The sequence below is a fragment of the Streptomyces sp. NBC_01446 genome (assembly GCF_026340095.1).
Taxonomy (GTDB): Bacteria; Actinomycetota; Actinomycetes; order Streptomycetales; family Streptomycetaceae; genus Streptomyces; species Streptomyces aureus.
In genome coordinates this window covers 1301304-1358069 of the sequence record NZ_JAPEPO010000002.1, presented here as the reverse complement: position 1 = coordinate 1358069, position 56766 = coordinate 1301304, and the positions used below count along the sequence as shown (strand labels likewise).

Below are 56766 nucleotides of genomic sequence, written 5' to 3'. Positions count from 1 at the left end.
CGCCTCCACGATCCGGCCGGAATCACACCGCAGGTCGCCTTCGGTGTACTCCCCGGACAGCGGGTCGAGCAGGCGGGCGTTGCGCAGCATCAGGGATCCGGTCACCGGTTCTCCTTCTCCAGGTCGTGCAGGGCGGACACGGCCAGCGGCGCGAGCGATTCGGCCACCGCCACCGCATCGTTGTAGGCACTCTCCGCGTCGAGGATGTCGAGCACCCCGAGTTCGGTCAGTTCCTTCAACGTGCAGCTCCCATCAGGTCGTTGCGGGCAATGACGTCGGCCTTCGCGACCAGGACCGGTCGACCGTAAGCGCCGATGTCCTCGAGCGGGTCCCCGTCGAGCAACACGAGATCAGCGGCCTTTCCCACCTCGATGGTGCCGATCTCGTCGAGGAGATCAAGATTTGCGGCAGCATTCGCTGTCGCCGCCAGGAGAGCCTGCATCGGCGTCATGCCAATCGCGACCATCACCGCGAGCTCCTTGGGGAGGTCGGTATGACGATTGAAGGGAGTCCCGGCATCAGTGCCGGCCGCGACGCGCATCCCGGCCTGGACAGCCGCGCGGAACATCTCGCGGCTACGATCGCGCTCCGATATCGCTTTGTCGATCATCCACCCCGGACTGCCCCCGGCTGGCCCGAATTCGGCAATTCCATCGACCGCGAGAAGAGTTGGCACAAGGAAGGTGCCCTGATCGATCGCCTGGGTGAAGAGCTCCTCGTCGAGGTGATAGCCGTGCTCGATTGAATCCACGCCGGCGTCGAGTGCGTTCTTGATTCCCTGCCGGCCGATCGCGTGTGTAGCAGCTCGCTTCCCGGCGTTATGAGCTTCCTGCACTACTGTGCGCAGTTCCTCGGCAAGCAACGCGGTCTGGGTCGGGCGAACTCCGGGCGTCAGGACACCGCCCGTGGCCATGGCCTTGATGAACTGAGAGCCTCCCTTGATCTCCGCCCGGACCGCGTGGCGGATGGCATCTATACCATCCGCTTCCCGTCCCATGAAGTGACCGTGGCCGCCCGTCATGGTGATGACCCGGCCGGCTGCCACGATCCGGGGACCTTCGACAAGGCCGGCCTCGACCGCTTTGCCCAACTCGATGACTATTCCGTTCGCCGCACCGCAGTCGCGCACGGTGGTGACGCCGCATGCAAGCGTGTAACGGGCGTTCTGAGCGGCGCGGAGTGAGGCAATCGGCAGGCTGTCGTTGACAACCTGCTCGAAGAGATCGGCGGAGCCATCATTCGCCAAGTGGACATGAGAGTTGATGAGGCCGGGGATCAGAGAGTGCCCATTGCCGTCGATTGCAGGCTTGTCGCCGATGGAAGGGGCGTTCTCGTCCGGACCGATCCAGGCGATGCGGCCTGCGTCGATCAGGACACTGGTGCCGGTTTGGGGAGCGCCTCCGAGTCCATCGATGAGATGGGTGTTTGTGATCAGGGAAACCGCGTTCATTTGATTCTCTTGCCTTACGCCCGAGTGAATCTTCCGATGCGTCAGTGAGGCTTATCGGGACAGGAGTATCCGGCGCAGCCAATCGGTACGAGTGGTCAGGGATGCCACGCTCACCCGTGCTTGTGGCGCGAAGGTGGAGAAGCCGTGGAAACCGCCGGCCCACACGTGCAGATCGGCCAGGTTTCCTGCGGCCCACAGTCGCGATGCGAATTCATTGACCTCATCGCGAAATACCTCGGACGAACCGACTTCAAGATAGGTAGGCGGCAGCCCGGAGAGATCGGTGGCGCGTGCTGGTGCCGCGTAGGCGGAAACCGTTGACCGCTCCGCACCCAGGAGGGCGTCCCATCCCATCAGGTTGGAGCCGCGGTCCCACAACGAGGTGCCATCGTAGTCGTGGCTGGAAACGGATTCATTCCGGTCGTCGAGCATCGGTGAGAGCAGGCAGACCGCCAGAGGCGTCTGCATTTTCTCGTCCCGTAGACGCAGAGCCAGTCCGGCCGCCAGCCCTCCGCCGGCGCTTCCGCCCATGAGTATCAGGCTGCTTGGGTCAACGCCGAGCTCAGCCGCATGTTCAACCACCCAGAGCCAGGTACGTCGTACGTCGTTCGCGGCCGCCGGATACGGATCCTCCGGTGCAAGCCGGTAATCGACGGTGATAACCGGCACCTGCAACTGCTCTACCAAGGCTACGAGTTCGTCCGCGCCGCCCAGCCGATGCCCCATCACCATCCCTCCACCATGGATGTAGAACACTCCGCCACCAGCGGCGGGCGACTCCGGCGAAAAGATGGTCACGGCGGATGCGGGACCACTTTCATCACCTGGGACATTGACGGTGCGTGCCGCGACCTGGCGACCGGCGACGAGCTCGTCCAGTCCCGGCACCTGCTGTTCGAAAAGGGACCGCGCGAAGGGGACAACGTGAGCGGGCATGGTCGGACCGTAGGTCTCCATGAACTGCTCGGCCGCGGACTGCAGCTCGGCATCATACGGAACTCGAGTCATAACGTTGCTCCTTCGCATTCGGTGTGAGCCCTCGAGGCTTCGAGTGCTCCTGTGAAGTGACCGTGGCCGCCGGACATGGTGATGGCTCGTCCGACGGCCACGATGCGGGGGTATTCGACGAGGCCGGCTTCGGCCACTGCACCTGACCCCATGTCAGGGAACCGCGTTCACGCGATTCCCTTGTCTCACGACCGAATGAATCGGGCGATGGTCTCGAGGAATTCGTGGGTCTCTTCCACCAAGGGGTTGTGTCCCGAGTTCTCGAAGATGTGCAAGTCCGCGTGGGGAATCCCCTTCACGATCTCTTCCGACTGCGACGGCGGGGTGACCCAGTCGTGCCTGCCCGTGGCGACAAGCGTTGGGATGTGAATGGCGCCCAGCTGTGCACGGACGTCATAGAGGGGAAGTTCGTTCTTCAGGACGTGTTCGGCCACTTCGGGTCCGGCTATGACGCGTGCGTCCACAGCTTCCCTTTCGGCCAGCGGCGGGACCGTGCGGTAGTAGAGGGGGCCGACGACCTCTGCCCACCTGGCGTACCTCTCAGGGGTGATGGTCCCCGCGAACAGGTCCTTGAGCATCTCCATCTGCTCTGCGCTGGCCACCTTCGCAACTTGTTTCATCGAGAGCGCGTGATAGTCGTTGCTCGGTGCCGTGTCGACCAGGATCAGCTTCGACAGCGAATCGGGATGGCGGATGGCGTACTGCAGAGCGACCATGCCGCCGAATGAAGCGCCAAGCAGCACAGGCGCCTCGATACCGAGATAGAGCCTCAGCGCCTCTATGTCGTCGGCCATCTGCTCCAGCGTGTAGGTGCTGACGTCCGCGCGGCCGGATCGTCCTGTGCCCCGGTGGTCGAAGTAGACGATCTGTGCCGTGTCCTGCAGGCCGTCGAGCCATGGCCGGAAATGGCTGTGATCGCCGCCCGGGCCCCCGTGGTGAACGAACAGCACCGGCTTCGGTTCGAGGCTCTTCTCCCTTACGGAGAGGCCCGATCCGACGACATCGAAGAAGAGATCAGTACCGTTGATTTTCGCGAACATGAGATTCCTCAGGAGGTAGTGGTGCGCGATGGGGAAGGGATCTGACGGTCGTTTACGGGTGCGCGATGTAGTCGCCGAGCGGCCGGCCGACGATGCGCTCGAGCCCGCCCGGCGCCGTCACGCCCCAGCGCGCACGGCGACGAATCGTTTCTCGGCCTCGTCGATCGCGGCGATCTGGGCCAGGATCTCGCCGGGAGAGGACTCGCCGGCCACCTTCTGCAGGAAGGGAGTCCGGTCCAGGACTGTGTCCCGCACCCTCTGCAGGGGACCCGGGGTGTGGTGGAAGACCTTCCCCAGGATGTAAGCCTGCTGCACCTGGCGGGCGGTGTGCGGCTTGCGCGGGGCCTCGAAGGCGTCGAGCGCGGCCCGGACGGCGGTGTGGTCGCTCAGGTCGAGCCCGGCCAGTCGGCGGCCCAGGTAGTACCCGTCCTCGGTCGCCATCCCCGCGCCGTAAGCGGCATAGGGGGAGGTCGGGTGCGCGGCGTCACCGACGAGGGTCGCCCGGCCCTTGGACCACTGCTTGAGCGGCTTGCGGTCGCGCAGCACCCAGCGTTGCACGTTGCCCGGCTCGGTCGCGGCGATCAGCTGCGGCAGCGGGGCGGCGAACTCCGCGCCCATCGCCGTCGCGGTGGCGTGCAGGTCGCCGTCGAAGGTGGTGGCGGCGTCGTGTGCGCCCAGCACCCACCACTGGAACCCGTGGCGGCCCTTGTGTCGGATCGAGGTCCAGCTGCCCTGCACCGTCCGGCTGTGGGAGACGATGCACAACCCCCGGTCCGCGACGACGACCTCGTCGAAGGTGAATCCGCCGAAGATGTGCAGGTTGTGCTCCCGCTTGGGCGAGTCGCCCCACAGCGTCCGACGGACCAGCGAGTCGATGCCGTCGGCGCCGACGAGCACGTCGACCTCGATGGTCTTGCCGTCGGCCATCTTCAACCGGACGCCGGTCTGGTCCTGGTCGAAGCTCTCCACCGTGCGGTTGAGCTGCAGGACACCGGGCGGCATCGCAGCGAGCAGCCGCTGGTAGAGCTCCGGGCGCAGCAGTCCGATGAAGCCGCCCCCGTAGTCGGCGACGGTGTGCTCGGGCAGGTTGACCCGGACCCGGGTGCGGCCCTTCGCGGAGCGGAACTCCGAATAGCAGGGGGCGCCCAGGTCGGCGATGTCGACGCCGAGCAGGCCGAGCGCCTTGATCGGCGGCGGCCACAGGTTGAGGATGTTGCCGGCCGGCCGGGCTTGCGGGTAGCGCTCCAGGAGGACGACGTCGTGGCCGGCCTGGTGGACCGACAGGGCGGTGGCCATGCCGGCCGGACCGGCGCCGATGACGGCGACCCGGCCTCGCTTCGTTGCGGGGACGCTCACGGTTCTCCTCGTCGAGATGCAGCGGTGGGGAAGGGATCAGCCGGCGACGGTGTGGAAGCGCATCGTTGGCGTGCCGTCGATCAACGGGCCCGCAGCGGCCAGGAACTCTTGGGTGTGCGGGTGGTCCATGTGCGCATCGAGGGCGGCCTGGTCGCGCCACACCTCCAGGCTCAGGATCACGTCCTCGTCGGCCAGATCGGCGTAGAAGCCGTAGGACTCGCACCCCTGGTCGTCACGGGTCTGCGAGGTGACGGCGCGAGTGGCCGACACCAGGTCGGCACGGCGTCCGGGAAGGGCACGGGCACTGCCGATCACGATCAGCACGACTGTCCTCCGATGGTGGAAGATGGCCAAAGCGTAGTAAGCACTACGGTTAAGCTGAGACGATAGCGCTTGCTACGGTTCTGTCAAGACTGTTCGGCGGCTGTTGCCGCGCATCGGAGGGGACCCATCGGTGACGTCGTCCACATCGGCTGACAACGGCGCTGGCGATCCCCTCGCGATCAGGCCGCCGCTGCAGAGGCGCAGCCGTGAAGCCTGGGCCCGGGTGCTCGACGCCGGGGTGGCACTGCTGGCGGAGGGTGGGTACGAGGCATTCACCATCGCGGCGGTCTGCGACCGTGCCCAGGTGGCGCCGCGCGCGATCTATGCACGGACCGACAGCAAGGACGCCCTGTTCCTCGCTGTCTACGAGCACGGGCTGGCCCGTGTCCGGGCCGACCAGGGGGTCTTCGCCGACGCGGACCACTGGCGGGGCCTGGCCCCCGACCGGCTGGTGGACCGCGCGGTGCGGGCGGTCGCCGGCATCTTCGCCCGGCACGCTCCATTGCTGCGGTCGGTGATCCTCATCTCGGGGGCACACCCGGAGGTCCACCGGCGGGGCGCGACCTACAGCGCCGAGCTCGGCCGACTCTTCGCCGGCGTCCTGCTCGAGGTCCGGGACCACCTGGACCACGACGATCCGGAGTCGGCCGTCCGGGCCGCTTACACCGTCCTGTTCTCTTCGCTCGTCGTTCGCGTGGCCTACGGTCCGGCCATCGCCGGCTCCGAGGCCGACGAGGACACCTTCCTCGCCTCCCTGAGCGACATGGCATGCCGGTACCTGCTGCGGTCGTAGCGCCGCCGGCTGCGCTGACACCGACCAACGCCCAACGCCGTCCTTGATGTCACCCGCCTCGTGCAGAGCCGTGACGGCGACAGCATCGTGGAACGGGGCGGGGTGCGCGTGTGCGGGTGCCAAGCGGTACCGCACGGCGGCTGCGGCTCCGGCGGGCCGGTCACGGCGTGGGAACATCGCCCGGTTCAGTGGTGGTCGCGTCGACGTCTGCGGCAACCTTCTTCGGTAGGACGGTGGCGCGCCGCCCTGCTGCGAGTACCTGGTCGCGTATCGGCTCAGGCAGTCGTGGCGGAACCTCGAAGGCGACCTCCGAAGCGGACGGGGAGCTGTCGGCCGGCGACTTGCCCACCGGAGCCACACCGCCGCCCGCAGTCGTGGCGGAACGGCTGGGGTTCAGCCCTGGCCCCTCTTCTCGGCGCGAGGCCAGACCACCGTGTGCGTACCACTACGGAGCTCCTGCGGGGGATTACCGGTGCCGGTGTGCACGCGCGCGGTGCTGCCTGGGGGAACCGTGACCTCCAATGTCACCTTGCTCTCGCTTGCGACCCAGCTGCTGGAGGCGGCGCCGTAGGGTGTCTGCACCTCGGCGCGGGCGGAGGTCAGCCCGCCGCCCACCAGTGGACAGACGTCGAACACGCGGTAGCCCGGTTCAGCCGGCGACAGCCCGGCGACGTATTCGGTGAGGAAGCCGACCACCGCACCGAAGGCGTAGTGGTTGTGGCTCTCTTTTGCTTCCCCCTTCGTGTTGTATCCGTTCCAGGTCTCCCAGACGGTGGTCGCCCCCTGTTCGACCTGGTACAGCCAGGACGGCGTAGTGGTTTGCAACAGCAGACGCCAGGCAACGTCGGGCCGGCCTGCGTCGACGAGGACCGGCAACAGCATCGGCGTGGAGAGAAAGCCGGTGGCCAGGTGGTCATCGGCTTCCTCGATGAGCGCGACCAGTCGGTCGACGGCCGCGGGCCGTTCGTCATGTTCCAGCAGGCCGAAGGCGAGGGCGCGGACGTAGTCGTCCTGGCGGTCGGTTCCGACACGGCCGTCGTCGTGCAGGAAGGCCGCCCGCCACGCGCTGCGCGTGTGGTCCGCGAGTTCCCGGTAGCGGGTGGCATCGGCGTCGCGGCCGAGGACAGTCGCGATGTCGGACAGAGTGCGCGCGGAGTGCTCGAAGTAGGCGGTGGCCGTCACCGGGCTGTGCCGCATGCTGTCGAGAATCGACGCGGCGAAGCCCTGCCCTGGACGCAGCCACTCGCCGAAGTGAAAGCCGGTGTCCAGCAGGAAGGGGTCGACGTCAGGGTTCGCGCTGCCGCGCAGGCGCCGGTTGATGCGCCGCTTCTCACGAGCCCGGCGGGTCAGTTGATCGACCCATGCGGTCATGCTCGGGTACTGCCGCTCCAGGACGGACCGGTCGCCGTAATACCGGTAGAGCGTCCAGGGCAGCAGTACGGCGGCGTCTCCCCAGCCGGCCGACTGCGCCACCATGCGCATCAGTTTGGCCATTCCTCCGGAGAAGGATGAGACCTCAGCGGGAACGAAGACCGGCACTCTACCGTCGGGCAGTTGCTCTGCGGCCAGATTGCGCAGGTAGCGGCGCAAATATGCTTGGACGTCGACGAACGTGGTGGACGTCGGGGCGAAGACCTGGATGTCCCCGGTCCAGCCGGAGCGTTCCCGGGTTGGACAGTCCGTCGGGGTGTCGGTGAAGTTCGACCGAAGTGACCAGGAGACGTTGCGGCGAAGGCGGACGAGCCGCTGGTCGGAGCAGTCGAAGCCTCCGGCGTCCGGCAACGTCGAGGAAAGAACGATGCCCTCGATGTCTTGGGCACTCAGGTCGCCGGGCAGACCGTCGACCTCGACGTAGCGGAATCCGTGGATGGTGAACCAGGGGGACCACCAGGTTGCTTCGTCGCCGAGAAGGAGCTCGTCGCGCTGGTACCAGCGGTTCACGGGAAGTCCGTGGATGTAGTCGATGTCCAGCTCGCCGTCCTTGCGCAGGACCTCGCTGTGCGTCAGGCGGACGGTGGTCCCGGGTCCTGCGGGAAGTCGGATGCGCACCACGCCAGCGAAGTTCTGCCCGAAGTCGACGATCTGCCTACCCGAAGACGCCCGGCTGATGGTGCGAGGTGAGAGCCGCTCGATTTCGCACACCGCGGGAACGTCCTCGGCGATCAGCGTGCGCCGGTCGTCGAGTACCTCGGCGGGCCCGAACCGGGCTGGTAGTGCGTATGACGTCAGCCAGTCCTCATCGGGTACGCGCAGGTCGACCCGCTCGCCGAACATCGGGTCGGCAGCCCTGATGCGCCCGGTCCCGACCTGCCAGGATCCGTCGCTGACGACCGTGACTGTGCTGCCGTCCTCCAGATCGAGATGCACCTGGACGAGGCCCGCGGTCCGGTCGCCGTAGACGGCCTGCTTCCCGGTGAGCCCGTTGGCCCCGCGGAACCTACCGTCCCCGACCGCCATCGACACCACGTTGCCGCCGGCGCGGAAGGCTTCCGTTACGTCATACGCCTGGTACTCCACGTACTGGTCGAACGGAGTCCAGCGCGGCACCAGCGCCGGGCCCGTGAGGTCATGTCCGTTGACGAAGAAGCGGTACCAGCCCAGCGCGGAGACGTAGGCCCGGCCCCGAACCACGGGTGCGGGAAGATCGACCGTGGCACGCAGGTACAGCACGCGATAGTCGGTCTTCGCCGCAGGAGCGGGCCCGCTCACCCAGCGTGCGGCCCAGCGCTCCGGGTCAAGTACGCCCGTCTCGAACGATGCGTACTCGCTCCAAGGACCGGGATCCTGCTCCGTCCCGGACCACACGCGCACCCGCCACCCGTAGTGCCGGCACGACATCAGCGACGTGCCCTCGTACGTGACACCGAAGGGCTCCGTGCCGGTCACCCGGCCGCTGTCCCAAGCCGGCTCACCCGCGGCGGAACCGTCCCCAGCGGTCACCTGTACTTGGTAGGCGGCTTGGGCCTCGCTCCCGGCAGGCAGCCGCCATGCGAACTCCGGACTTCGACTGCCGATGCACAACGGACTGTCCAGCGTGTCGGTCCGCAGATCTACAGGGGCGCACAGCATGCAGGTCTCCTTCATCGCGCCGAGGAACGTCCTCGTCCCGGCCGTGGACGACACCCCGGTTAAACGTTTCACCGAGGCGCGGCGAGCATAGGCACAATGGGGGCTGGCGGACAAGCAATCCGCCTCGGGCGGTTGTTAAGGGAGACGCATGGCAGCGCGGGCCGAAAAGCGGGTCACCATCAGCGACGTAGCCCGGCGTAGCGGGGTCTCGATCGCCACGGTCAGCTACGTACTCAACGACCGGCCGGACAAGACGACTCCCGCCACCCGGGCCCGCGTCCTCGCCGCCGCCGAAGAACTCGGGTACGTCCCCAATGCGGCTGCGGCCTCGCTGCGCCGCGGGCACAGCAAGATCGTGCTCATCGTCGTCGACCCCACGTACACGGGAGAGGTCAGCGGGCGCACGATCGAGTACATCACCGGGGGCGTCGGCAGCCTCGGCTACACCGTCCTGGTCCACACCAAGACCTCCGAGGCACAGCTGTGTGACACCTTCCGGGCGGTGCAGCCCTTCGGTGTCGTCCTACTGACCTTCGTGTCTGCGGATACTCACACCCGGCTCACGGCGCTGGGCGCCCAACACGTCCTCGGCCTGACTCCACTCGCCGATGCGGACCAGGAGGGCGATCGCTTCTGGGAGCGGAACATCGGGGCTGCCCAGGTTTCCCACCTGGCCGAACGCGGCCACCAGCACATCGGCTACGTTCTGCCCGCCGAGCCTTCACCTCGCCTGTCCGTGGCGCGCAGCCGGCTGAGTGGCGCCATCGACGAGTGCACCCGCCGCGGACTGCCGACGCCGACCACCGTGTCCTTCCGCCTGGACCGCAACGCCATTGCCGGAGGAATCCCGGCGCTGCTCAGTTCCGGGATCACCGCTGTCTGCGTCCACGAAGACCGCATGGGTCTCGCCGTCCTGGCAGCATTGACCGACTTGGGTCTCTCTGCCCCGGCCGACCTGGCGGTGATGGGAGCCGACAACACCCCCGAGTCCCGTCTCGCCACGCCCCAACTGTCTTCCGCGTGGATCCCGGACACCGATTACGGTCGGCATGCCAGGCAATGGCTCAGCGCCGTGACCGCCGGAGAACACGTCGACGCGGCCTCGATGCTGCACAGTGTGCTGCCCCCCGCGCAGGTGGCCCACCGGCAGTCGACCTGAGGGAGCGGGCGAGTGCTGCGCACCCGCACCCTGACGGCAACTGGCGCCGGTACATGTGGTGGCCGACCCTGGGCAACGACGTCTATCACCTCGACGTTGCCGGTGAGCAGCCCCGCCCTGCGCGACGGCATCGACGTCCGCGGCTTCTTCGCATGCTTCGCCCCGCGAGGGCGACGCAACCTAGCGACCCAGCTGGTCCGTGGCTGGTCCGGGACGCGCGCAGATTCGCGGCGAACGGGTCCGGAAGGTTGCTGAATGGTCACGGATAGGGGCTGCGGGGCTGTGGGTGCCTGGAAGGGTAAAGCTCCCTCCAGGCACCCAACTTGAGACTCTAGAAGAACCCAAGTTTCTTCGGGCTGTATGAAACCAAAACGTTCTTCGTCTGCTGGTGGTACACCGCTTCCTTGGAGTCGTCCATCTGGGCCCACTGAGCCAGAGCGTTCGCACCCTGGGATGCGCTCTGACTCAAGTTCGGTAGGATCCGCACTTCTTCGCACCGGGGAGGGATCATGGCCGAGAGCGGCAGTGCCGATGGCACCGACAGCAGCGCGGGAACCTGTGACGATGTCGGGGACGAGCAGACCCCGGTCCAGCTGGTGTACCGGCCCCAGCCTGCCGACACACTGGTCGGCCTGCGGGTCCGCGAGCGGGTCAAGCGGACCGGGCTGGTGCTGCGAGGCGTATTCCTCGCACTGTGGATAGGGCAGTGGCTGCTCGCCACCGTGGGTCGAGGGAGGATCGACGTGGTCTCGACGGTTCTGTTCTTGTTCGTCGTCCTGGTGGTGTGGGGCTACCCGCGGCTACAGGCCGCCAGCGTGCAACGGATCGTCGGATGGCAGGGCGAGTACCGCGCCACCGTGTCTCCGGCCGAGATCACCTGCCGCACCGACCACAGCACATTGGTCCAGAAGTGGTCCGTCTTCCAGGGCTACCGGGAGACGGCAGGTCACTTCGTCCTGCTGAGCCGGGACCCCAACATCATGTACCTCGGTGTCCTGCCCAAGCGGGGCGTGCAAGGGGCCGAGGACCTCGAACGGCTGCGGGCCATCCTGGACCAGCACACCCCTCGCGTGTGACGGACTGCTGTTGGCCCCGTGTTCACCCTGCCCTCCCTCGCCCAACTCCCAGCATTTCCCTGCGACATCACGCCAAGTGACCTCCGTCACCCCGGCCAGTGGCGAGGTGACGTTTACCGGCCGGGCCGCGCTGTCTGAGTGGGCCATCCCCTGTGACGGATGTGCCTCAAGTGACATTCGTATGTGGCCTTTCGGGCCTTCTATTGGGGTGGATCGTTTTGAGTCGTACCTCGCGTGCGTACAGACCGCTGAGCCTGAAGCGACGGGTGTGGATCACGCTCGGCGCGGTGGTGTTGGGGGGCGGGGGTGTGGTGACCTACGCCGTGGCCAGCCCTTCCGAGGATCCCGGAGCGGCGGGCCGGGACAAGCGGCCGGTGAAGGTCTACGACCTCGCGCTGAAGGGCACCACGAGCGGCAAGCGTGAGCTGCCGCGCACGCAGACCAAGCAGTTCTCGATGCTCGGTGTCTCCTGGACCGGGGCGACCAAGCGGCTGCACGGTGGTGCCCAGGTGCGCACCCGCAGCATCGAGACCGGAGAGTGGACCGCCTGGAAGGACCTCGAGGCGAACGTCGACCCGTTGGAGGGACCCGAGTCCGGGGCCGGGGTGCGCGGCGCGTCCGAGCCGCTGTGGGTCGGCCCCTCCGACGGCGTCCAGGTCCAGGTCGTCCACAAGAACGGCTCCACCAGCTCGGGCCTGCCCAAGGGCCTCCAGGTCAACCTGGTCGACCCGGGCGTGGCAACCGACGCCGAGATGAAGGCCAAGCCTGCCGCGTACGTCGCGCCGGCCGTCAGCGACAGCGCTTCGCCCACCGACTCGGTCACGCCCACCGACTCGGTCACGCCCACCGACTCGGTCACGCCCACCGACTCCGCGTCTCCGAGCGACTCAGCCGTCACGTCCGCGCCCGCGTCGCCGTCGGCTTCCGCCACCCCGAGCACGTCCCCGAGCACGTCCGCGAGCCCGTCGGCCACCACTCCCACGGCTCCCCCGTCCACCGTGCCCGAGCCGCCGATCACCTCGCGTGCCGGCTGGGGCGCCGACGAGTCGCTCAGCCCCGACCCGTCCGAGTACAACACCGATGTGAAAGCCGTCTTCGTCCACCACAGTGACGGGACGAACGACTACTCCTGCGCCGACTCCGCGTCGATCGTGCGGGGCATCTACGCGTACCACACCCAGACCAACGGCTGGAACGACATCGGCTACAACTTCCTGGTCGACAAGTGCGGCACGATCTTCGAAGGCCGCAAGGGCGGTGTCGACCTGCCCGTGCTCGGCGCGCACACCTACGGCTGGAACCGGGAATCCGCGGGCATCGCGGTGCTCGGTGACTACACCACCACCGGCGCCACCAACGCCGCGCTGACCTCTGTCGCCCGTATCGCGGCCTGGAAGCTCGGCCAGTACAACGCCAACGCCGACCCGTCCTCGACCGTGAAGCTCACCGCCGGCGCCACGCAGACGAACTACTTCGGCACCAGCTTCACCGCCGGCAGCCAGTACACCTTCAACCGGGTCTCCGCCCACCGCGACGGCTACAACACCCAGTGCCCCGGTAGCTCCCTCTACGGCCAGTTGCCGACGATCCGCGCCTGGGCATCCGGCCCGGTGCAGGGCCTGAAGGTCACCTCGCTGTCCGGCGCCGGTCAGTCCGGGGCGACGTACTACACCAAGGGCGCCATCACGGCGAAGTGGTCGACGACGACGCCGGGTTCGCTGATCTCCAAGTTCGAGCTGCTGGTGGACGGCAAGGCTGTCGCCACCGCATCCGGTACCGCCACGTCAGTGGGCACCACCCTCCCCCTGGGCACCCACACCGTCGCCGTGCGGGCCCTGCACCAGTCCGGCAAGAGCACGACGTCCGCCGCGCTGAATGTCGTGGCGGAGACGACGGTGCCGACCTTCACCACCGCACCGAAGCTCTCCCTGCGCACCGGCACCGTCAACACCAGCGCCGTCCCGGTCACCCTCGGCTGGAAGGCAACTGACAACACCGCGCTGAAGTCCGTGAGCCTCCTGACCCCGGCGACGGCCACCTTCGGCCCGACGACAACCAGCTCCAGCCGCACCGCCGCGTCCGGCACGGCAAGCACCTGGTCGATGAAGGCCTACGACTACGCGGGCAACACCCGTACGTCCTCCGCCTCCTTCACCCCGGTGATTCTTCAGGAGACCTCGGCCACCAAGTCCGGTACCTGGACCACCCGTTCCTCCACGAGCTACCTCGGCGGCAAGTCGTACTCCAGCGGTTCCAAGGCTGCGAGCCTCACCTGGACGTTCACAGGCCGCTCAGCCTCGTGGGTGGCATCGCGGGCGTCGAGCTCAGGGCAGGCGTACGTGTACGTCGACGGCGTCAAGGTCAGCACCGTCGACCTGAAGTCGTCCAGCACCCTGTACCGCCATGCCATCTGGACCAAGACGTGGTCCAGCAGCGCCAAGCACACAGTGAAGGTCGTGGTGGTCGGCACGAGCGGCCGCCCGACGATCACGACGGACGGACTCGTCTACATCAAGTAGCTCCCAGCCCTGCACCACGGCAGCGGCCTTCACGATCAGGTCAACTGATCGGATCGTGAAGGCCGCTGCCGTTTGCGCCCGGAGCTCGGCACGACGCAGATCGTGCCGACGAGGGTCGGGGTGAAGAGGCTGCATGTTCACAGCGGCGTCGGGCACCTGGCTACTTCATGTGGAGGGCGGGGCCCGACGGCGACGGCGCTTATCTGCTGGTCCGCGACTGGTCCGGATCTTGGGAGCTTGAGAGGGGCGCTGCCGTCGGCGCCTGCATCGAGGGCCGCGGTTCCCGCGACATCGCCCGCGCCCACGGCGTCCCGGTCCGGTGTGGCGCATGAGACCGGCCTAGGCCGCGCCGCCCTCGCGGTCCTGCCGGGCTTCACTCTCTCCGGCGACACCTTGGCCTCCCGTCGGCGCTCGCCGTGGAGTTCCACCGCAGAGGCGGCCCAGCACCTCGCGGGGAGGCGAAGGCCGGCCGCCTCCCCGGCCGAACCGCGCCCGGCGGTGTGCGGGGGACCGGCAGGGCGGGACGCCTGCCCGGCCGATCCCAGCAACTGGTCGGCCGAACGGGTCGGCTACCGCGCTTCGCACAGTCGCAGTTGCTCAGCGCGACCGCCCCCGGGTGCCCAGGACGGGCGGGGGAGAGGGTGCGACGCTGGAGTGAGGGGCCCGCGAGTGGAGGTCCGAGTGCGTCTCATTCGGTCCGGGGCCATCTCCTTCGCCCTGTTGACCATGTCCCGGTGCGGCTCAATGGCGGCAACGCAGAACCGCGCGGTCAGTCTGTGAGCCCACCGGCCGGCGGCACCACTCACCGAGCGTCGCCAGGCGGCGTCACCGCGTGGATCCGGCCCGCCAGGACCAGGTTCGCGCGACCAACCCGGAAGGCAGGTGCGTCCCATGCGCACGTCGACCCGTATCGCCGGTGTCCTCACCGGCCTGACCCTCAGCCTCGGCGGTGTGGTCCTCGCCGCGCCCACGGTGCAGGCGGACATCCCCGCCTGCACACAGATGGCCATGCAGGCCGGTGCCACCGATTCCGGCGCCGTCACAGCAGCCTGCAGTCGTGGCGTGGTAGGAGACCTGCAGAGTTGTGTGACCGGGCTGTCCGGGGCCGGAGTGGCGGGCGGCGCCGCGACCGGTGCCTGCCGGGCGGCGGCCCACGAACCGCGTTAGCGGACCGCGCGGCAGCCGGCCGCCGGTACCGATCGGAGGCAGGGTACGGCCCGTCTCCTCCCCGATCCCCGGCCTGCCCGGACACAACGCGGCCCGGGTGGGCAGCCTCGACGCCAAGGACCTCGACGTCGCCCCTCTCCTGCCGACGCGCACGTGGCGTACGTACCGATGCGGCCGGTCGAGGGCGGTGACGTCATGCCTCTCCGGGGCCGGGCCGTCACTGCCCGGGCGCGGCGCCCAACCTCGCCTCGCGGGCCATATGCGGAGCGCCCATGCTGAGTATGAGGGGGCCGTCGTCTTGAGACTCGTCCTTCCCGAAGGCCGGACGGAGGCGCGTGACAGGAGGAGGAAGTCATGCGCATGCGAAGAGTCCTGGGCCTCGCCCTTGCCGCGGCAACCCTTGCGGGCATGGGCGCCGTCGGCACTGTCAGCGCCGCGGCCGCCTCGTCTCCGAACATCACCAGAGACGAGTGCACGGCCGCCGGCGGACAGGTCACGGCACGCCCCTACGCAGGCTACGCCTGCATGATGCCTGACGGGACCACGCAGCCGATCACTTGATCAGCCGGCGCACGGCTGGGCAACCAGCCCGGCCGGAGCACCCGGCGCGCGGTGCGTACGGGGTGACGGCACCCGGTCCACCGTCGGGTGGTTCGCCCGCGCCCGTCTCGACACCGCGGCACTCGCGATGGTGGACGCCGACCGCCTCGAAGCCAAGGCCGTCATCGCGTCGACGCGGTCCGCGACGTCATGAACACCGCGCTCGCCGCCGTCCTGACCAGCATCGGCCACGTCGTCATACGGTGACCGACGACGTCGTTCGGATTTCTTGGCTGTGCAGCGGCCGGGGTGCGGGCTGTGGGGCGTCGCCATACGACGACTTGAACTTTCTCCCGGGAGATGCGCCCGGGGAAGGCGCAGAAGAACGAGCAGCCCCACCGGCCTCGAGCCTGGATGTGCCGACGGTGAGGGAGTCTTCCTTCTGGCGCGGGCGATGATCGCGCCGCTGCCCCATGGAGATGGCCCTTGCCGATGCCCTGACTCATCCCACCGTGCAAGAGGTCCAACAGGTCATCCCGCTCCACCATCCCGTCCGAGCCAAGGCCTACCCCCGCCGACATCGCCAACCGCCACGCGGCCCACGGCCCTCTCCGGGGCCCTGCGAGTCGCCGCGGTAACAGCACGATCAACGAGCCGACCGGCACGGTGCACCGCCGGTCGGCTCCGCCGTGCTCCTCGACGACCCCGGGGAGGACTCCGCCTTTCGGCCCATCAAGGGCACCGGCCACAACGCCGAAAAGGATCAAGCGGAGTCGCCCCACCCCGCGTTCCGGCACGCCTCCGCGCCCCAGGCCGCCCCGATGACGGCGGTCCCGCACCCCGGCCGCCAGGCCCGGAGGAGATCCCGCATGCGCGTCTTTCTGCCCCTGACCGCCGTCACCACCGCCGCGCTCCTGCTCGTCACGGCCACCGGCGCAACTCCCGCCGCAGCAGACCGGAACCCCGACGGCACACCACTGGTCAAGGTGTCCCACGGAGACCCGTACGCGCACTGCACCATCGGCGCGAGGTCCCCCGACAGCATCGTCTACCCGGCCACCGAGGTCGAGCCGTACCTGTCCGTCGATCCGCGCCACCCGAAGCGCGTGGTCACCGTGTTCCAGCAGGACCGCTGGAACGACGGCGGCGCCCGTGGCCTGGTGGCCGGCTGGACCACGGACGGCCACACCTTCCACCGGAGCACACTGCCCTTCAGCCTGTGCGCCCCCGGCGGCGCGGACTTCGAACGGGCCTCCGACCCCTGGGTGAGCACCGGACCGGACGGTACCGTCTACGCAGGCGGGGAGGGCGTCGACTTCACGAAGAGCACGCGCAGCGCCCTCCTGGCCGCCACGTCCCGCGACGGCGGCCGCACTTGGCGGAACCTCACCACCACGCACGTCGACGAGGAGCCGTTCTTCAACGACAAGCCCTCACTCACCGCTGACCCCATCCGCAAGGGCACCGCCTACCAGGTCTGGAACCGCCTCGACAATGATCCGCCCGGCCCCAGCTCCCTCGACGGTCCCGGCTACATCTCCCTCACCCGCGACGGCGGCCGTACCTGGAGCAGGGCCCGGCAGTTCGTCGATACCAGCACCGTGCCCAACACACAGACCATCGGCCACCAAATCGTCGTCGACCGGCACACCGGCACCCTGTACGACTTCTTCGACCGGATCACCTTGACCGACGACCTGAGCACCGTCGTCGAAGCCCACTACGCGATGGTCACCTCGACCGACGCAGGAAAGACCTGGAGCGCCCCGGTCACCGTGGCCCGGGACACCTCCGTACCGGAGGTCGACCCGAACGACCCCACCAAGCTGTTGCGCGCCGGGTCCACCCTGCCCAGCCCGGCCATCGACCCCAAGACGGGCACGCTGTACATGGCCTACGAGGGCGCGGACTTCTCCGGTGGCAAGTTCGACTCCGTCCAGCTCGTGCGGTCCACCGACCGCGGACGCACCTGGGGGAGCCCGAAGCTGATCAGCCCGAAGAGCGTGCCGGCCTTCTCCCCGTCCATCGCGGTCGACGAGCGGGGCACGGTCGCGCTCACCTACTACGACCTGCGCTTCCTCAAGCCGGGCAACACCACCACCCTGCCCACCGCCTACCAACTGGCCACGCTGCCGCACGGAAATTCGAAGCGCCGGACCGAACGGCGGATCTCGCGGGTCTTCGACTGGCTGCAGGCGCCGTTCGCCGGGGGCTACTTCCTCGGCGACTACCAAGGCCTGGTGGCCGACGGCAAGGGGGTACGGGCGGTGCTCACCGAGACCCACTCCGGCGCGCCACACAACCGTACGGACGTGTACACCAGCAGTCTCCGCACCCGCTGACCGACGCGGACGCCGTCGGCCGGCCCGACAGCCGACGGCTGCAGACAGGCTGCTGCTGCCGGTGATCCGCTCGGTTCTCGCTCCGAGCGAGTCGAGCGAATCGAGCGAATCGAGCCAAAGGCGCCTGCCGGGCAAAGGCCCAGGGCAGGCGCCTTTTCTCGTGCCCCTAGAAGAAGCCGAGCTTCTGGGCCGAGTACGACACCAGCAGGTTCTTCGTCTGCTGGTAGTGCTCCAGCATCATCTTGTGGTTCTCGCGGCCGATTCCCGACTGCTTGTAGCCGCCGAAGGCGGCGTGGGCCGGGTACGCGTGATAGCAGTTCGTCCAGACGCGGCCCGCCTGGATCGAACGGCCCGCCCGGTAGGCCGTGTTGATGTCTCGGGTCCACACGCCCGCGCCGAGGCCGTACAGCGTGTCGTTGGCGATCTTGATGGCGTCGTCGTAGTCGGCGAACGAGGCGACCGAGACGACCGGGCCGAAGATCTCCTCCTGGAAGATCCGCATGCGGTTGTTGCCCTCGAAGATCGTGGGCTGGACGTAGTACCCGCCCGCCAACTCACCGTCGTATTCGATACGCTGACCGCCCGTCAGGACCTTCGCGCCCTCCTGCTGGCCGATGTCCAGGTAGGAGAGGATCTTCTGGAGCTGGTCGTTGGACGCCTGGGCGCCGATCATCGTGTCGGTGTCGAGCGGGTTGCCCGGCTTGATGGCCTCCGTGCGCGCGATCGCCGCGTCGAGGAACTCGTTGTAGTGACCCTGCTGGATCAGCGCACGCGAGGGGCACGTGCAGACCTCGCCCTGGTTGAGGGCGAACATCGTGAAACCCTCGAGGGCCTTGTCGCGGAAGTCGTCGTCCTTCGCCCACACGTCGTCGAAGAAGATGTTCGGCGACTTGCCGCCGAGTTCGAGGGTGACCGGCTTGATGTTCTCGGACGCGTACTGCATGATCAGCCGGCCCGTCGTCGTCTCGCCGGTGAACGCGACCTTCGCCACGCGCGCGCTGGACGCGAGCGGCTTGCCCGCCTCCACGCCGAAGCCGTTGACGACGTTCACGACACCCGGCGGCAGCAGGTCGGCGACCAGGCTCAGCCAGTAGTGGATGGACGCCGGGGTCTGCTCGGCGGGCTTGAGGACGACCGCGTTACCCGCGGCGAGCGCCGGGGCCAGCTTCCAAGTGGCCATCAGAATCGGGAAGTTCCACGGAATGATCTGCGCCACGACACCGAGCGGCTCGTGGAAGTGGTACGCGATCGTGTCGTCGTCGATCTCGCTGAGCGAGCCCTCCTGGGCGCGCAGGGCACCCGCGAAGTAGCGGAAGTGGTCGATGGCGAGCGGGATGTCGGCGGCGAGCGTCTCGCGGACCGGCTTGCCGTTCTCCCAGGTCTCGGCGACCGCCAGCTTCTCCAGATTCGCCTCCATCCGGTCGGCGATCTTGAGGAGGATGTCGGCGCGCGCGGTGGGCGACGCACGGCCCCAGGCGGGGGCGGCGGCGTGCGCCGCGTCGAGGGCGCGCTCGACGTCCGCCTCGGTGCCCCGGGCGATCTCCGTGAACGGCTTACCGTTGACCGGACTCGGGTTCTCGAAGTACTGGCCGAGGGCCGGCGGCACGTACTCGCCGCCGATGAAGTGGTCGTAGCGGGACTGGTAGGAGACGACTGAGCCGTTGGTACCGGGCGCTGCGTAAAGGGTCATCTTGGCTGGCCTCCCGTGCGAGCCGCCCGCCGTTGGGCAGCTTTCGCACGGAGGCTAGGCGCGCGGACGTTGCAGATACGTTGCGTACGACGTCGGGGAGCCGGGCACGGCCTGCTCCGCGTCGAGCTCCCTGAGACGGGCCAGCACGGGCGGCGCGGGACGCACCGAGGCCAGCGCCCGCCACACGTCGAGGTCCTCCTCACCCCACGGTGCGTGCGCCCAGTCCGCCAGCAGGTCGGGGTCGCCCCGCGCGATGAGCGCGGCCCGTATCGCGTCGGTGAGCCTGCGCCGTATGCGAACGACGGCCGGAGCCTGCGAGCCGGGCAGCAGCGGTCCGCCGAACACGGCGGCGGCCGCCGTCACCGCACCCGTCCCCAGGCGCCGCTCGACCGTCCCGAAGTCGGACTCGACGGGGGAGGCCAGGCGGTAGGGGCGCGAGCCGAGGATGTCGGGGCCGAGTACCCGGCGCAGACGCGCCAGTTCGGCCCGCAGCGTCACGGGTGTGACCGACTCGTCCTCGTACAGCGCGCACAGCAACTCGTCGCCGGTCAGGCCCTCCGGGTGGCGGGCCAGCAGGACGAGGATCTCGCTGTGCCGGCGGCTGAGTCGGATCTTGCGTCCGGCGCTGGTGATGAGCAGGGCCTCGTCCCGGCCGAGCGCGGTGAGCCGGAGGCTGTCCGCGTCCGAGGGCGGGGGTGCGAGCAGCGCGAGCTGGGACTCCGCCGCACGGGCCACCGCCTGCACGAACGCAAGGCTGTGCGGATGGGCCAGCCCGTCCCCGCCCGTGATGTCGACGGCGCCGAGCAGCCGCCCCGAACGCGGATCGTGCACAGGGGCCGCCGCGCAGGTCCACGGCTGGACGCGCCGGATGAAGTGCTCGGCGGCGAACACCTGGACGGGCCGGTCGACCGCCACGGCCGTACCCGGCGCGTTCGTCCCCATCGCCGTCTCCGACCAGCACGCGCCCGGCACGAAGTTCATCGTCCCCGCCCGCTGCCGGGTCGTCCGGTCGCCCTCGACCCACAGCAGCCTGCCGTGCGCGTCGCACACGGCGAGCAGATGCTCGCCGTCCCGGGCGAACGTCCCCATGAGTTCACGGAACAGCGGCATGACCCGGGCCAGGGGATGCTCGGCGCGATACGCCCCGAGATCGCCGTCGCTCAGCTCCACCGACGCCGACGCGTCCGGGCTGACGCGCGCCCCGGCGGAGCGCCGCCAGGAATCGGCCACCACGGAGCGCACCGGCCGGGACACGGTCCCCGCGGCGGTGAACGTCTCGTGCGCGCGGCGCAGGACCCGTACCCGCTCGGACGGATCGGTGCCCGGCTCCAGGGCCACCCATGGATCGGTCAAGTCGGCCTCCCCGGCGGGCGATGCGGCGGTGCATCGCTGTGGGGACATCGTCGCGCCGGGGACGCATACGGACAAGCGTCCCGACACTGATCCGCACGGATGCGTCACAGTGCGTGCGCGCCGGGCAGGCCGAACCCGCTGCGGTCCGCCGCTCCTCAGGCGAAGTTGACCATTCGGATGTAGCGGGTCCAGTCCCAATACGGTCCCGGGTCCGTGTGGTCCGTGCCGGGGACCTCGGAGTGCCCGAGGATGTGCGCGCGGTCCATCGGAATGCCGTACTTGGCGCAGATCGCTGCCGTGAGGTTGGCGGACGACTGGTAGAGGGCGTCGGTGAAGTACTCCGGCTGGTCGACCCAGCCCTCGTGCTCGATGCCGATGCTGCGGGTGTTGTAGTCCCAGTTCCCCGCGTGCCAGGCGATGTTGCGCTCGCGGACGCACTGGGCGATGTGGCCGTCGGACGAGCGGACCACGTAGTGCGCGGAGACCTGCTTGGCCGGGTTCTGGAAGATGGCCAGGGCGTCGGCGTACGTCTCCTGGGTGACGTGGATGATCACGTAGTTCAGGGGATAGCTGGTGGGGCGGCTGGACGCCGTGTAGTTGGAGGTGCTGGCCGGGACGGACTCGGCGCCCGGATAGTCGACGGCCTGCGCTCCGGCGGAGGCGCGGGCGCCGGGAAGCAGCGCTGCGGGCACGGCGGCGAGGGCGCCGGCCTGGAGTAACCGGCGCCGGCTCGGAAGTGGCCTTCGGTCCATGACGGGTCTGCCTCTCTGGTGGGGGCGATGGGGCAGGGCTTTGTCAACGAACATGTGTCGTCAGAAGGTGCGGTGGTCCGGGCGGGGGAGCGTCGCGGCGACGTCCCTCAAGTGCGCGTGCAGCCCACGGTGGGTGTCCCGTGCCGGCAGCCATTCCTTACGGAGCTTGGCCACGCAGGTGTAGTTCGTGTCGCAGACGTTGGCGAGCGGGGACTCGACGGTCTGCGAGGCGAACTGGTACGCGTCGAGCTCAGTCAACTTGACCCGGCCCTAAAGGACCGGGCTTGGAGGTAGTGCCCGGCTGGCTGCCGGGTTGGCTCCTCCGTCCAGACACCCGCTATGGGGTGGCAGGGACGCGTGACTCACGCCCCGCAGTCCACACAGCAGCGCCGCGTGCGGCGATGTTGTGGGAAGCGTTCCGGTCTGCGTGGGCAACGATCCCGCAGTTCCGGCAGATGAAGAGACCTTGACCGACACGGTTGCGCTTGTCGGTGTGGCCGCACTCGCAGCACATCTGCGAGGTGTACGCGGGATCGACGTACACCAGCGGCACACCGGCGCGCCGGGCCTTGTAGACGATGAAGTCTCCGAGCTGGGAGAAGGCCCAGGAATGGAGCGTGACCCGTTGCGGCTTGCGGAGCCGTACCCTCTGCCGGATGCCTGTGAGTTCTTCCAGGGCGATACCGGCCGAGGTGCGTTCAGCCTCGGTCACAATCGTCTTCGCGATGACGTGGTTGGTGTTCTTGGCGTGCCGCTGCTCGCGGCGCGAGCGTTCCTTGAGCCTGCGCTTGGCGGACTTGGTTCGCTTCTTCTGGAGTTTGGCCCGCAGCGTTAGCTGCCGCTTGCGGTACCGGTTGAGGCCGCGCCCGGCGGCCTGGTAGCCGGTGGACGTGGTGGCGATGTTGGCGATGCCGAGATCTACGCCGACGAAACCGTCCGGCTCGTACACGTCGGGCTCGGGTACCTCGCACGTGGCGATCAGGTAGAACACGCCGTCACGTTCGATCAGGTCGGCTTCGCCCTTGCGGAACTCGCGGAGTGTCTTGAGCGACTTGGCCGAGCACAGGAACCGCACACCTTTGAGCCGACCGGCCGTCGTCCAGATGCTCACGGTCTGGGCGTCGTACTGCCACGAAAGGCACCGGTCGTCGTACGGCTGAGCCGCGTTCGGCCGGAACGTGATCGGCTTCGACTCGGCCTTGATCCGGCGCTTACTGCCGGTCTTGCCGAGGTTCCCGGCGCGGATGTTCGCCTTCAACGTGGTGTAGGCGTCACGCGTTTTCTTGATCACGTGTTGTGCCGCCTGAGCGCCGAGCCCGAGTTCCTTGAGCTGCGCATAGGTGTGCTTGCGCAGCTCGTACTCACGCGGAATGCCGCGCTTGAACGCCACCCGCGACACCCAGCACGCGGCCTCGTTAACGGTGCGCAGGGTCGCCGACAGCGCGGCGGCCTGGTCGGCCTCCGGTATCAGCTTCACCTGCGTCACGATCTTCACAAGACGGATCGTAGCATTGATCTATGTCACCTCGATGGGAACCAAACCCCAACATCCGCAGGGGCCGAAGCGTCGTTCATACCCTTCACGCCCACTTGGTCTTCACCCCCAAGTACAGGCGCGGACCCTTCACAGACGAGATCCTCACGCGCTGCGAAGAGGTCATGCGCGCCGTCTGCGCCGACTTCGAAACCGAACTGGTCGAGTTCAACGGCGAACGCGATCACGTACACCTACTCGTGCGCTACCCACCGAAGGTGGCCGTGTCCCGGCTGGTCGGATCCCTCAAGGGAGTCTCTGCGCGCCGACTCCGCCAGGAGTTCCCGGCCCACATCCGCAGGTACCTATGGGGCGCGCACTTCTGGTCGCCCTCCTACTTCGCCGCGTCGTGCGGGGGCGCTCCGTTGTCGATCATCAAGGAGTACATCGAGAACCAGAAGCGTCCCGACTGAGGCAGACAGCGCAGACCCGTGCACCAGCGCGGGTCAGAGCAGCCCAGAGAAGCGATTCCTCCTGGGCGTGAACGCCCAGGGTTCCTCGCTAGAACAAGCTGAAGCCGTAGTCGCGCTCCAGCCAGCGCACCAGGTCGAGTTGGGATGTCCGGAACGCGTCCTCGAGGGGCCGCGCCGACCCCGTCGAGATGATGTGCGTGTCGGACTCGATGCGCGGCCACGGTGTGGCGACGCCCTTGAGGAGCTCGACGATCACGACGGTCCGCATGGCGCACTCGACGGCGACGCCGCACGTCTCGCCCTCGCCCTGCCGCGCGTGCCCGTCGCCGAGGCTCAGCAGCGCACCCTCGACATTCACCCCGAGATAGCAGGTGACGCCCGCGCGCATCTCCGGCGAGTCCATGTTGCCGCCGTGCGCGTCCGGGACCAGGGCCGAGCGGACCTCGAGGTTCGCGGGCGCCACGCCGACCGTTCCGTGCATCGGGTCCATCGGCAGCTCGACCTGGAGGTCGCTGTCGTGCGCGGTGAACCGGGCGGTGCGTCGCTCCCGGTCGAGGTGCCACATCCATACGACCTCGGGCGGCGGCGGCTGGAGTGTGGCCGTGGTGTGGGTGGACGTGAGCGCGCCGAAGAGCGGGACCGTCGTGGAGGCTGCCCAGTCGCGGGCCGGTTCGACGGACACGAAGTGCACCGCGACCGTGTCACCGGGTTCGGCACCCTCGATGTGGAAGGGCCCGGTCTGCGGATTGAGGGACCTTAACCGACCACGGGGCATAAGGTCGCTCCCATGAAACTAGGGGTGGTAACCGGCATGGCAACTCACGCCGGAGTGTACGCGCGCCAGTCAGAGCGCCGGAAGAACGGGAGTGAGGTCTCCACCGGGGACCAGCTTCACCACGGCATAGAGCGGGCCCGCCAGTTGGGCGCCGTCCGCATCGCCACGTATGAGGACGTCGGCGTGTCCGCGTACTCCGGGGTGGAGCGCAAGGACTGGGAGCGGCTCATGGCCGACTGCCGGGAGGGCCGCATCAACGTCCTCATCGTGTACTACATCTCCCGCCTCTCCAGGCTGGAGGTCATGGACGCAATCCCCATCGTCACGGAGCTACTGAACAAGGGCGTAAAGATCATCTCCATCACGGAGGGTGAGTTCGTCCGGGACAACATCATGGACTTGATCCATCTCATCTTCCGCCTGCACGCCGCACACCAGGATTCCAAGAACAAGTCCGTGGCCGTCCGCTCCGCCCTGGCCACCGCCAAGTCCCTGGGTGGCTGGACCGGTTACGCCCCCTACGGCTTTGAGACCCACGACGCCGTGGAGGAGATCAAGGGCGACGACGGCCGGACACGCGCCATCGTCGTCCGCAAGCTCCGGCCGTCCCAGGAGGAGATCAAGACGGGCCTCACGCACATCTGGGCCCCCGTCCTGGAACACATGGGCAAGCGGGTCTCACACGGAGCCAAGCGCAACCCCGGCTCCATCGCTGGCATCACGACGAGCATGAATGAGACCCTCGTCCCCACCCGGGGCGCGAAATCCGGGAAGGGCGAGCGGGCCAAGTCCCAGTGGGACCGCAACACGGTCACGCGCATCCTCCGGGACCCCCGCTGGTGTGGCTACGAAGCCGAACCGGTGTACTCCGATGCCCCCAAGCCCCGGGTCACGGCGTACCGCATCAAGCGCGATGAGGATGGCCAACCCATCCGCCTCTGGGCCGACTGGGAGGCCCCGGTGTCCACGTCCGACTGGTGGCGTGTCCAGGAGTGGTTGGACGGCAGACAGGCGGACAAGGGCAACTCCAAGGAGGGTGTCCTCCTCACCGGCATGGGAGTCCTCTACTGCGCGTGCGACCGGACCATGACCAACTCCGAACCGGGCAGTGGCAAGGCCCGCTACCGGTGCAACAAGGCCCAGCGGGTCAACCCCGTCCACGCGGGAGTCAACGACCTCATCCGGGAGAACCTGGATGACTACGTGGCCAACCGGATCTTCGCTCTCATCCGGGCCGCTGAGGACGATGAGGATGCGCTCCTGGTCCTGGATGAGGTCACCAGAAGGTACGCACGGACCCAGGAGAACCCAGAGACGGCCGGGGAGCGGGACCAGGTCCTCACGGAGCGCGCTGAGGTACGCCAGGGCCTGGAGGACCTGTACGACGAGAGGGATGCCGGAGGGTTCCGTACGGACATCGGCCGTCGCCGGTTCCTCAAGTCAGAGGCGGGCCTGGCTGACCGTCTGGAGGCCCTGGACCGACGCATGGCGGAGCTGGAGGAGGCCAGCACTCCCAGGCTTCCTATCGGCCAGTGGCAGGCGTGGGACGAGAACCCCACGGGAGACGGGAGCTGGTGGGCGCGTCAGACCCTGGAGGAGCGCCGTGAGTTCGTTCGCCTCTGGGTCAAGCGTGTGGTGGTCCGGCCAAACCGTGTGAGGGGGACTCCCGACCCAATCCACACACGAGTAGAGATCCAGTGGAACCAGCCGACTGAGGAGCTGGGCATGGTTGCGTGATGCACACATGGCCTGTTCCGTGGTGATCATGTTCAACGCTGTCAGGATCGCTGAGGGACTGACAAGGGCGCTCGGGTGGAGGCCGCGCGCGGCGTACGTCGATACGGAGCCGGCCGCGGGCAGTTCGCGTGCCAGCTCGGCCACGCACGACGCCGTGAACAGGCAGGCCACCAGCGTGATCAGCACGGACAGCGGCAGACTGCCGCCCGCGAACGCCGTACCCGCCGGGATCGACGCGGCGACCGCGGCCGCCGGGGCCATCGCCGTAATGCTCTGGAACAGGACCCCGCGCAGCCCGATCGCCCCGCGCAGCAGCCCCGTTCCGTTCTGAACGCTTGCGCCCGACACCTGAATCCCCCGATCCACGTGGACGCGCCACCGCGCCGAGGCGGTGGCGTCCCGCGTGAATTACGTTAAGGGCCTTGGCGGTTGGGGCGGAAAAGGGCGCGGCGCGCCTGTGGATAACTCGCCGGTTGTCACCTTCTCGGCCGTAAGCGATCGAGGTTGTTCGTTCTGAATCGTTTACGCGTTGTCGCGCTCCCGACTGTCCCCTGCGACGGGATGGTCACGGGTCGCATCTCCCCTTCGGCTCCGGCTATGCCGGGGTGGCGGGGGCGGGCATGGTGACGAATGCCCACGCCGAGCGTGCGCGATCGCGCACGTTGACCCCGGCGACGGTGTCGGCGGGTCCAGCGAGAGCGCACCGACGACAACGGAAGTGGTCCCGGGTGGGCCGGTTGGCCTTCTCGGTATGGCCGCAGCGCGGGCAGCGCTGCGAGGTATAGGCCGGATCCACCTCGAGGAAAGCCACCCCGGCCTGTCGGGCTTTGTAGGCGAGGTGTCGGCCAAGCTGGTGGAAGGGCCAGGAGGAGAGCGTGCCGCGCTGGTCGCGTCGAAGCCGTACCCGGTCCCGGTCCCGGATCCCGTCGAGTTCCTCGACGGCGATACCGCGACCGGTGCGTTGCGCGACCGACACGATCTCCTTGCTGATGCGGTGGTTCAGGTGGGTGGCATGCCGCTGCTCTCTTGTCGATCGCCGCGCCAGGCGGCGGGTGGCCGAGCGCGTCTGCTTCTTCTGCAGCTCGGCCCGTTTGCGGGCGCACCAGTTCCGGTACCGGCGCAAGCCGCGGCCCTGGTAGTTGACGCCGTCGGAGGTCGTGGCGAGGTTGACGATCCCGCGGTCGACGCCGATCCAGTCAGCCGGCTCCATAACGTCGGGTTCGGGCAGGTCGCAGGTGGCGATCAGGAACCACTTCCCGCCGCGCTGCACAAGATCGGACTCGCCCTTGCGGTGCGCGTGTAGGACCTTCAGCTGACCGGCGGAGCCGGTGTAGCGCAGGGCCTTCATCCGGCCCCCGACCGTCCAGATCGACACGGTGCGTGCATCCTGCTGCCAGGACAGGCAGCGGTCGTCGAACGGCTGCGCCGCCCCGGGCCGGAAGCTGACCGGGCTGCTCATCGCGCTGCGGTAGCGCTTCGAGGTGGCCTTTCCGAGGAGTCCGGCCCTGGCCTGGGCGGTCAGCGTGGTGTAGGCGTCGACGACCTTATTCACCACCCGCACCGCGGGCTGCGCCGACAGTGCGAAGGTCGCCTTGATGTCTGCGTAGAGGAGTTTCTGCAGCCCGTTGCGGTCCTTCACACCCGTGTCGAACGCCACGGATGCGACGTGGGTGGCGGCCCGGTTACAGGCATGCAGGGTCGCTTCCAGAGCCGCCGCCTGCTCGGGCGTCGGCAGCAGCTTGACCTGCACCACCAGCTTCATGACATCCGACGCTAGAGCCAACACCCGCACACACAACCGGCTTTCGTATTCTTGTGCGCGATCTGGTGACGTCCTGGACGGGTGTTCGCCTTTCCGGCGCCGCAGAACCGATCGCGGGCGCTCCGCGCCCTTTGCGAAACGACGGGATACGGCGACGCTCCGCGTCGCGAGCACAGGAGTTGATTCCTCCCTGGCGTGAACGCCGGGGCCTCCTCGACAGAACCAGGTGAACAACCACACGTCAGAGGTCCGAACCTCTGGCACTTCCCGCGCCACGGCAGGGGTTCCCCGCGACCGCCGGCGTTCTACGCGGCCACCGCCACCGGATCGTCGAGCACTGCCCGCACCACCGAGTGCGCCGCCCCTAGCAGAGGGCCGTCGGACCCCAGGCGCGACACCGTCACCCCGGCGGCAGGCGTCGCTGTCCGGCGCGTCAACTCCCGCTCCAGCGCGGGCAGTAGCCACGGAGCGAGCCGTGAAAGTGCCCCGCCGAGCACGACCGCCCGAGGATCGAGGAGGTTCACCGCTCCGGTCAGCGCGATACCCAGGGCGGTCCCGGCCCCGCGCAGCGCCCGCCGTGCATCCGTGTCCCCTGCCGCGGCGCGCTCGGCGAGCAGGCCCACCCGGTCCTCGCCGGGTCCCAGGCCCGCCGCCCGCAGCACGGCCTCCTCGCCCGCGTACTGCTCCAGACAGCCGCGCCCTCCGCAGGGGCACGCCGGGCCCTCCGGGCGAACCGGAACGTGCCCCAACTCGCCCGCGAATCCACGAGTTCCGCGCAGCAGCTTGCCGTCGACGACGAGCGCGGCGCCGATGCCGATCTCGGCCGAGACGTGCAGGAAGTCGGCGGGGGTGTTCTCGCCGAGCCAGAGCTCGGCGAGGGCCCCGAAATTCGCCTCGTTGTCGACGCTCAGCGGCAGAACGGACGGTGCCTCGGCCGGCGTCGGCAGCAGCGCGGAGACGTCCGTGTCGTGCCAGTCCAGGTTGGGCGCCCGGACCACCGTGCGGGTGCCGCGCGCGACCAGGCCCGGCACTGCGACCGCGAGGCCCGCCGGGCGCAGCCCCTCCCGTTCGGCACGGGCCGTCACCTCCCGGACCAGCACGGACAGTTCTTTCAGGACGGGTCCGGGCGCGCGCCCGCGGTTGGCGACGCGGCGCACGGCACGCGCGCGTACCTCGCCGCTCAGATCGACCGCGCACGCCGCGAGATGGTCGACGCCCACCTCGGCCCCGATCCCGGCGGGGCCGCTGCGGCTGACCGCGAGCGCCGAGCCGGGACGTCCGACCCGCCCGGGCCGCTGCGGGCCGAGCTCCTCGATCAGACCCGACCGGATCAGTTCGTCGACGAGCGTGGACACCGCGGCCCTGGTCAGCCCGATGCGCTGGGCGACCGTGGCCCGTGACAACGGGCCGTCGGTGGCGACGGCGTGCATGACCCGCGAGAGGTTGCGCCGGCGCATGCCCTGCTGGGTGTCCGGCGTGCCGGGCCGGGGCTCGTGCAGTGGTGCGGTCATGCCTCCGGACGCTCCCATGGGGTCGGGCCGGCGCACGGGGCGGTCGGCCTTCCTGGATCCTCGGTCGGCCGGGTGGTCAGCGCGGGCCCCTGTCCAGGAGCGGGGCCGCGTCGGAGAGTACCCCGGAGATCCGCGCCAGCGCCGCCGCGTCCTGCTCCACGGGGTCCAGAACGGGTCCCTGTGCCGTGCCCCAGCGCCGTGCCACCGCCGCCGGATCCTCCCCGGTCAGGAGCCCGGCGGCCTGTGCCGCGGCGCCGAGCGCGACCAGCTCGCGGGCCTCGGGCACCTGCACGGCGCGACCCGAGAGCCGTCGTACGGTCTGCTGCCAGGCCGTTCCCCGGGCGCCGCCCCCGATGAGCAGCAGCGGCTCCGACAGGTCGGCGTCCGCGTCGAGGACGAGGTCGAGCGCGCCCAGGAGCGCGTGGACGGCGCCGTCGTAGGCGGCCTGCAGAAGCTGCCCCCCTGTGGTGTCGTGCCGCAGTCCGTGCAACAGTCCCGAGGCGTTCGGCAGATCGGGGGTGCGCTCGCCGTCCAGGTACGGCAGCAGCGTGATGTCGCCGCCGGGTTCCACGGCCTCGCGGTCCAGGCCGAGCAGCGCGGCGACCCGGTCGACGGCCAGCGTGCAGTTCAGCGTGCACGCGAGCGGCAGCCAGTCGCCGCGCGCGTCGGCGAAACCGGCGACGGTGCCGGTCGGGTCCGCGGGACGGTGCCGCGACACCGCGTACACCGTGCCGGACGTGCCGAGGCTGAGGACGGGGGTGCCGGGCCGGAGGCCGAGGCCGAGAGCGGCCGCCGCGTTGTCGCCCGTGCCGGCGGCCACCAACGTCCCCTTGGAGAAGGGCAGTTCACCCGAGCCGTGGACCGTACCGGCTACCTCCCCGGGGCGTACGACCCGGGGGAGCAGCGCCGGATCGAGGCCCACGCGCGCGAGGATGTCGGCGTCGTACGACTCCGTGGCCGATGCCCACCAGCCCGTGCCCGAGGCGTCGCCCCGGTCCGTCGTGCCGTCGCCGGTCAGCCGCTGCGTGAGGTAGTCGTGCGGCAGCCGTACCGCGGCCGTGGCGCGTACCGCGTCCGGTTCGTGCTCGGCCAGCCATGCCCACTTGGTGACGGTGAACGAGGCCCCGGGCACACTGCCCACCCGCTCGGCCCACGCCTTGGGGCCGCCCATCTCGTCGATGAGACGGCGGGCCTGGGGCGCCGAGCGCACATCGTTCCAGAGCAGCGCGGGACGTACCGGCCGGCCCGCGGCGTCCAGGGTGACCAGTCCGTGCTGCTGACCGCCGACCGACACCGCGGAGGCCCGGTGTGCCGCGTCACCGCACTGGCGCAGCGCCTCGCACAGGGCGGTCCACCACTGTTCGGGGTCGCTCTCGCGGCCCTGCCCCGCGCTCACGGTGTGCGGTGCCTGGCCACTGGCCACGACCGCGCCCGTGGCGGCGTCGACGACCAGGGCCTTCGTGGACTGTGTGGAGCTGTCCACCCCGACGACGAGTGGTCCATCGGCTGATGACATCCGGCTCTCCTGTTCCCGACAACACGATTCCGTGGCTGTCCGAAGTGCATGTGCGACAGAGCGTTCACCTAATGCTCTCCCCAGATGCCTCTTCCCAGCGACGTGTGTGCATACTAATTTGTAAAGTGCCATGACGAAATAGGCATGACTGGCGAGGAGCCGCGACATGACGTACCGACCTACCCCCGACGACAAGTTCAGCTTCGGCCTGTGGACGGTCGGCTGGCAGGGACGCGACCCGTTCGGCGACGCCACCCGCGCCGCCCTCGACCCGGCCGAGTCCGTGCGGCGCCTGGCAGACCTCGGCGCCTACGGGGTGACGTTCCACGACGACGACCTGATCCCCTTCGGGGCCTCGGACACCGAGCGCGAGTCCCACGTCAAGCGCTTCCGCCAGGCCCTCGACGCCACCGGCCTGATCGTCCCGATGGCCACCACGAACCTCTTCACGCACCCCGTCTTCAAGGACGGCGCGTTCACCGCGAACGACCGAGACGTACGCCGGTACGCCTTGCGCAAGACCATCCGCAACATCGATCTCGCCGTCGAACTCGGCGCGAAGACGTATGTCGCCTGGGGCGGCCGCGAGGGCGCCGAGTCGGGCGCGGCCAAGGACGTGCGCGCCGCCCTCGACCGGATGAAGGAGGCCTTCGACCTGCTCGGCGAGTACGTCGTTCAGCAGGGCTACGACCTGAAGTTCGCGATCGAGCCGAAGCCGAACGAGCCGCGCGGCGACATCCTCCTGCCCACCGTCGGCCACGCCCTCGCCTTCATCGAGCGCCTGGAGCGGCCCGAGATGTACGGCGTGAACCCGGAAGTGGGCCACGAGCAGATGGCGGGGCTCAACTTCGCGCACGGCATCGCCCAGGCACTGTGGGCGGGCAAGCTCTTCCACATCGACCTCAACGGCCAGACGGGCATCAAGTACGACCAGGACCTCCGCTTCGGCGCGGGCGACCTGCGCTCGGCGTTCTGGCTGGTCGACCTGCTGGAGACCGCCGGGTACGAGGGGCCGCGGCACTTCGACTTCAAGCCGCCGCGCACCGAGGACTACGACGGCGTGTGGGCGTCGGCCGAGGGCTGCATGCGCAACTACCTGATCCTGCGCGAGCGTGCGGCCGCGTTCCGGGCCGACCCGGAGGTTCAGGAGGCGCTGCGCGCCTCGCGACTCGACGAGCTGGCGCAGCCCACCGCCGCCGACGGCCTGTCGGGGCTGCTCGCCGACGAGTCCGCCTTCGAGGGCTTCGACGTGGAGGCGGCCGCCGCCCGCGGCATGGCCTTCGAGCGCCTCGACCAGCTGGCGATGGACCACCTCCTGGCGGCCCGGGGCTGACGGTCACGCGCGCGTGGCGCCCGACCGGCCCCACGCGCGCGTAGCGCCCGGTTCGGCCCCCGGCCACTCCCGTGCGGGGGCCGAACCATGACAGAACGCCCCACGGCTCATGGCAGAGGCCCGCACCCGACCTCAAGGGCGCGGCGCGGACGGTTCACGCCCCCACCCACACCGTGGTGATGTTGCAGAACTCGCGGATTCCGTGGGCGGAGAGTTCTCGGCCGTAGCCGGAGCGCTTGATGCCGCCGAAGGGGAAAGCCGGGTGGGAGGCGGTCATTCCGTTCACGTAGACGCCGCCCGCCTCGATGTCGCGGGCGAAGCGGTCGATCTCCGCGGCGTCGTGCGTCCATACGTTGGAACTCAGCCCGAACGGTGAGTCGTTGGCGAGGGTCACGGCCTCGTCCACGTCGCCGACGCGGTACAGCGTGGCGACCGGGCCGAAGGTCTCCTCGCGGTGGATGCGCATGTCCTTCGTGATGTCGGTGATCACCGTCGGCTCGTAGTACCAGCCGCTCTTGGCGTACGCCTCGGGGCGCTGTCCGCCACACAGCACCGTCGCGCCGCACTCCACGGCGTCGTCCACGAGTTCCTCCAGGTCGGTGCGGCCCTGCTCGCTGGCGAGCGGCCCGACGTCGGTGCTCTCGTCCATCGGGTCGCCGACCCGCAGGGCCCGCATCCCGGAGACGAACAGCTCGGCGAACTCGTCGTAGACGTCCGTGTGCACGATGAACCGCTTCGCCGCGATGCAGGACTGCCCGTTGTTCTGCGTCCGCGCCGTCACCGCGACCTTCGCCGCCTTCGCCACGTCGGCCGACGACAGCACGACGAACGGGTCACTGCCGCCCAGCTCCAGGACGGTCTTCTTGACCTCGTCGCCCGCGATCGAGGCGACGGAACGCCCCGCCGGCTCGCTACCGGTCAGCGTCGCCGCCACGACCCGCTCGTCCCGCAGTACGCCCTCGACCGCGCGGGAACCGATGAGCAGCGTCTGGAAGCAGCCGTCGGGGAACCCGGCCCTGCGGAACAGGTCCTGGAGGTAGAGCGCGGTCTGCGGCACGTTCGACGCGTGCTTGAGCAGTCCTACGTTGCCTGCCATCAGGGCGGGCGCGGCGAACCGTACGACCTGCCACAGGGGGAAGTTCCACGGCATCACGGCGAGGACGATGCCCAGCGGCCGGTAGCGCACATGTGCGCTGACCGCGCCGGAGTCCTCCACGTCCCGGGCCGAGGGGTGCTCGTCGGCGAGGAGCTCCTGGGCGTGCTCCGCGTACCAGCGCATCGCCTTCGCGCACTTCGCGGCCTCCGCGCGGGCCGCCACGACGGGCTTGCCCATCTCGGTGGTCATGACGCGCGCGATGTCGTCACGGTCCGCGTCGAGCAGGTCGGCCGCGGTCTGCAGCAGCCGGGCCCGTTCGAAGAACGTGGTGGTGCGGTACGTGCGGAACGTGCCGGCGGCGAGGAGGAGCCGGTGCTCGATCTCCTCGTCGGTCAGGGCGTCGTACGTCTTGAGCGTCTCGCCGTTCGCGGGGTTGACCGTCGCGATGGGCATGGGGGTGACCTCCTCTGCGCGGTGCTTCGACCTTCCCGCGTCACGTCGCGCCGCGCAACGCGGACGGGCCGAGTACCCCTTGGCGCGGGCGTCAGACGTGCTCGGCGAGCCGGTCGAGGAAGACGGCCTGCGCCCGCACGACGAGGGCGCGCCCCGCGTCGAGCCCGAGCCAGGCCGCGCGGTCCAGCTCGGGGAACTCGGCCATGCGTCCCGAGCCCTTCGGCCACTCCATCGTGAACGTGCCGGGCACGAAGCCGTCCAGGTCGAGGTCGCCCTCCACGGCCCACACGGTGACGTGCTTGCCGCCGGACTGCACGGTGTCGCCGAGCGGCACCGGCGTGCCGTCCGGCGGTGCGAGGCCCAGTTCCTCCCGGAACTCCCTGCGCGCCGCCGCCCACGGCTCCTCGTCGCCCTCGTACTCGCCTTTCGGCACGGTCCACGCCCCGGCGTCGCGCTGTGCCCAGAACGGGCCGCCCATGTGCCCGAGGAGCACCTCGGTACCGGCGGCCGAGCGCCGGAACAGGAGCAGGCCCGCGCTCTGCTTCTTGTACGCCATGGGACCAGTGTCGGCGCGCTCCATGTGAACGGCGCCCGCCGCGCGGCCCTCCGAGCAGTGCGAGGGGGCGCCGGTCGAGCGCGAAGGTCACGACGAGGCCGACCGCGAAGAACAGCGCCGGCCACCAGCACGCGGTCGAGTGGCCCTCCACGGCCCGTTCCGGGCGGCGACCTGGATGGTCCACGCCCGGGCGGGTGACCGGATCAGGACGAGGAGTTCGAGGCCCGCCCGGACGTGCCGTGCGCCTCCGTCTCGGGGCCGACCGGATCCTGCGCGTCCCGTGGCGCGGGCACGATCCCCGTACCGGCGGTGACCGCCGCGGCCGGTACGTCGCCGCGGTGCCGCCACCGCGAGACGCGCATCGCGACGGGCTCGGTGAAGCGCGCCGTCAGCGGTCCGACGATGACGAGGATCAGGACGTACGCGGTCGCCAGCGGGCCGAGCCTGGGCTCGATGCCGGCCGTGACCGCCAGGCCCGCGATGACGATGGAGAACTCGCCGCGCGCCACGAGCGCGCCGCCGGCGCGCCAGCGGCCCTTGACGGAGATCTTCGCCCGCCGCGCCGCCCAGTAGCCCGTCGCGATCTTCGTGCAGGCCGTGACGACCGCGAGAGCGAGCGCCGGAAGCAGGACGGGCGGGATGCTCGCCGGGTCGGTGTGCAGCCCGAAGAAGACGAAGAACACGGCGGCGAACAGATCGCGCAGCGGCAGCAGCAGCGAGTGAGCGCCCTCGGCGACCTCACCGGACAGGGCGATGCCGACCAGGAACGCGCCGACGGCCGCCGACACCTGGAGCTGCTGCGCGATCCCGGCGACCAGGATCGTCAGACCGAGCACCACCAGGAGCAGCTTCTCCGGGTCGTCGCTGGAGACGAACCGCGAGATGTGCCGCCCATAGCGCACGGCGAGGAACAGGACGAGGCCCGCCGCTCCGAGCGCGATGGCCAGCGTGACACCGCCCGCCGCCCAGCCGACCCCTGCGAGCAGAGCCGTGATGATCGGCAGATAGACGGCCATCGCCAGGTCCTCGAGGACCAGGATGCTGAGGATCACCGGGGTCTCCCGGTTGCCGACCCGGCCGAGGTCGCCGAGCACCTTGGCGATCACACCCGACGACGAGATCCAGGTGACACCGGCGAGGACGACGGCGGCCACCGGGCCCCAGCCCATGAGCAGCGCGGCCGCGGCGCCGGGCAGCGCGTTGAACGCGCAGTCGACGAGGCCCGCCGGGTACTGCGTCTTGAGGTTGCTGACGAGATCGCTGGCCGTGTACTCCAGGCCCAGCATCAGCAGCAGCAGGATGACGCCGATCTCGGCGCCGATGGCCACGAACTCCTCGCTCGCGCCGAGCGGGAGCAGCCCGCCTTCGCCGAACGCGAGCCCCGCGAGCAGATAGAGGGGGATGGGTGAGAACCGGAACCGCCCGGCGAATCTGCCCAGCAGGCCGAGCGCGAGGATGATCGCCCCGAACTCGATGAGGAACACCGCGGAGTGCATCCGATCACTCCCTTCCCAGTATCGTCGCCGCCGCTTCCACGCCCTCGCGGGTGCCGATGACGATCACGGTGTCCCCGCCGGCGAGCCGGAAGTCGGGGGTGGGTGACGGGATCGCCTCGGCGCGCCGCAGCACGGCCACGATCGAGGCGCCGGTCTCGGTCCGCAGCTGCGTCTCGCCGAGCACGCGCCCGTTCCAGTGCGAGGTCGCGCCGATCTCGATGCGCTCGGCGACCAGGCCCAGGTCGGTGGTGTGCAGCAGGTTCGGGCTGTGATGGGACGGCATCAGCGCGTCGATCAGCGCGGCCGCCTCACCGGACGTCAGCTTCAGCGACAGGTCGCAGGCGTCCGGGTCGTCGGTCCGGTAGGCGCTCAGGGTGCGCCCGCCGTCCCGGTGCGCGACCACCGACACCTGGCGTTGGTCGCGGGTGGTCAGGTCGTACCGGAAGCCGATCCCCGGCAGTGGCGTGCGGCTCAGGCGTGAAGCGGGCACAGCTCTCCCCTTGTCCGTGCTTGTCCTGGATGATGCGTGGCGCCTGCACGTACAGGGCGCCGGGTGTCACCCTATCGGCCCCAATATTTGGCAAAGAAACGGTCTTGTCACGGGGCCGGATGTGCGGCGAGCACCGTCTCGACCGTGTCGGCGTCCTCGGCCGTCTTGTCCTCGCGGTAGCGCACGACGCGCGCGAAGCGGAGCGTGACGCCGGCCGGGTAGCGGGTGGACTTCTGCAGACCGTCGTAGGCGATCTCCACGACCAACTCGGGCCGCACCGTGACGACGTGGCCGTCGTCACTCAGGGCCAGCCCCTGCAGCCGCTCCGTCTGCCAGGCGAGCAGCGCGTCCGTGAGCCCCTTGAACGTCTTGCCCAGCATCGCGAAGGAGCCGTCCGGCCTGCGGGCGCCGAGGTGCAGGTTCGACAGCTTGCCCGTGCGCCGGCCGTGCCCCCACTCGGCCGCGAGCACCACCAGGTCCAACGTGTGCACGGGCTTCACCTTCAGCCAGGACGCGCCGCGCCGCCCCGCGCTGTACGGGGCGTCGAGCGCCTTCACGACGACGCCTTCATGGCCGCGCCGCAGGGTGTCGGCGAAGAACGCGTCGGCGGCCGCGCGGGCTTCCGCGTCCGCCCCGTCCGGTACGACGACGTGGCGGACCCGCATCGCCTCCGGCACCAACAGCGCGAGGCGCTCGTGGCGCTCGGCGAACGGCAGATCGAGCAGCTCGTCCCCGCCCGCGTACAAGGCGTCGAAGAACACCGGCACCACGGGAACGGAACCGGCGGCCGTCGCCACGTCCACCCGCGAACCCACGCGGCTCGCGATCTCCTGGAAGGGGCGCGGCCGCCCGTCCCCGTCCAGCGCGATGACCTCCCCGTCGAGGATGAAACGGTCCCCGTCGAGCCCGGCCGCCGCGGCGGTGACCTCGGGCAGCCGGTCGGTGATGTCGTCGAGCGTGCGCGTGTAGACGCGTACGACGTCGCCGTCGCGGTGCACCTGTACGCGGATGCCGTCGAGCTTCTCCTCCGCCGCGCAGGCCCCGAGCTTGTCGACGGCCTCCCCGACCGAGGCCGCGCTGTGCGCCAGCATGGGGAACACCGGGCGTCCGACGGTCAGTCGGAATCGGCTCAGCGCGTGCGGACCCTCGGCCAGCAGTGCCTGCGCCACCACCTGGAGAGACCCGGTCAGCATCACCGCGCGCCGCACCTCCTCCGGCGGCGCGTCGGTCGCCTGCGCCAGCCCCTCCAGGGCCACCGCGTCGAGTGCCCCCTGCCGCACCTCACCGGTGAGCAGACCGAACAGGAACCGCTGTTCGTCCTCGGTCGCGCCGCCCATCAACTCCCCGACGAGGCGGGTCCGTTCGGCCTGCGACCCCGCGCCGGCGACATCACCGAGCGCGGTCAGCGCGGCGTCGACGTCCTGGACCGTCAGCCGGGGCTGCGTGGCAGGCTCCACCGGATCGCGCAGCACCCGCCACCCGACGCCGAGACGCCCCTGCGGGAGGCGTCCCGCCAGGTAAGGGATCACGATCGGGACGTCGTCCGGTTCCGCCGCCCGGAAGAGCTCGGCGAGCAGCGCGATCTTCCGCGACCGCGCCTTGGTGGCCGCGACCTCCTGGGACACCTGTGCGAGCCGGGAGAACAGCATGCAGCCATCCTGCACCGGGCCGCTGTGTGGCGCACGGGAGTACGGGCACCCGCCGATAAACCGCACTACCCGAGGGATTCTCGAAGGGGACTCGCCCTTCGTGGTTTATCCCGGCGCATGGGGAAGGCTGTTCCGCGATGCGAGACCGGCGCGGAGATTTCTTGACTGGCCCGACTCGCCCCTGCTTGGATCGGTGACATGAACACGAGACTGGACCTCACGCGGCGACGCCATGTCGACCTCGCGCGCGTCTCCAGCTCCTTCTGTTGTCGCGCCCTCTGACGGGTCTCCCGCGCCCCGGCCACCAGGCCGCCTCCGCCGCGACCGGCGCCGTCGAACCTCCACCGTGCCGGCCGATTTCCACACGGCTCCCCACCACACCGCACTGAACCGCACCGTGTATTCGGTACGCCTTCGGCATGCGTGAATTCGTGATTTCCGTATCCCTGCGTTTCCGCGTTCCCGCGTCCGCGCCTTTCACAGTTCCGCATTCCGCGTGCCGAATTCCAGCCCGAAGGGTCCCGTCATGGCCACCGTCCTCTCCATTTCCGGAAGTCCCTCCGCCACCTCCCGTACGGCGCGACTCCTGCGCCATCTCGACGCGCGGCTCGAAGCGCAGGGCCACGACGTCATAGCCCTCGACGTCCGCACCCTGCCCGCCGAGGCGCTCCTCGGCGCGGACTTCGCCCACCCCGCCATCGTCGAGGCGATCGAGCTCCTCGCCCGCGCCGACGGCGTCGTCGTCGCGACTCCCGTCTACAAGGCCGCGTACTCGGGTCTCCTCAAGGCGCTCCTCGACCTGCTGCCGCAGTACGGACTCGACGGCAAGACCGTGCTGCCGCTCGCCACCGGCGGCACCACCGCCCATGTCCTCGCCCTCGACTACGCGCTGCGGCCCGTCCTCAACTCCATGGGCGCCGACCACATCGTCCAGGGGTGGTTCACCCTCGACAAGGACATCACCGTCGCACCGGACGGCACGGTCAGCGTCGCGCCGGGTTCCGCCGAGGCGCTCAGCCGCGTCGTCGACCAGTTCTCCGGAGCACTCGCGCGGACCGCGCGGCCGCTGCTCGCCGCGGCGAGCTGACCCGCCAACTCCCGCTCCTTCACTACCTGTTGGCATCATCATCCTCCGCGATCGGAGTCCGCACGTGTCCCTCACCTTCCACTGGTTCCTGCCGACCAACGGCGACAGCCGCCACGTCGTCGGCGGCGGCCACGGCACACCCGTGACCGCGGCGGGCGGTGACCGGCCCCCGTCCATCGGCTATCTCACGCAGATCGCCCGCGCCGCCGAGGACCTCGGCTTCGTCGGCGCGCTGACCCCCACCGGAGCCTGGTGCGAGGACGCGTGGCTGACCACCGCCATGCTCAGCCAGCAGACCGAGCGTCTGAAGTTCCTCGTCGCGTTCCGGCCCGGCTTCGTCTCGCCCACGCTCGCCGCGCAGATGGCGTCCACGTACCAGCGCCAGACCGGCGGCAGGCTTCTCCTGAACGTCGTGACGGGCGGCGAGAGCCGTGAGCAGCGTGCCTACGGCGACTTCCTCGACAAGGACGCCCGGTACGCGCGCACCGGTGAATTCCTGGAGATCGTCAGGAGGTTGTGGGCGGGCGACACCGTCGACCTGGCGGGCGAACACCTCCAGGTGCAGGACGCCCGGCTCGCCCGGCTGCCCGACCCGGTCCCCGAGGTGTACTTCGGCGGCTCCTCGCCCGTCGCGGGCGAGATCGCGGCGCGGCACAGCGACGTCTACCTCACCTGGGGCGAGCCGCCCGCTCAGGTCGCCGAGAAGATCGCCCGGATCCGCGGCCTCGCCGAGAAGGAGGGCCGCACCGTCCGGTTCGGGATCAGGCTGCACGTCATCACGCGCGATACCTCGGAACAGGCCTGGGCGGAGGCCGACCGGCTCCTCCAGGGATTCGACCCGGCCACCGTCAGGTCCGTCCAGGAGGGGCTGGCGCGCAGCGAGTCCGAGGGCCAGCAGCGCATGCTCGCCCTGCACGGCGGAAGCTCAGGCAGCCTGGAGATCCACCCGAACCTGTGGGCCGGCATCGGCCTCGTACGCGGCGGCGCCGGCACCGCGCTCGTCGGCAGCCACGACGAGGTCGCCGACCGCGTCGAGGAGTACCACCGCATCGGCATCGACGAGTTCGTGCTCTCCGGATATCCGCATCTGGAGGAGGCGTACTGGTTCGGGGAGGGCGTCCTGCCGCGGTTGCACGCGCGCGGGCTGTGGGCTCACCCGCACCGGGGTGCGGCAGCGCTGACGGCGCCCCAGGTCCCGTTCGGCGGCTGAGCCGGTCCGCACGCCCCGCCGCTACGGCACCTTCCGCTGGTCCCCCTCGTGCGTCCCGGGTTCCAAAGCCGGTGCCGCCACGCCGAGATGCGAGCGGCACTGCGGCTTCGGCGCCTCCTCCAGTCGCGGGCGGACCGCCGCCGGACGGATGAACACGAGGGCCGTCGCCGAACCCAGTGCGAACAGCAGGGCGCAGCCCAGGGCGGCCCGGTGGAATGACGTGTTCACGGAATCCGGCTGCGTGTACGCGTCCCCGGACAGCCCGACCGCCAGCGGCAGCGCCGCCACCACGAGGAGCTGCGCGATACGGGCCGCCGTGTTGTTGACGCCGCTGGCGAGCCCGGCGCGGCCCGGCTCGACCGACGCCAGGACCGTGGCCGTCAGGGGCGCGACGAACACGCTCATGCCCAGGCCGAGGATCGCCACCGCGGGCAGGATATCGGCCACGTACGACGAGCCGGGCTCGATCCGCAGCATCAGGAGCAGGCCCACCGCCGCGATCAGGGGCCCGGCGACCAGGGGCGGCGTCGGCCCGACACGGCGCGCGAGATCGCCGGCACGGGGGGAGAGGAGCAGCATCAGGACGGTGATCGGCAGCGTCGCGACACCCGCTTGCAGCGCGCTGTAGCCGAGCGCGATCTGGAGCTGTACAGGCAGCAGGAACAGGATGCCGCCGATCGCCGCGTACAGGCACAGCGTCATCGCGTTGGCCGCGCTGAACAGCCGCGAGCGGAACAGTGAGGGCGGCAGCATCGGGTTTGCGCGCCGGCGCTCCACGGCGACGAAGGTGACGCCGGCGGCGACACCGAGCACAGCGGGCAGCGCCGTCGACACGGCGGACGCGCCGCCGGACGACCCGATGAGCGCGTAACTGACGCCCACCAGGCACAGGGCGGCGAGCGTGGCCCCCGCCATGTCGAAGCGGGTCCCGGCGACCCCGGCCTCACGACTCTCCGGCACGTGCCGCACCGCGATCAGCAGCACGACCACGGCCAGCGGCACATTGATCAGGAAGATCCACCGCCATCCGGGGCCGTCGATCAGATAACCGCCGAGGAACGGTCCCAGCGCACCCGCCACACCCGTGAGCCCCGACCAGGCGCCCACGGCCCGCGACTGGTCCCCGGGGCAGAACGAGGACCGTACGAGGGCCAGTGACCCCGGTGTCAGGAGCGCACCGCCGACACCCTGCAGCGCGCGGGCCGCGATGAGGACCCCCTGGTCGGGGGCTAGCCCGCACAGCGCCGACGCGACCGCGAACCAGCCCACGCCGAGCACCAGTGTGCGCCGCCGCCCGATCCGGTCGCCGAGCGCGCCGCCCCACAGGAGCAGGGCGGACAGCGTCAGCATGTAGGCGTTCACGACCCACTGGAGGCTCGACAGGGAGGCGTCGAGGTCGCGCCCGATCGTCGGCAGGGCGACGTTCACCACCGTGCCGTCGAGCATCGCCATCCCGGAAGCCAGGACGACACAGGCGAGGATCCAGCGGCCTCTGGCGGAGGAAAGCCGGATTCCGGGAGTGGATTCGACGGGTGCGGACGTCATCGCAGCCATTGTCGTGGAAACGGCGGAGCGCCGCGAGACCGCGCCGCGGAGGAGGGGTTTGCGCCGGCCGCCTTCGGCCCCGACCCGCTCCGTCGCGGGCCCCGCGCCGACTGCTCGGTGCGCGGCTCGCAGGAGACGAGCGGGGCGAAACGCAGCCCCGCCCGCGCCGGATACCTACTGCGGAAGGTTGGCCTCGATCGCGGCGATCACCTCGGGAGCGTCCGGGACCACCTGCGGCGAGAAGCGGGCGACGACCTCACCCTTGGGGGAGAGCACGAACTTCTCGAAGTTCCAGCGGATGTCCCCGTCGTGGCCCTCCGCGTCCGCCGTGGTGACCAGACGCTCGTACAGCGGGTGGCGCCCCTCGCCGTTCACCTCGACCTTCTCGGTCATCGGGAACGTCACCCCGTACGTCGCCGAGCAGAACTCGGCGATCTCCTCGGCGCTGCCGGGCTCCTGGCCCATGAACTGGTTGCAGGGGACCCCGAGCACGCTGAAGCCGCGGCCCACGTACTCGGCGTGGAGCTGCTCCAGGGCCGCGTACTGCGGGGTGAGACCGCACTTCGAGGCCACATTGACGATGAGGACGGCCTTGCCCTCGTACTGGGGGAGGTCGGCGGGGCCGCCCTGGAGGGCGGCGATCTCGACGTTCTCGTAGACAGACATGCTTCGGATGCTAGCGACCCGTGCGGCCGCTCTCCTCGTCACCCCGGCCCGGAACCGGCGGCCCATCTGTGAAGATGGCGAAGAACGAACGAGCGAGCGAGTGGAGGGCTGATCGTCATGGCGCAGCAGGTTCGAGGCGTGATCGCGCGGGCCAAGGGTGAGCCGGTGCGGATCGAGACGATCGTCGTGCCGGATCCCGGGCCCGGTGAGGCCGTGGTCAAGGTCCAGGCGTGCGGGGTCTGTCATACCGACCTGCACTACCGGGAGGGCGGGATCAACGACGAGTTCCCGTTCCTGCTCGGTCATGAGGCGGCCGGTGTCGTCGAGGCGGTCGGAGACGGTGTCACCGAGGTGGCGCCGGGCGACTTCGTGATCCTCAACTGGCGTGCCGTGTGCGGCCAGTGCCGTGCCTGCCTGCGCGGGCGCCCCCAGTACTGCTTCGACACGCACAACGCGAAGCAGAAGATGACGCTCCTCGACGGCACGGAGCTCTCGCCCGCGCTCGGCATCGGCGCGTTCGCCGAGAAGACGCTCGTCGCCGCCGGCCAGTGCACCAAGGTCGACCCGGAGGCGTCGCCCGCCGCCGCGGGTCTGCTCGGCTGCGGCGTCATGGCCGGCCTCGGCGCCGCCATCAACACCGGCAACGTGGGCCGCGGCGACTCCGTCGCCGTCATCGGCTGCGGAGGTGTCGGCGCGGCGGCCGTGACCGGCGCCCACCTGGCCGGCGCCGGGAAGATCATCGCCATCGACATCGACGACAAGAAGCTGGCGACGGCGAAGAAGCTCGGCGCCACGCACACCGTCAACTCCCGTTCCACCGATCCGGTCGAGGCCGTACGCGAGCTGACCGGCGGGTTCGGCGCCGACGTCGTCATCGAGGCGGTCGGCCGCCCGGAGACCTACAAGCAGGCCTTCTACGCCCGCGACCTCGCCGGGACCGTCGTCCTCGTCGGCGTCCCCACGCCCGAGATGCAGCTCGAACTGCCCCTGCTGGACGTGTTCGGACGCGGCGGCGCGCTCAAGTCGTCCTGGTACGGCGACTGTCTGCCCTCGCGCGACTTCCCGATGCTGATCGACCTCTACCGGCAGGGCCGGCTCGACCTCGACACGTTCGTGACCGAGACGATCGCCCTGGAGGACGTGGAGAAGGCGTTCGAGCGGATGCACCACGGCGACGTGCTGCGCTCGGTGGTGATCTTCTGATGGCGGGCGCGCGCATCGAACACCTCGTCACGTCCGGCACGTTCTCCCTAGACGGGGGCACCTGGGACGTCGACAACAACGTATGGATCGTCGGGGACGACAGCGAGGTCGTCGTCATCGACGCGGCGCACGACGCCGACGCGATCGCCGAGGCCGTGGGCGACCGGCGGCTCGTCGCCATCGTGTGCACCCACGCCCACGACGACCACATCGACGCGGCACCCGCACTCGCCGAGCGCACCGGGGCGCCGATCCTTCTGCACCCCGCGGACACGGAGCTGTGGAAGCAGAAGCACCCGGACCGCTCACCTGACGGAGACCTCGCCGACGGGCAGCAACTGACCGTGGCGGGCGTGGAGTTGACTGTGCTCCACACGCCGGGGCACTGCCACGGCGCGGTCAGCCTGTACGCGCCGGACCTCGGTGCCGTCTTCACCGGCGACACCCTGTTCGCGGGTGGCCCCGGGGCGACGGGCCGGTCGTTCAGCGACTTCCCGACCATCGTCGAGTCGATCAGGGAGCGGCTCCTCACGCTGCCGCCGGAGACCGTCGCACGGACCGGGCACGGCGACAGCACGACCATCGGGGCCGAGGCGCCTCACCTGGAGGAGTGGATGGCCAGGGGGCACTGAGCCGGGCGATCCGGGCCGGGCGGCAGACGGAGTGCTGCCGCCCGGGTGCTCCCCGGCCGTCAGGGGTGGGCGAGTACGGCGCGTACCGTCTTTCCGCCGTAGGGGTCGCTCACCACACTCATACGACGCGACAGCGCGCCGACGAGCGAGATGCCGCGGCCCGACTCCGCGGACAGCGAAGCCGGCTTGAGGCGCGGGTGGTGCGGGCTGTCGTCGTGGACCGAGACGGTCAGCTCGTCCGCGTCCAGGCACAGACTCATGCGGCAGTGACTGCCCTTGATCCGGGCCGCGTTGGCGACCAGCTCCGACACGACGAGCACCGCGTCGTGCGCGCCGCCCGCGCTCCGTCCCGCGAGAAAGTCATGGGTGAGGTGCCGGGCCCAGCGGGCCGAGCCCGAGCCCTGCGGCAAGAGGTACTCCACGCGCGCGGGCCGCCGAACGGCGCGCTTGAGCGCACGCATGACGATCACTTCCTTCCGTCGCCTGTGGCGCCGGGTGTTCCCCGGTACCGAGCCCCATTCCCCGGCAGCCTGATCGCCAAGCGGTTACGGCCCGACGGCCGTGCGAGGGCGTGGTAGCTGTGTCCGATGCGGCGCCCGAGCAAGAAGTAGGCGATCAGGGCGCCCGTCGTGTTCAGGATCACGTCGTCCACGTCGAAGGCCCGCCCCTCGACGATCGCGCCCTGCGCCAGCTCCACGAGCACCATGACGAGGACCGTCACGGCCAGCACCCGCATCATGCGGCCCCTGCGCGCCACAAGCACCGGAAGCAGCAGCCCGAAGGGCGCGCCGAGCAGCAGATTCCCGCCGATCTGCTTGCACGCGCCGAGGAACGTGTACGACTCGGCGTACTGACGCAGGGAATGTCCCGGCCGCATGTTGGACCCCGCGACGTCCGCCGACGCCGGGGACGGCGTCAGGGTCAGCCGGGCGAGGACCGCGGAGAACGCCACGAGGGCCACGAACGCGAAGCCGACAATGAGCGCCCGGACGACGATCCGCCCCCACGGCAACGGCTTACGGGTCGCAGGCTTCCGTGCCACCGGCTTCCGTGGCGCCCGCTTCCGTGCCGCGCCCTTACGTTCGTGGCCCTTCCGCCGACGTGCCGCAGTCTTTGGGGTCATGGGGGCCGGTTGCCCCGGTGAGCCCCGGCCATTCCGGCTCGGGCCCCTTCGCGTCAGGTCTTCGTCTCCCGCGGATGCGCCAGGGAGTCGAGGAATCGTTGCAACGCGGGAGGTCCTTCGCCGCAGCGGCCGCGCTCGACGTGCGGTATCGACAGCTTTCCCAGGAGGCGCAGGTCCTGCGCCTCCAGGTCCCGCGCCAAGTGCTGTCGTTCCAGGGCGCGTTCGGCGGCCGTCTGACGTACGTACTCGACCACCGTCACGCCCAGGTGGTCCGCGTGCGAGCGGACCGTGTCGTACTCGTCCGGCGTGAAGAGGTCCCGCAGAAGGGCAGTTCCGTCCATGGCGGCATGATGCCGCTCCCGGCCGACGCGCGTGGGCGTATGGCATATTCACCGCCCGATCGCGTGGCGCTCGCCGCCCTCACGCGTACTGGCCCCCTCTGCGAACCTCGGATAAGTTAGGCAAGGCTTACCTGAGGAGGTTCGGATGGGTGTCCGACAGATCAGTACCGCCGCTCCCACCGCGGCGGCACGCGCGCGATCAATTCTGGCCACCGCCTGGTCGTGCGAAGTGGCGACGGACATCGGGCGGGAGTACCTCGTCGGATCCCATCGCGTCACCGACGAGGGCGAGGTACGGATCCAGCCCCCGGCCGACAGCCTTCTGTCCGCCGCCATGCTCTGCGCGCCCCGCGGCGAACCGACCGCGCTCATCGAGTTCGCGGACGCCGCGCCGGTGCCCGTCAGGGACCGGATCCGCGCGCGCCTGTGGCTGTCCGGGGCACTCGAGCCCGACGGCGAACAGTTCGTGCTGAGGCCGATCCGCGCCGTACTCCAGACACGAACCGGCCGCATGGGCATCGAACTCGACGAACTCGCCGAGACCGCACCCGATCCCCTCACCGCGGCCGAACCCCGTCTGCTCACCCATCTCGCCGACTGCCACCCCGAAGCCGTCGAACAACTCACCCGGCTCGTCGACGTGGACAGCCTCCACGGCGTCGTGCGGGTCCAGCCCCTGGCCGTCGACCGGCACGGGCTCACCCTCCGGCTCGAACGCGTCCGCGGCCAGGCCGACGTACGCCTCCCGTTCCACACACCCGCCGATGACCTGGGACAGCTGAACGAGCGCATGCACGCCCTGCTTTCCTCGGCGCAGGCGATCAGCCGCCGTCGCAGGTGAGGTCCGCGGCGCGCATGAAACCGAGCGGCGCGCCGTTGTCCGTGCGCGAGACCTGCCACAGCTCGTCCGCGCCCTGCCGCGTGCCGTTGACCGGGACACCCGGGTCCAGATGGCCGACGATGTCCGTCCACGGGTTGTTGCCCGCGTAGATCGGGGCGTCCTCGTGCGTGGCGAAACACGTCCCGCCCGCGTGCGCCGTCCCGCCGAGCGCGGGCACGGAGGCGAGGAGCAGCGCGGCGGGCAGCAGGAGCCGGGAGCGGAGCAAACGGGTGCGGATCACGGAAGTGCCCTTCTGAAGGTCCGGGGGGAGGCCCGGGGTGGGTCCCGCTTTAGGCCCCACGAACGGGCACAGGCTAGGGGCGCAGGACCCGCTCGCCGGGGACGCCGGACCCCGGCGGTTCGGCCTCCCGAACCGGTTCCGCACGCCGGAACGCCCACGGCACGCGCGGCTCCACGGCGAACCGGAAGACCCGCCGCACAGGAGACGTGCACAGAACGGTGATGACGCCGACCGCCGCGGCCGTCACCGCCAGTTCACCCGCCGGAGTGTGCAGCCACGGGTGGTCGTACCAGCCCCAGAAACGCGACGACTTGATGAGGAAGCCGTGCAGCAGGTACGCGTACAGCGTCCCCGTGCCCAGCGTCGTGAACAGTGTCGTCCGTCCCGGCACCCAGGCCAGGAAGCAGGCGCTGAGGACGACGGCGAGGGCGAACAGGCCCGGTGTCGTGACCAGTCCCGCCCAGGCGGGGGCGCCGAGGCCGGTGACGCTGCCCCGGTGGTAGAACCAGCCCGCGTCGAACCAGGGAGCCACCGCGTACGCGGTGATCAGCGCCCCGGCCGCCACGGGCAGCGCCCACAGCCGGGCCCGCCGCGTGCGCAGCCGCTCGAAGTGCTCGGGCCGCAGCGTCAGTCCGAGGACGAAGAACGGCAGGAAACCCACCACCCGTTGGAGCGCCAGGTCACCGCCCGCGTCCGGCGTCATCGACACGAGCACGGCCAGCGCCAGGGCGACCGGCACGGGGTGTCGTAGTTGCAGCCAGAGGGGAGTGGTGAGCCGCCAGATGAACAACGCGACCAGGAACCACATCAGATACCAGGGGTCGAGCAGGCTGATCGGATACCCCGGATCGTCCTGCGCCCACCGGTAGAACAGCGTGTACGCGATCTCGAACAGCACGTACGGCACCACGACCCCGCCGACGAGACGGCGCAGCCGGCCCGGCGCCATGTCGAAACTCCGCGAGAAATAGCCGGATATGAGGGCGAACGCCGGCATGTGGAAGGCGTACACACCGAGATACACGGCCGTCACCGTGCGGCTCCCGTACGTCAGCGGCTCCCACGCGTGCCCACACGCCACGAGCACCATCGTCAGGTATTTCGCGTTGTCGAAGTACGAGTCCCGTGCTCCCTGGGTGCCCGGTCCGTGCCGCCTGTCCATCGTTCCCCTTGAGCTCCTCGCGGTGCATGACCCTGGGTGCCCTGCCCGATAGGGCCCGTTTCATGACACACTCCCGGGTGCCCTTTTTCCGACCCTTCGGAAGGTCGGGATGAGCAGCAGGAAGCTGATCACGCACGGCACGGCCGGGATCGAGGCCGCGGTGAGGCAGGCGTCGACACGCTCGAACGCCGCACCTGGATGACCGAGGAGGGCAACGATCTGCGCGCCGACGTGCTCGACGCCATCGTGGAGCGCGGGATCCGCGTATGCCCGACCGTCAGTCCGCACTGGCGGACGCTCCCCACGGTCTTCGGGGCCGAACGCGCCGAGAGGCTGTTCGGCCAGGTGCGGACCATGACGGAACGCGGCGTTCGGTTCATCGCCGGTACCGACGTGGGAGTTCAGCGCGCCGGGTTCGACGGCCCGCGCCAGAGCCTGACGTTCTTCGAGCGCATCGGGATGCCGGCGCCGCGCGTCCTCGACATGGCCACCACGGAGGCCGCCGACGCGCTGGGCGCCGGCGGCCGCGCGGGACTCCTCGCCCCGGGGCGTCCGGCCGACCTGATCGCCGTGTCCGGCGACCCGCGCGCCGGCCTCGAGGCCCTCACGGACCTGCGGTTCGACATGAGCCGGGGAGAGCTGATCCCGCCTCAGCGCGCGGTGTAGGCACCGTCCACGAGGTGGTAGCTGCCGTGCACGAAGGAGGCGCGGTCGGAGAGCAGGAACGCGATCAGTTCGGCGACCTCCTCGGCGTGACCGAGCCGGCCCGCCGGGTGCAGCGCCGTTAGCGCGTCGTACGCGTCCTGGTCCATCTGCGGCAGCAGCGGGGTGTCGATGAAGCCGGGGCCGACCGCGTTCACGCGGATGCCCTTCGCCGCGTACTCGGTGGCCGCGGTCTTCGTCAGGCCGACGACGCCGTGCTTCGCGGCGACGTAGGCGGGGGAGCCGGCGAAGCCGACCGAGCCGAGGATCGACGCGACGTTCACGATGGCGCCGCCCTTGCCGGACGCCTCGATGGCGGGCAGCTCATGGCGCATCGAGTAGAAGACGCCGTCGAGGTTCGTGCGGACGACGCGGTTCCAGACATCGATGTCGTACTCGCCGGTGGGGGCGCTCTCGCCGCCGATCCCGGCGTTGTTGACGGCCAGGTCGAGGCCGCCGAACGCGTCGACGGAGAACTTCACCGCGGCCTCGACCGACTCCGGCTTCGTGACATTCATGGCGACGGCCGCGGCGGTGATGCCCTCGGCCTTCAGCTCGGCGGCGGCCTTCTCGGCGCCGTCGGCGTTGTAGTCGGCGATCACGACGTTCGCGCCGCCACGGCCCAGGCGGCGGGCGGTGGCGAGGCCGATACCGGTGGCGGAGCCGGTGACAAGGGCGGTCCTGCCGGCGAACTCGTTCGCGTAGTCGCCGACGGGTGCCGGGGTGTTCGTGGTGCTCATGGTGATGTTCACCGGATTCCTCCGAAGACGCCCCGGCCTTCAGGCCGGGGAGGAATCGGACCCCTGCGGAGCAGGGCAGGGGAAGCCGATTCGCCGGCGGGGCGGATCGGCGTCCACCGGCCGTGGTGGTGAGGTAGCCCATATTGGGTCAGAGCTCTCAACTGTCAGTCCTCCCGGATAGGTTGCTGTTCATGACGATCGCGGCGCTGGAGACGGCAGGTGTCGGGCATGCCCGCTACACCTTCCGCCTTCGCGTGTCGTCCACCGCAACTGGCGCCCTCGAAGCGGAATGGGCGCGGTGCCGGTGGCTGTGGAACGAGTGCTGCGCCCGCTCGAAGAAGGCGCACGCCGCGAACGAGAAGTGCGGTCCGGCCCGGCTGGACAAGATGCTGACCCAGGCGCGTGCCAGCATGGGCTGGCTGCGTGAAGGCTCCAGTGTTCCTCAGCAGCAGGTGATACGCGATTTCGCGAAGTCGCGGGCGAAGGCGCTGAAGGACATCAAGGCCGCTGTGCCGATGCGGCAGCGGGCCGGGATGCCCCAGTACAAGAAGAAGCACCAGGACGACCCGTCGCTGAACTACACCCGGCGGGGTTTTCGGCTCAGGGACGGCCGCCTGCACCTGGCAGGCGGCATCGCCGTGACGGTCGTGTGGTCGCGTGCCCTTCCCGATCCACCCTCCAGCGTCCGCGTCTACCGCGACAGCACCGGAGCTTGGTACGCGTCGTTCGTCGCCCGGGGCATGACCGAGACGCTGCCGGGAACCGGCCGGGTGATCGGGATCGACTGGGGTGTGAAGGAGACTGCGACCACTACCAGCGACGACCACGACCTTCCTCACCCGCAGCACGGGAAGAGGGCCGCCCAGCGCTTGGCGCACTATCAGCGGATGATGTCTAGGCGTAAGCCGAAGCGTGGATGCGCCGGATCGAGGGGCTACCGCGTGGCGAAGCGGCAGGCGGCGAAGCTGCACAAGAAGGTGGCCCGGCAGCGTCAGGACACCGCCCGCAAGTGGGCCAAGAAGGTCGTCCGTGACCATGACGCCCTGGCCGTGGAGGACTTCCGGCCGAAGTTCCTTGCGAAGTCCACCATGGCCAGGAAGGCCGCTGACGCGGCGATCGGCGCGACCAGGACTGCCCTGGTCGAGATGGGCCGTAAGCACGGCCGATCCGTGCACCTGGTGCACCCGGCGCACACCACGATGGACTGCGCAGACTGCGGAGCGAGAACCAAGCACGCGCTGCCTCTCTCAGAACGAACGTATACGTGCACCACGTGCGGGATGTCCCGGCCGCGGGACAAAAACTCGGCCCGTGTGATGCTCGTCCGGGCTGGTCTCTGTCCCGGCTAGTGCTGATCGTGTAAGACCTGCATCCCCGCCGGGGATCAGGCCACGTGAGCTAGGAATCCCCCTGCCTTAGCTGGGGGAGGTTTCAATCTCTGGTTGCGATGTGGGTGGGGGGGCCGACGCGAGGACGGCCTCCCCGGTCAGGGCGTCGTAGGCCTGCCCCACCAGGTCTGCGAGATCTGTGTCGTGCCCGTCGCCGCGGGCCCACTGGCGCAGGGCGGCGGTGAGCACGCCGGCCGCGGCGCCGACGACGACGGCCGGGCGCAGATCTCGGTCCCGGTCGGTGCCGAGCCGGTCGGCGATGATGCGCACGGACTCGTCCTGGGCGTCCACCCGGAGGCGTTCGTACGCGGCGAAGAGCGCCGGTTCCGTGTCGAGGGCCGCGAGCAGGGCACGCATGTGCGGCCTGAGGTGCGGGGCGGACGGCTCCGCCAGCCACTGCTCGACGGCCCTGCGGTAGGCGAGCATCGGGGGCTCGCTCGCGGGGCGGGCACGCAGGGCCGCGTTGATCCGGTCGGCGTCGGTACGCGTGAAGTCGAGGGCGGCGTCCTCCTTGCCGCCGAAGTGGCGGCTGAAGGTGCGGCGCGTGACGTCGGCGCGGTCGGCGATGGCCTCCACGGTGACGGCGCCCAGACCCCGCTCCAGCACGAGTCCGACGGCCGCGGCGGCGAGCGCTTCCCGGGTCTGCCGGGCCTTGCGCTGCCGACGGTCCTCGGCGGGTTCGGTGAGTGGTGCGGGGTCGCTCGCCTTCATGTTTTCGAGCGTACACCCATGATGTCCCAATGGGACATGTGTCCCGGCGGGACATGAGGGGCGCGGTGGGTCAGGCGTGCCAGTGACCGTGGAGGGCGGCGGTGGTGAAGCCGGGCCCGTACGCGACGGCGACGCCTTTGGTTCCGGCGGCGGGAGGGGCGGTGTGGGTGCGCTCCAAGACCCGGAGAACGCTGACGCCACCGAGGTTTCCCTCCTCGGAGAGGGTGTCCGTGGAGTGCCGGGCGGCGTGGGCGTCGAGACCGAGGGCGGTGGCAGTGTCGGTGATGATGCGGGGACTGCCGGGGTGGATGACGACGAAGCCCGGAGCGCGGGTGCCGACCCAGTTCCGGAGCACGGGCAGTACGTCGTCTGTGGCCGCGAGGGCCTTCTTGGTGGAGTCGAAGTGCAGACCGTCGGTGTCGATCCGGCCGCTGTACCGGTCGAGGCTGTCCGGCAGGAAGTACTCGAAACTGTCGTCGATCGCGAGACCGGGCGCCAGCGGCTCACCGCTGACGACGGTCGCTGCGGCCGAGTCGCCGAACAACGACTTGTAGATCATCGATTCGACGCTGGTGTCGTTGTGGTTGTACACGCTGGAGATCGTCTCCGCCGCCACCACCAGGACCTTGCTCCCGGGGCGTGCCGCGACGAGTTCGGCCGCCCGGATGAGGGCTTGGATGCCACCCGAGCAGGCCAGTGTCGTGAGCGCGATGCGGCGTACGGTCGGCCGTAGCCCGAGGCGGGCGACGAGATGGGCGTCGAGGTTGGGGACGGACCAGCCCGTGGAGTGGGTTGTGACGATGGCATCGATGTCTTCGCGCGCCACGCCCGTGCTGTCGAGCACCGTCAGCGCGGCCTGTTCCGCCATGGTGAGGGCATCACCGAAGGCCGCCTCGGCGCGCTCGCGTACTCCGGCCGAACCCGAGACCGTGGGGGAGTCCAGGGGGCGGGTGAAGTACCGCGTGCGCACTCCGCAGTTGGCGAGGACGCGCAGGATCACCGTGAGTCGGGGATGCCCCGGATGACGGTTGCGGATGTCGTCGGTTATGTCCTCCGTGGTGACCTTGTGGGGTCCGAGGACGGTTCGGGGCATCGAGACGAAAGCGGGCACGGTGTCTCCCACAGGGCTGGGTCGGGATGTGGGGGGTGCCGCTCAACGTACTTCACCTGGCTTCGTTCGGCCCGAGTGGATGGCGCCGGAGCATCGGCGTACGCATGTGGGAGCGGCTTGTGCCGGGATGGAAGACGAGGATGATCAGTCGAGCGCCCGGAGCGGTCATGGGCTGCGCCGCGCACATCGTCACCCAGCCGGGACCATGTACCGCGTGCATGAGAGGGCGTTCGTCCCCGTCCGGGTGGATGGAGGCGCCGCCCGACTCGTAGATGGGCGCGGCCTGGGGGTCCGCGAGGACTTCCTTCTCAATCTGGCGCAACGTTTCGTCGTGCGGCCTGGAGACGAGGGCCGCCCGAAGTTGCGGCATCACCAACGGAGCCCACGCCGTGTGCCAGTTCGTCAAGGACGTCCGGCCGTCGGGATCCATGAGCATCCAGCGCATCGTGTTCTCCGGTACCCGACTGCCGGGGAAGAGGTCGGCGAAGGGCTGGTTCCAGGCGAGGAGATCCCAGGACGCGTCCGTCACGTACGCCATGTGGCCGATGCTGTCGACCGCCTCCTGCCACACCCCGGGCACCTCCTTTCCGGAGGAGGGGTGGAGCGGCCCCGGTGGGTCCCGGAGCAACGCGTACCGGCAGAGAAGCACCCATTCCTGCTCGTTGAGGCCGAAGAGCTGGGCGACGTCGTGCAGTAGTTCCGTGGGCGGGTTGGAGTAGCTGCCCGATTCCAGCCGGTGGTACGTCCCCAGGGTTCGGTGGAGCAGTTGGTCCACCTGGTGCTGGGAGAGGCCGGGGGCGCGTCGGCCCTGGCCTGTGGGGCGACTGAAGCCGTGGGATTCGGGGGCTATCAGGGCGCGCCGTTCACGGAGCAGGGCGCGGAGCGCCGTCTTGTTCATGGTGGGTAATCCCTTGAGGTCCACGCCGAGTTGAGCGAGTGCAGTCTAATTAATCCCATCACCTTTGGTAATAAACATTGCCCGAAGAAAACGATCAGCCGGTGCGTCATGATGGAGCCCGTGGGGTCGGCGACCTGCTGGTTTGAACACCAGTGGACGCGCGGCCACGCCGATGGGACACCTGGACCGGGACGCTCGAAAATGGCTGAATTTCCCGGTGTTGGGTATCCGTCGAACCCTCGGATCTGTTTCGGGAACAGTGCAAGGCCAGTTGTCATATTCCGATCCATGTGGCCGGAAAGTGCATCGCTTGGCCCAGTTCGGGCACTTCTCCCGGCAGATCAAGGGCTCACTGGCTGCGGCCGGTGCCGTCACTCGCCATTACGTAGCGGCCACGGTGCCGGCCGCCCGCGCATGCGCCGCCGCGCACGTGGGCCGGCCGCAGGGCGGGGCCGGCGAACCGACCCCGCCGCACCGCGCACTCACCAGTCGCCGTCCGCCACGGGCTTGCCCGCGTCCCCCAGGGGCTTGATCTGGTGCGCGCCGGGCGCCTGCCACGGCTCGTGGTCGTCGCCGAGCCAGTCACCCGTAGGTTTCACCGCCCCGAGCGTGTCCGTCGGCGCGAGATCCTCGGCGCTCTCGTCGTAGTAGTCGAACCAGGGCAGCCCCGCCCTCGTGTATGCGGCCCGGTCCACCGGCGACGGCGGCGGCTCCTCGCCCGTGATGTGGCGCCAGTCCGGCGGCGTCACCAGGTGCACGAACACGCGGCCCGCGGCCGTTTCGGCCCAGTCGGACCCGGGTCGGTCGTCCTGGAACACCTGCTGGCGCATCGTGCCGCCCGCGCCGATCCCCATCGAACGCGCCGCCTGAGCCTGCGGTGCGGCGCCCGGCGCGGCCGGCATCGGCGCCGCTCCGTAGCCGCCGGACGGCTCCATCCACTGCGTGCCGCCGGGAGCAGGTGGCACCGCCCGCGCGGCGGCCTCCCGCTTGCGGGCCTCCTCCGTGCGCCAGGCACCCAGCGCCGACTTGGTCAGAGCGAAGGCCTGGAGCTGGATCCCGCCCCAGGTCTCCTCGCCGGTGACCTGGCCCTCGACCGTGGCGCCGAGCCCCAGGGGCAGCGCCACGAACTGACGTACCGTGCCCTTCCCGGACTTGATGCCGTCGAGCCACCGCTGGCGCGGCAGCACCACGTAGTTCTGCGGATCCCGGGACAGCCGGCTGCTCCACGGCCGCCCCGAGATGGCGCACACCTTGCCCACGCCCACCTGGAGCGCGGCGGGTTCGGCCGTTCCCGCGAAGCTCAGCCACATCGCCTCGCGCAGGTACATCGGCAGCATCACGCCGCCGCGCGCCCGCCACTGAGACGGCACCGAGTCCGCGTAGTCCTCGACCCGGCGCACCGGGAACTCGCCGAGCCCCGGCGGCAGCGGATGCGTTCCGGTCTCCGGCAGGCGCAGCGTGCGTACGAACCGCACCCGCGCACCGCCCGGCAGCACCAGGCTGTTCCCGTCGACCCGCACATTCCCGGTCATGATCGTCTCCCCTCGTCGCGCGTCTTCCTCGGTGCTACCACGACGGGTCCGCGCCGCCGGTTCCGTCCCCGGCGATCTTCGGAGCGGGCGCGGTCAGGGCCGCGACCGGCCGGCGATGTTCTTGACGTAGTCCTCGACCGCCGCGTCGAGCCCGATGTCGTGCTGCGCCCGTTCGGACAGGTACCAGCGGTGTTCGAGCAGTTCGTGGTAGAGCTCGGCCGCGTCCGTCCGGTCCGGCACGTGGTCGCGTACCGCGCGCACGGTCGGCCGGAACACGTCGCGCACCCAGCGGTGGGCGAGGACCTCGGCGCGCGCCCCCAGGGGATCGCCCGGCGCGTAGTCGTCCTGCGTGGCCATCCAGCTCTCCAGGTCGTTCAGGAGCCGTCGTGCCTGGTTCTCCTCGGCGTCCATGCCGGTGAGACGCAGGAGTTGGCGCTGGTGGTGGCCCGCGTCCACGACCTTCGGCACGAACGTGACGGTGTCCCCCTGGTCCGCGTGCGAGATCTGCATCTCCGCGACGTCGAAGCCCAGATCGTTGAGGCGGCGGATGCGGCGCTCCATGTAGTGGTGCTTGCCCGCCGGGTAGACGGAGGTACGCGTCAGCTCCGTCCAGAGCGCGTCGTAGCGCTCCCCGATCTCCGTGCCGAACGCGATCGGGTCGATGGACGGATGCAGGGCGCCGGACGCCTCGAGGTCGAGCATCTCGCCGCTGATGTTGACCCGGGCGAGCTCGATGTCGTACGCGCGCTGCCCGTCGCTGAGCCGGGGGTGCAGCTCCCCGGTCTCGGCGTCCACGAGGTAGGCGGCGTACGCGCCCGCGTCCCGCCGGAACAGGGTGTTGGACAGCGAGCAGTCCCCCCACGCGAACCCCGCCAGATGCAGCCGTACGAGGAGGACGGCGAGGGCGTCCATCAGACGGTGCACGGTGCCGGGTCGCATCGTCGTCTCGAACATGGAGCGGTAGGGGAGCGAGCCGCCCAAGTGGCGGGTGATGAGGACGGGTTCGAGAGGCGCGCCGTCGGCGTCCGTGCGGCCGGTGACCACGGCGAGGGGGTCGACGGCGGGTATCGCGAGACGGTCGAGGGTGCGCAGGAGTTCGTACTCGCGCACCGCGGGCCGCTCGGCGAGTTCCTTCACGGCGACGACCTCGCTGCCCGCACGGGCGTAGCGGACGACGTGGCGCGAGATGCCACGGGGGAGCGGGACCAGGTATTTGTCCGGCCACTCCTCCAGGGGGACGTGCCAGGGGAGTTCGAGGAGGAGGGCCGGGTGTTCGGGGTTGGTGGCGCTGATCTGCAAAGTCATGCGGTCACAGTCCCTGGGTCGCGCGGTGGGTCCGGGGGTGATCGGACCCCGAAAGGGCAGCGTGGGTCAAGACCGGGGGCGGACCGGCCCGAGGGCTTCGCGGGGGACCTGCCCCTGCCCCACGCTGCCCCGGACCCGGGCTCAGTCCTTGAGGTGTTCCAGGATCCGGTGCATGCCGCTGTTCCGAACGACACCTCCGACGGCTGGTTCCACGACACGGCGCTCGGCACCGGCGCCCCCCTCACGGCTCGCGGCCGCGGCATCGAGGGCGCGGTCCCGTTGTGGACCGGCACCGCTTCGAAGGCGCAGGCCCGCGCCGTGCGCGAAATA

At 69.9% G+C, this 56766-nt stretch carries 51 protein-coding genes and 5 pseudogenes (2 of these 56 running past the window's edge); 20 read left to right on the top strand and 36 right to left on the bottom strand.

Annotated features, from left to right (window positions below):
- From OG456_RS43985 to OG456_RS43955, 7 genes are all read right to left on the bottom strand, one after another.
- Positions 1-105: the start of an amidohydrolase family protein gene (locus OG456_RS43985; protein WP_266570701.1), read on the bottom strand. The gene continues 1113 nt to the left of window position 1, outside the view; 105 of the gene's 1218 nt are visible here — the first part of the coding sequence; the start codon lies at positions 103-105; its stop codon lies off the left edge, out of view.
- Entirely contained in the window at positions 102-239 is a 138-nt protein-coding gene (locus OG456_RS43980) for a hypothetical protein (protein WP_266570700.1), read from the bottom strand. The genes OG456_RS43985 and OG456_RS43980 overlap by 4 nt, the downstream gene beginning before the upstream one ends.
- Positions 236-1450: an amidohydrolase family protein gene (locus tag OG456_RS43975; RefSeq protein WP_266570699.1), complete on the bottom strand. Its 1215-nt coding sequence runs from the start codon at positions 1448-1450 to the stop codon at positions 236-238. The genes OG456_RS43980 and OG456_RS43975 overlap by 4 nt, the downstream gene beginning before the upstream one ends.
- Positions 1451-1501: 51 nt before the next feature.
- The gene (locus OG456_RS43970; RefSeq protein ID WP_266570698.1) at positions 1502-2458 is read right to left on the bottom strand and encodes an alpha/beta hydrolase fold domain-containing protein; all 957 of its coding nucleotides are present in this window, start codon (positions 2456-2458) and stop codon (positions 1502-1504) included.
- 185 nt (positions 2459-2643) lie between these two features.
- Positions 2644-3498 carry an alpha/beta fold hydrolase gene (locus OG456_RS43965; RefSeq protein WP_266570697.1) on the bottom strand — a complete coding sequence of 285 codons (855 nt, stop codon included), beginning with the start codon at positions 3496-3498 and terminating at the stop codon, positions 2644-2646.
- Between the two features lie 117 nt (positions 3499-3615).
- A complete protein-coding gene (locus OG456_RS43960; protein ID WP_266570696.1) occupies positions 3616-4854 on the bottom strand; it encodes an NAD(P)/FAD-dependent oxidoreductase in 1239 nt (412 codons plus the stop codon).
- A gap of 36 nt (positions 4855-4890) precedes the next feature.
- Positions 4891-5178, bottom strand: coding sequence for a putative quinol monooxygenase (locus tag OG456_RS43955; RefSeq protein WP_266570695.1), 288 nt, complete (start codon positions 5176-5178; stop codon positions 4891-4893).
- 130 nt (positions 5179-5308) lie between these two features.
- Here OG456_RS43955 and OG456_RS43950 point away from each other — a divergent pair, with 130 nt between their 5' ends.
- Positions 5309-5971, top strand: a complete 663-nt coding sequence (locus OG456_RS43950; protein WP_266570694.1) for a TetR/AcrR family transcriptional regulator — start codon at positions 5309-5311, stop codon at positions 5969-5971.
- A 393-nt stretch (positions 5972-6364) separates the two neighbouring features.
- Here OG456_RS43950 and OG456_RS43945 read toward each other — a convergent pair whose 3' ends face one another.
- Positions 6365-9154 (bottom strand): alpha-L-rhamnosidase, encoded by a 2790-nt coding sequence (locus OG456_RS43945; RefSeq protein ID WP_266570693.1) that lies wholly within the window; start codon positions 9152-9154, stop codon positions 6365-6367.
- 34 nt (positions 9155-9188) lie between these two features.
- Here OG456_RS43945 and OG456_RS43940 point away from each other — a divergent pair, with 34 nt between their 5' ends.
- From OG456_RS43940 to OG456_RS43915, 6 genes are all read left to right on the top strand, one after another.
- Positions 9189-10199: a LacI family DNA-binding transcriptional regulator gene (locus tag OG456_RS43940; protein WP_266570692.1), complete on the top strand. Its 1011-nt coding sequence runs from the start codon at positions 9189-9191 to the stop codon at positions 10197-10199.
- 509 nt (positions 10200-10708) lie between these two features.
- A complete protein-coding gene (locus OG456_RS43935; RefSeq protein WP_266570691.1) occupies positions 10709-11275 on the top strand; it encodes a YcxB family protein in 567 nt (188 codons plus the stop codon).
- 254 nt (positions 11276-11529) lie between these two features.
- Positions 11530-13794 (top strand): peptidoglycan recognition protein, encoded by a 2265-nt coding sequence (locus tag OG456_RS43930; protein WP_266570795.1) that lies wholly within the window; start codon positions 11530-11532, stop codon positions 13792-13794.
- An 891-nt stretch (positions 13795-14685) separates the two neighbouring features.
- Positions 14686-14961 carry a hypothetical protein gene (locus OG456_RS43925; RefSeq protein WP_266570690.1) on the top strand — a complete coding sequence of 92 codons (276 nt, stop codon included), beginning with the start codon at positions 14686-14688 and terminating at the stop codon, positions 14959-14961.
- Positions 14962-15315: 354 nt separating this feature from the next.
- Entirely contained in the window at positions 15316-15522 is a 207-nt protein-coding gene (locus OG456_RS43920) for a hypothetical protein (RefSeq protein WP_266570688.1), read from the top strand.
- Positions 15523-16370: 848 nt separating this feature from the next.
- On the top strand, positions 16371-17843 hold the full coding sequence (locus OG456_RS43915) for a neuraminidase (sialidase) (RefSeq protein WP_266570687.1): 1473 nt from the start codon (positions 16371-16373) through the stop codon (positions 17841-17843).
- A 166-nt stretch (positions 17844-18009) separates the two neighbouring features.
- Here OG456_RS43915 and OG456_RS43910 read toward each other — a convergent pair whose 3' ends face one another.
- The 5 genes and pseudogenes from OG456_RS43910 to OG456_RS43890 form a co-directional block, all read right to left on the bottom strand.
- Positions 18010-19533, bottom strand: coding sequence for an aldehyde dehydrogenase family protein (locus tag OG456_RS43910; protein WP_266570686.1), 1524 nt, complete (start codon positions 19531-19533; stop codon positions 18010-18012).
- 54 nt (positions 19534-19587) lie between these two features.
- Positions 19588-20886 carry a GAF domain-containing protein gene (locus OG456_RS43905; RefSeq protein ID WP_266570685.1) on the bottom strand — a complete coding sequence of 433 codons (1299 nt, stop codon included), beginning with the start codon at positions 20884-20886 and terminating at the stop codon, positions 19588-19590.
- A 155-nt stretch (positions 20887-21041) separates the two neighbouring features.
- Positions 21042-21638: an N-acetylmuramoyl-L-alanine amidase gene (locus OG456_RS43900; protein WP_266570684.1), complete on the bottom strand. Its 597-nt coding sequence runs from the start codon at positions 21636-21638 to the stop codon at positions 21042-21044.
- A 60-nt stretch (positions 21639-21698) separates the two neighbouring features.
- Positions 21699-21893, bottom strand: a pseudogene (locus tag OG456_RS43895) (acetamidase); the annotation flags it as partial.
- 82 nt (positions 21894-21975) lie between these two features.
- Entirely contained in the window at positions 21976-23133 is a 1158-nt protein-coding gene (locus OG456_RS43890; RefSeq protein ID WP_266569877.1) for a transposase, read from the bottom strand.
- A gap of 23 nt (positions 23134-23156) precedes the next feature.
- On the opposite strand from OG456_RS43890, the gene tnpA reads away from it, so the two are divergent.
- The gene (tnpA, locus tag OG456_RS43885; protein ID WP_266569878.1) at positions 23157-23585 is read left to right on the top strand and encodes an IS200/IS605 family transposase; all 429 of its coding nucleotides are present in this window, start codon (positions 23157-23159) and stop codon (positions 23583-23585) included.
- A gap of 97 nt (positions 23586-23682) precedes the next feature.
- On the opposite strand, the pseudogene OG456_RS43880 reads toward tnpA, so the two are convergent.
- A pseudogene (locus OG456_RS43880) lies at positions 23683-24336 on the bottom strand (acetamidase/formamidase family protein); the annotation flags it as partial.
- A gap of 36 nt (positions 24337-24372) precedes the next feature.
- Here OG456_RS43880 and OG456_RS50625 point away from each other — a divergent pair.
- Positions 24373-25356, top strand: a pseudogene (locus tag OG456_RS50625) (recombinase family protein); the annotation flags it as partial.
- A 444-nt stretch (positions 25357-25800) separates the two neighbouring features.
- On the opposite strand, the gene OG456_RS50620 reads toward OG456_RS50625, so the two are convergent.
- Complete coding sequence (locus tag OG456_RS50620; RefSeq protein WP_323136454.1) at positions 25801-26328, bottom strand: hypothetical protein; 528 nt, start codon at positions 26326-26328, stop codon at positions 25801-25803.
- On the opposite strand from OG456_RS50620, the gene OG456_RS43870 reads away from it, so the two are divergent.
- A complete protein-coding gene (locus OG456_RS43870) occupies positions 26252-26428 on the top strand; it encodes a hypothetical protein (RefSeq protein ID WP_266570682.1) in 177 nt (58 codons plus the stop codon). The two genes, OG456_RS50620 and OG456_RS43870, sit on opposite strands and share 77 nt — an antisense overlap.
- Before the next feature lie 264 nt (positions 26429-26692).
- Here the strand turns inward: OG456_RS43870 and OG456_RS43865 are convergent, their stop codons facing one another.
- From OG456_RS43865 to xylB, 3 genes are all read right to left on the bottom strand, one after another.
- Positions 26693-27859, bottom strand: coding sequence for a transposase (locus tag OG456_RS43865; protein WP_266570681.1), 1167 nt, complete (start codon positions 27857-27859; stop codon positions 26693-26695).
- Positions 27860-28164: 305 nt separating this feature from the next.
- Positions 28165-29370, bottom strand: coding sequence for an ROK family transcriptional regulator (locus OG456_RS43860; RefSeq protein WP_266570680.1), 1206 nt, complete (start codon positions 29368-29370; stop codon positions 28165-28167).
- Between the two features lie 76 nt (positions 29371-29446).
- The gene (gene xylB / locus OG456_RS43855; RefSeq protein WP_266570679.1) at positions 29447-30886 is read right to left on the bottom strand and encodes a xylulokinase; all 1440 of its coding nucleotides are present in this window, start codon (positions 30884-30886) and stop codon (positions 29447-29449) included.
- Positions 30887-31052: 166 nt separating this feature from the next.
- On the opposite strand from xylB, the gene xylA reads away from it, so the two are divergent.
- A complete protein-coding gene (gene xylA / locus OG456_RS43850) occupies positions 31053-32219 on the top strand; it encodes a xylose isomerase (protein ID WP_266570677.1) in 1167 nt (388 codons plus the stop codon).
- A gap of 154 nt (positions 32220-32373) precedes the next feature.
- On the opposite strand, the gene OG456_RS43845 is transcribed toward xylA, so the two are convergent.
- The 5 genes from OG456_RS43845 to OG456_RS43825 all read right to left on the bottom strand — a co-directional run bounded on the left by OG456_RS43845 (position 32374) and on the right by OG456_RS43825 (position 37959).
- Positions 32374-33768, bottom strand: a complete 1395-nt coding sequence (locus OG456_RS43845; protein WP_266570676.1) for an NADP-dependent succinic semialdehyde dehydrogenase — start codon at positions 33766-33768, stop codon at positions 32374-32376.
- A gap of 91 nt (positions 33769-33859) precedes the next feature.
- Positions 33860-34324, bottom strand: coding sequence for an NUDIX domain-containing protein (locus tag OG456_RS43840; RefSeq protein WP_266570675.1), 465 nt, complete (start codon positions 34322-34324; stop codon positions 33860-33862).
- Between the two features lie 203 nt (positions 34325-34527).
- A complete protein-coding gene (locus OG456_RS43835; protein ID WP_266570674.1) occupies positions 34528-35820 on the bottom strand; it encodes a cation:proton antiporter in 1293 nt (430 codons plus the stop codon).
- Between the two features lie 4 nt (positions 35821-35824).
- On the bottom strand, positions 35825-36310 hold the full coding sequence (locus tag OG456_RS43830; RefSeq protein ID WP_206301994.1) for a cation:proton antiporter regulatory subunit: 486 nt from the start codon (positions 36308-36310) through the stop codon (positions 35825-35827).
- A gap of 107 nt (positions 36311-36417) precedes the next feature.
- On the bottom strand, positions 36418-37959 hold the full coding sequence (locus tag OG456_RS43825) for an ATP-dependent DNA ligase (RefSeq protein ID WP_266570673.1): 1542 nt from the start codon (positions 37957-37959) through the stop codon (positions 36418-36420).
- A gap of 198 nt (positions 37960-38157) precedes the next feature.
- Here OG456_RS43825 and OG456_RS50950 point away from each other — a divergent pair, with 198 nt between their 5' ends.
- From OG456_RS50950 to OG456_RS43815, 3 genes are all read left to right on the top strand, one after another.
- Positions 38158-38241 (top strand): putative leader peptide, encoded by an 84-nt coding sequence (locus OG456_RS50950; RefSeq protein WP_351255852.1) that lies wholly within the window; start codon positions 38158-38160, stop codon positions 38239-38241.
- 244 nt (positions 38242-38485) lie between these two features.
- Positions 38486-39046 carry an NADPH-dependent FMN reductase gene (gene ssuE, locus OG456_RS43820; RefSeq protein ID WP_266570672.1) on the top strand — a complete coding sequence of 187 codons (561 nt, stop codon included), beginning with the start codon at positions 38486-38488 and terminating at the stop codon, positions 39044-39046.
- A 64-nt stretch (positions 39047-39110) separates the two neighbouring features.
- Complete coding sequence (locus OG456_RS43815) at positions 39111-40256, top strand: LLM class flavin-dependent oxidoreductase (RefSeq protein ID WP_266570671.1); 1146 nt, start codon at positions 39111-39113, stop codon at positions 40254-40256.
- A 21-nt stretch (positions 40257-40277) separates the two neighbouring features.
- Here OG456_RS43815 and OG456_RS43810 read toward each other — a convergent pair whose 3' ends face one another.
- Both OG456_RS43810 and OG456_RS43805 read right to left on the bottom strand, forming a co-directional pair.
- The gene (locus OG456_RS43810) at positions 40278-41801 is read right to left on the bottom strand and encodes an MFS transporter (RefSeq protein WP_266570670.1); all 1524 of its coding nucleotides are present in this window, start codon (positions 41799-41801) and stop codon (positions 40278-40280) included.
- A 174-nt stretch (positions 41802-41975) separates the two neighbouring features.
- Entirely contained in the window at positions 41976-42467 is a 492-nt protein-coding gene (locus OG456_RS43805) for a glutathione peroxidase (protein ID WP_266570669.1), read from the bottom strand.
- Positions 42468-42584: 117 nt separating this feature from the next.
- Here OG456_RS43805 and OG456_RS43800 point away from each other — a divergent pair, with 117 nt between their 5' ends.
- Entirely contained in the window at positions 42585-43670 is a 1086-nt protein-coding gene (locus OG456_RS43800; protein ID WP_266570668.1) for an S-(hydroxymethyl)mycothiol dehydrogenase, read from the top strand.
- Positions 43670-44302 carry an MBL fold metallo-hydrolase gene (locus tag OG456_RS43795; protein ID WP_266570667.1) on the top strand — a complete coding sequence of 211 codons (633 nt, stop codon included), beginning with the start codon at positions 43670-43672 and terminating at the stop codon, positions 44300-44302. Before OG456_RS43800 ends, OG456_RS43795 begins: the two co-directional genes overlap by 1 nt.
- 59 nt (positions 44303-44361) lie before the next feature.
- Here OG456_RS43795 and OG456_RS43790 read toward each other — a convergent pair whose 3' ends face one another.
- The 3 genes and pseudogenes from OG456_RS43790 to OG456_RS43780 form a co-directional block, all read right to left on the bottom strand.
- A complete protein-coding gene (locus tag OG456_RS43790; protein WP_266570666.1) occupies positions 44362-44763 on the bottom strand; it encodes an ATP-binding protein in 402 nt (133 codons plus the stop codon).
- Between the two features lie 101 nt (positions 44764-44864).
- Positions 44865-45425: pseudogene (locus OG456_RS43785) on the bottom strand (VanZ family protein); the annotation flags it as partial.
- A 53-nt stretch (positions 45426-45478) separates the two neighbouring features.
- Complete coding sequence (locus tag OG456_RS43780) at positions 45479-45766, bottom strand: hypothetical protein (RefSeq protein WP_266570665.1); 288 nt, start codon at positions 45764-45766, stop codon at positions 45479-45481.
- 145 nt (positions 45767-45911) lie between these two features.
- Here OG456_RS43780 and OG456_RS43775 point away from each other — a divergent pair, with 145 nt between their 5' ends.
- Complete coding sequence (locus tag OG456_RS43775) at positions 45912-46607, top strand: DUF2470 domain-containing protein (RefSeq protein ID WP_266570664.1); 696 nt, start codon at positions 45912-45914, stop codon at positions 46605-46607.
- On the opposite strand, the gene OG456_RS43770 is transcribed toward OG456_RS43775, so the two are convergent.
- Positions 46588-46887, bottom strand: coding sequence for a hypothetical protein (locus OG456_RS43770; protein WP_266570663.1), 300 nt, complete (start codon positions 46885-46887; stop codon positions 46588-46590). The genes OG456_RS43775 and OG456_RS43770 overlap by 20 nt on opposite strands.
- A 73-nt stretch (positions 46888-46960) precedes the next feature.
- Positions 46961-48049, bottom strand: a complete 1089-nt coding sequence (locus OG456_RS43765; protein WP_266570662.1) for an acyltransferase family protein — start codon at positions 48047-48049, stop codon at positions 46961-46963.
- Positions 48050-48247: 198 nt separating this feature from the next.
- Here OG456_RS43765 and OG456_RS43760 point away from each other — a divergent pair, with 198 nt between their 5' ends.
- On the top strand, positions 48248-48715 hold the full coding sequence (locus tag OG456_RS43760; RefSeq protein WP_323136449.1) for an amidohydrolase family protein: 468 nt from the start codon (positions 48248-48250) through the stop codon (positions 48713-48715).
- Here the strand turns inward: OG456_RS43760 and OG456_RS43755 are convergent.
- Positions 48700-49491, bottom strand: coding sequence for an SDR family NAD(P)-dependent oxidoreductase (locus OG456_RS43755; RefSeq protein ID WP_266570661.1), 792 nt, complete (start codon positions 49489-49491; stop codon positions 48700-48702). The two genes, OG456_RS43760 and OG456_RS43755, sit on opposite strands and share 16 nt — an antisense overlap.
- A 191-nt stretch (positions 49492-49682) precedes the next feature.
- On the opposite strand from OG456_RS43755, the pseudogene OG456_RS43750 reads away from it, so the two are divergent.
- Positions 49683-50910 (top strand): annotated as a pseudogene (locus OG456_RS43750) (RNA-guided endonuclease InsQ/TnpB family protein).
- Here OG456_RS43750 and OG456_RS43745 read toward each other — a convergent pair.
- From OG456_RS43745 to OG456_RS43725, 5 genes are all read right to left on the bottom strand, one after another.
- Complete coding sequence (locus OG456_RS43745; protein WP_266570660.1) at positions 50907-51590, bottom strand: TetR/AcrR family transcriptional regulator; 684 nt, start codon at positions 51588-51590, stop codon at positions 50907-50909. The pseudogene OG456_RS43750 and the gene OG456_RS43745 sit on opposite strands and share 4 nt — an antisense overlap.
- A 70-nt stretch (positions 51591-51660) precedes the next feature.
- Entirely contained in the window at positions 51661-52701 is a 1041-nt protein-coding gene (locus OG456_RS43740; protein WP_266570659.1) for a PhlD, read from the bottom strand.
- A gap of 52 nt (positions 52702-52753) precedes the next feature.
- Positions 52754-53599 carry a helix-turn-helix domain-containing protein gene (locus OG456_RS43735; RefSeq protein WP_266570658.1) on the bottom strand — a complete coding sequence of 282 codons (846 nt, stop codon included), beginning with the start codon at positions 53597-53599 and terminating at the stop codon, positions 52754-52756.
- 482 nt (positions 53600-54081) lie between these two features.
- Complete coding sequence (locus OG456_RS43730) at positions 54082-55131, bottom strand: hypothetical protein (RefSeq protein ID WP_266570657.1); 1050 nt, start codon at positions 55129-55131, stop codon at positions 54082-54084.
- 93 nt (positions 55132-55224) lie between these two features.
- Entirely contained in the window at positions 55225-56436 is a 1212-nt protein-coding gene (locus OG456_RS43725) for a DUF4032 domain-containing protein (protein WP_266570656.1), read from the bottom strand.
- Positions 56437-56604: 168 nt separating this feature from the next.
- On the opposite strand from OG456_RS43725, the gene OG456_RS43720 reads away from it, so the two are divergent.
- Positions 56605-56766: the start of a hypothetical protein gene (locus OG456_RS43720; RefSeq protein ID WP_266570655.1), read on the top strand. The gene runs 300 nt beyond the window's last position; 162 of the gene's 462 nt are visible here — the first part of the coding sequence; the start codon lies at positions 56605-56607; its stop codon lies off the right edge, out of view.

What these genes read in the sequence shown, in the direction of transcription:
- OG456_RS43730 (WP_266570657.1), bottom strand. Translation starts at nt 55,131, where the DNA reads ATGACCGGGAATGTGCGGGTCGACGGGAACAGCCTGGTGCTGCCGGGC.
- OG456_RS43805 (WP_266570669.1), bottom strand. Translation starts at nt 42,467, where the DNA reads ATGTCTGTCTACGAGAACGTCGAGATCGCCGCCCTCCAGGGCGGCCCC.
- xylA (WP_266570677.1), top strand. Translation starts at nt 31,053, where the DNA reads ATGACGTACCGACCTACCCCCGACGACAAGTTCAGCTTCGGCCTGTGG.
- OG456_RS43825 (WP_266570673.1), bottom strand. Translation starts at nt 37,959, where the DNA reads ATGCTGTTCTCCCGGCTCGCACAGGTGTCCCAGGAGGTCGCGGCCACC.
- OG456_RS43925 (WP_266570690.1), top strand. Translation starts at nt 14,686, where the DNA reads ATGCGCACGTCGACCCGTATCGCCGGTGTCCTCACCGGCCTGACCCTC.
- OG456_RS43900 (WP_266570684.1), bottom strand. Translation starts at nt 21,638, where the DNA reads ATGGACCGAAGGCCACTTCCGAGCCGGCGCCGGTTACTCCAGGCCGGC.
- ssuE (WP_266570672.1), top strand. Translation starts at nt 38,486, where the DNA reads ATGGCCACCGTCCTCTCCATTTCCGGAAGTCCCTCCGCCACCTCCCGT.
- OG456_RS43755 (WP_266570661.1), bottom strand. Translation starts at nt 49,491, where the DNA reads ATGAGCACCACGAACACCCCGGCACCCGTCGGCGACTACGCGAACGAG.
- OG456_RS43765 (WP_266570662.1), bottom strand. Translation starts at nt 48,049, where the DNA reads ATGGACAGGCGGCACGGACCGGGCACCCAGGGAGCACGGGACTCGTAC.
- OG456_RS43975 (WP_266570699.1), bottom strand. Translation starts at nt 1,450, where the DNA reads ATGAACGCGGTTTCCCTGATCACAAACACCCATCTCATCGATGGACTC.
- OG456_RS43845 (WP_266570676.1), bottom strand. Translation starts at nt 33,768, where the DNA reads ATGCCCATCGCGACGGTCAACCCCGCGAACGGCGAGACGCTCAAGACG.
- OG456_RS43725 (WP_266570656.1), bottom strand. Translation starts at nt 56,436, where the DNA reads ATGACTTTGCAGATCAGCGCCACCAACCCCGAACACCCGGCCCTCCTC.
- OG456_RS43965 (WP_266570697.1), bottom strand. Translation starts at nt 3,498, where the DNA reads ATGTTCGCGAAAATCAACGGTACTGATCTCTTCTTCGATGTCGTCGGA.
- xylB (WP_266570679.1), bottom strand. Translation starts at nt 30,886, where the DNA reads ATGTCATCAGCCGATGGACCACTCGTCGTCGGGGTGGACAGCTCCACA.
- OG456_RS43780 (WP_266570665.1), bottom strand. Translation starts at nt 45,766, where the DNA reads ATGGACGGAACTGCCCTTCTGCGGGACCTCTTCACGCCGGACGAGTAC.
- OG456_RS43790 (WP_266570666.1), bottom strand. Translation starts at nt 44,763, where the DNA reads ATGCGTGCGCTCAAGCGCGCCGTTCGGCGGCCCGCGCGCGTGGAGTAC.
- OG456_RS43920 (WP_266570688.1), top strand. Translation starts at nt 15,316, where the DNA reads ATGCGCATGCGAAGAGTCCTGGGCCTCGCCCTTGCCGCGGCAACCCTT.
- OG456_RS43935 (WP_266570691.1), top strand. Translation starts at nt 10,709, where the DNA reads ATGGCCGAGAGCGGCAGTGCCGATGGCACCGACAGCAGCGCGGGAACC.
- OG456_RS43760 (WP_323136449.1), top strand. Translation starts at nt 48,248, where the DNA reads ATGACCGAGGAGGGCAACGATCTGCGCGCCGACGTGCTCGACGCCATC.
- OG456_RS43940 (WP_266570692.1), top strand. Translation starts at nt 9,189, where the DNA reads ATGGCAGCGCGGGCCGAAAAGCGGGTCACCATCAGCGACGTAGCCCGG.
- OG456_RS43910 (WP_266570686.1), bottom strand. Translation starts at nt 19,533, where the DNA reads ATGACCCTTTACGCAGCGCCCGGTACCAACGGCTCAGTCGTCTCCTAC.
- OG456_RS43775 (WP_266570664.1), top strand. Translation starts at nt 45,912, where the DNA reads ATGGGTGTCCGACAGATCAGTACCGCCGCTCCCACCGCGGCGGCACGC.
- OG456_RS50950 (WP_351255852.1), top strand. Translation starts at nt 38,158, where the DNA reads ATGAACACGAGACTGGACCTCACGCGGCGACGCCATGTCGACCTCGCG.
- OG456_RS43835 (WP_266570674.1), bottom strand. Translation starts at nt 35,820, where the DNA reads ATGCACTCCGCGGTGTTCCTCATCGAGTTCGGGGCGATCATCCTCGCG.
- OG456_RS43735 (WP_266570658.1), bottom strand. Translation starts at nt 53,599, where the DNA reads ATGAACAAGACGGCGCTCCGCGCCCTGCTCCGTGAACGGCGCGCCCTG.
- OG456_RS43795 (WP_266570667.1), top strand. Translation starts at nt 43,670, where the DNA reads ATGGCGGGCGCGCGCATCGAACACCTCGTCACGTCCGGCACGTTCTCC.
- OG456_RS43800 (WP_266570668.1), top strand. Translation starts at nt 42,585, where the DNA reads ATGGCGCAGCAGGTTCGAGGCGTGATCGCGCGGGCCAAGGGTGAGCCG.
- OG456_RS43865 (WP_266570681.1), bottom strand. Translation starts at nt 27,859, where the DNA reads ATGAAGCTGGTGGTGCAGGTCAAGCTGCTGCCGACGCCCGAGCAGGCG.
- OG456_RS43970 (WP_266570698.1), bottom strand. Translation starts at nt 2,458, where the DNA reads ATGACTCGAGTTCCGTATGATGCCGAGCTGCAGTCCGCGGCCGAGCAG.
- OG456_RS43745 (WP_266570660.1), bottom strand. Translation starts at nt 51,590, where the DNA reads ATGAAGGCGAGCGACCCCGCACCACTCACCGAACCCGCCGAGGACCGT.
- tnpA (WP_266569878.1), top strand. Translation starts at nt 23,157, where the DNA reads ATGTCACCTCGATGGGAACCAAACCCCAACATCCGCAGGGGCCGAAGC.
- OG456_RS43810 (WP_266570670.1), bottom strand. Translation starts at nt 41,801, where the DNA reads ATGACGTCCGCACCCGTCGAATCCACTCCCGGAATCCGGCTTTCCTCC.
- OG456_RS43840 (WP_266570675.1), bottom strand. Translation starts at nt 34,324, where the DNA reads ATGGCGTACAAGAAGCAGAGCGCGGGCCTGCTCCTGTTCCGGCGCTCG.
- OG456_RS43860 (WP_266570680.1), bottom strand. Translation starts at nt 29,370, where the DNA reads ATGACCGCACCACTGCACGAGCCCCGGCCCGGCACGCCGGACACCCAG.
- OG456_RS43915 (WP_266570687.1), top strand. Translation starts at nt 16,371, where the DNA reads ATGCGCGTCTTTCTGCCCCTGACCGCCGTCACCACCGCCGCGCTCCTG.